58 protein-coding genes and 1 pseudogene (1 of these 59 only partly in view) are annotated in these 54,219 nt (G+C 64.4%); 26 read left to right on the top strand and 33 right to left on the bottom strand.

Features of this window, described 5'->3' with window-relative positions; genetic code table 11:
* The 3 genes from merA to merT all read right to left on the bottom strand — a co-directional run.
* A protein-coding gene (gene merA / locus AC07ZH_RS17630) for a mercury(II) reductase (protein ID WP_003158917.1) crosses the window boundary here: on the bottom strand, positions 1-1,618 show its 5' portion. 68 nt of this gene lie to the left of the window's left edge; 1,618 of the gene's 1,686 nt are visible here — the first part of the coding sequence; it begins with the start codon at positions 1,616-1,618; its stop codon lies off the left edge, out of view.
* A 71-nt stretch (positions 1,619-1,689) separates the two neighbouring features.
* Complete coding sequence (merP, locus tag AC07ZH_RS17625; RefSeq protein WP_003131987.1) at positions 1,690-1,965, bottom strand: mercury resistance system periplasmic binding protein MerP; 276 nt, start codon at positions 1,963-1,965, stop codon at positions 1,690-1,692.
* A gap of 12 nt (positions 1,966-1,977) precedes the next feature.
* Positions 1,978-2,328 carry a mercuric ion transporter MerT gene (merT, locus tag AC07ZH_RS17620; RefSeq protein ID WP_003131974.1) on the bottom strand — a complete coding sequence of 117 codons (351 nt, stop codon included), beginning with the start codon at positions 2,326-2,328 and terminating at the stop codon, positions 1,978-1,980.
* A 71-nt stretch (positions 2,329-2,399) separates the two neighbouring features.
* Here merT and merR point away from each other — a divergent pair, with 71 nt between their 5' ends.
* Entirely contained in the window at positions 2,400-2,834 is a 435-nt protein-coding gene (gene merR, locus AC07ZH_RS17615) for a mercury resistance transcriptional regulator MerR (protein ID WP_003131969.1), read from the top strand.
* Between the two features lie 112 nt (positions 2,835-2,946).
* Here merR and trfA read toward each other — a convergent pair whose 3' ends face one another.
* Complete coding sequence (gene trfA, locus AC07ZH_RS17610; RefSeq protein WP_011114072.1) at positions 2,947-4,167, bottom strand: plasmid replication initiator TrfA; 1,221 nt, start codon at positions 4,165-4,167, stop codon at positions 2,947-2,949.
* Positions 4,168-4,213: 46 nt separating this feature from the next.
* Positions 4,214-4,555, bottom strand: coding sequence for a single-stranded DNA-binding protein (locus AC07ZH_RS17605; RefSeq protein WP_000019167.1), 342 nt, complete (start codon positions 4,553-4,555; stop codon positions 4,214-4,216).
* A 113-nt stretch (positions 4,556-4,668) separates the two neighbouring features.
* On the opposite strand from AC07ZH_RS17605, the gene AC07ZH_RS17600 reads away from it, so the two are divergent.
* From AC07ZH_RS17600 to AC07ZH_RS17515, 18 genes are all read left to right on the top strand, one after another.
* Positions 4,669-5,031, top strand: coding sequence for a transcriptional regulator (locus AC07ZH_RS17600; RefSeq protein ID WP_011114045.1), 363 nt, complete (start codon positions 4,669-4,671; stop codon positions 5,029-5,031).
* A 309-nt stretch (positions 5,032-5,340) separates the two neighbouring features.
* Positions 5,341-6,303, top strand: coding sequence for a P-type conjugative transfer ATPase TrbB (gene trbB, locus AC07ZH_RS17595; protein WP_000132020.1), 963 nt, complete (start codon positions 5,341-5,343; stop codon positions 6,301-6,303).
* 16 nt (positions 6,304-6,319) lie between these two features.
* Positions 6,320-6,784 (top strand): conjugal transfer system pilin TrbC, encoded by a 465-nt coding sequence (gene trbC / locus AC07ZH_RS17590; RefSeq protein WP_011114046.1) that lies wholly within the window; start codon positions 6,320-6,322, stop codon positions 6,782-6,784.
* A gap of 3 nt (positions 6,785-6,787) precedes the next feature.
* On the top strand, positions 6,788-7,099 hold the full coding sequence (locus tag AC07ZH_RS17585; protein ID WP_001207961.1) for a conjugal transfer protein TrbD: 312 nt from the start codon (positions 6,788-6,790) through the stop codon (positions 7,097-7,099).
* The gene (locus AC07ZH_RS17580; protein ID WP_011114047.1) at positions 7,096-9,654 is read left to right on the top strand and encodes a VirB4 family type IV secretion/conjugal transfer ATPase; all 2,559 of its coding nucleotides are present in this window, start codon (positions 7,096-7,098) and stop codon (positions 9,652-9,654) included. Before AC07ZH_RS17585 ends, AC07ZH_RS17580 begins: the two co-directional genes overlap by 4 nt.
* Positions 9,651-10,433: a conjugal transfer protein TrbF gene (locus tag AC07ZH_RS17575; RefSeq protein WP_011114048.1), complete on the top strand. Its 783-nt coding sequence runs from the start codon at positions 9,651-9,653 to the stop codon at positions 10,431-10,433. The genes AC07ZH_RS17580 and AC07ZH_RS17575 overlap by 4 nt, the downstream gene beginning before the upstream one ends.
* A 17-nt stretch (positions 10,434-10,450) precedes the next feature.
* Complete coding sequence (gene trbG / locus AC07ZH_RS17570) at positions 10,451-11,350, top strand: P-type conjugative transfer protein TrbG (RefSeq protein ID WP_006122480.1); 900 nt, start codon at positions 10,451-10,453, stop codon at positions 11,348-11,350.
* A gap of 2 nt (positions 11,351-11,352) precedes the next feature.
* Positions 11,353-11,841, top strand: coding sequence for a conjugal transfer lipoprotein TrbH (locus AC07ZH_RS17565; protein WP_006122479.1), 489 nt, complete (start codon positions 11,353-11,355; stop codon positions 11,839-11,841).
* A gap of 4 nt (positions 11,842-11,845) precedes the next feature.
* Positions 11,846-13,267 (top strand): TrbI/VirB10 family protein, encoded by a 1,422-nt coding sequence (locus AC07ZH_RS17560; RefSeq protein WP_011114050.1) that lies wholly within the window; start codon positions 11,846-11,848, stop codon positions 13,265-13,267.
* A 20-nt stretch (positions 13,268-13,287) separates the two neighbouring features.
* A complete protein-coding gene (trbJ, locus tag AC07ZH_RS17555; protein WP_010890135.1) occupies positions 13,288-14,052 on the top strand; it encodes a P-type conjugative transfer protein TrbJ in 765 nt (254 codons plus the stop codon).
* Between the two features lie 9 nt (positions 14,053-14,061).
* The gene (trbK, locus tag AC07ZH_RS17550; protein ID WP_000644148.1) at positions 14,062-14,289 is read left to right on the top strand and encodes an entry exclusion lipoprotein TrbK; all 228 of its coding nucleotides are present in this window, start codon (positions 14,062-14,064) and stop codon (positions 14,287-14,289) included.
* A 16-nt stretch (positions 14,290-14,305) separates the two neighbouring features.
* Positions 14,306-16,018: a P-type conjugative transfer protein TrbL gene (gene trbL / locus AC07ZH_RS17545; protein ID WP_015586029.1), complete on the top strand. Its 1,713-nt coding sequence runs from the start codon at positions 14,306-14,308 to the stop codon at positions 16,016-16,018.
* Positions 16,019-16,035: 17 nt separating this feature from the next.
* Complete coding sequence (locus AC07ZH_RS17540; RefSeq protein ID WP_010890138.1) at positions 16,036-16,623, top strand: TrbM/KikA/MpfK family conjugal transfer protein; 588 nt, start codon at positions 16,036-16,038, stop codon at positions 16,621-16,623.
* Between the two features lie 13 nt (positions 16,624-16,636).
* Positions 16,637-17,272, top strand: a complete 636-nt coding sequence (locus tag AC07ZH_RS17535) for a transglycosylase SLT domain-containing protein (RefSeq protein ID WP_011114052.1) — start codon at positions 16,637-16,639, stop codon at positions 17,270-17,272.
* A gap of 28 nt (positions 17,273-17,300) precedes the next feature.
* On the top strand, positions 17,301-17,567 hold the full coding sequence (locus AC07ZH_RS17530; protein WP_010890140.1) for a hypothetical protein: 267 nt from the start codon (positions 17,301-17,303) through the stop codon (positions 17,565-17,567).
* Positions 17,567-18,265: a TraX family protein gene (locus AC07ZH_RS17525; protein WP_011114053.1), complete on the top strand. Its 699-nt coding sequence runs from the start codon at positions 17,567-17,569 to the stop codon at positions 18,263-18,265. Before AC07ZH_RS17530 ends, AC07ZH_RS17525 begins: the two co-directional genes overlap by 1 nt.
* Positions 18,266-18,280: 15 nt before the next feature.
* Entirely contained in the window at positions 18,281-18,712 is a 432-nt protein-coding gene (locus AC07ZH_RS17520; protein WP_001665065.1) for an OmpA family protein, read from the top strand.
* On the top strand, positions 18,684-19,541 hold the full coding sequence (locus tag AC07ZH_RS17515; protein ID WP_495200723.1) for a DNA adenine methylase: 858 nt from the start codon (positions 18,684-18,686) through the stop codon (positions 19,539-19,541). Before AC07ZH_RS17520 ends, AC07ZH_RS17515 begins: the two co-directional genes overlap by 29 nt.
* Position 19,542: 1 nt before the next feature.
* On the opposite strand, the gene AC07ZH_RS17510 is transcribed toward AC07ZH_RS17515, so the two are convergent.
* The gene (locus AC07ZH_RS17510) at positions 19,543-20,394 is read right to left on the bottom strand and encodes a recombinase family protein (RefSeq protein ID WP_011296189.1); all 852 of its coding nucleotides are present in this window, start codon (positions 20,392-20,394) and stop codon (positions 19,543-19,545) included.
* A gap of 340 nt (positions 20,395-20,734) precedes the next feature.
* Between AC07ZH_RS17510 and AC07ZH_RS17505 the strand changes: the two genes are divergently transcribed.
* Entirely contained in the window at positions 20,735-21,733 is a 999-nt protein-coding gene (locus tag AC07ZH_RS17505; RefSeq protein ID WP_495200722.1) for a GlxA family transcriptional regulator, read from the top strand.
* 90 nt (positions 21,734-21,823) lie between these two features.
* On the opposite strand, the gene AC07ZH_RS17500 is transcribed toward AC07ZH_RS17505, so the two are convergent.
* The gene (locus AC07ZH_RS17500) at positions 21,824-22,813 is read right to left on the bottom strand and encodes an SLAC1 family transporter (RefSeq protein ID WP_495200721.1); all 990 of its coding nucleotides are present in this window, start codon (positions 22,811-22,813) and stop codon (positions 21,824-21,826) included.
* Positions 22,814-23,368: 555 nt separating this feature from the next.
* Between AC07ZH_RS17500 and AC07ZH_RS17495 the strand changes: the two genes are divergently transcribed.
* A complete protein-coding gene (locus AC07ZH_RS17495; RefSeq protein ID WP_119517076.1) occupies positions 23,369-24,526 on the top strand; it encodes an FAD-dependent oxidoreductase in 1,158 nt (385 codons plus the stop codon).
* Between the two features lie 83 nt (positions 24,527-24,609).
* Here AC07ZH_RS17495 and AC07ZH_RS17490 read toward each other — a convergent pair whose 3' ends face one another.
* The 12 genes from AC07ZH_RS17490 to traJ all read right to left on the bottom strand — a co-directional run bounded on the left by AC07ZH_RS17490 (position 24,610) and on the right by traJ (position 41,638).
* Positions 24,610-25,218, bottom strand: a complete 609-nt coding sequence (locus tag AC07ZH_RS17490) for a recombinase family protein (protein WP_152960984.1) — start codon at positions 25,216-25,218, stop codon at positions 24,610-24,612.
* A 76-nt stretch (positions 25,219-25,294) separates the two neighbouring features.
* Positions 25,295-26,512, bottom strand: a complete 1,218-nt coding sequence (locus AC07ZH_RS17485; RefSeq protein WP_006122485.1) for a TniQ family protein — start codon at positions 26,510-26,512, stop codon at positions 25,295-25,297.
* The gene (locus AC07ZH_RS17480) at positions 26,509-27,417 is read right to left on the bottom strand and encodes a TniB family NTP-binding protein (RefSeq protein WP_003155746.1); all 909 of its coding nucleotides are present in this window, start codon (positions 27,415-27,417) and stop codon (positions 26,509-26,511) included. The genes AC07ZH_RS17485 and AC07ZH_RS17480 overlap by 4 nt, the downstream gene beginning before the upstream one ends.
* Positions 27,418-27,419: 2 nt before the next feature.
* Positions 27,420-29,135 carry a TnsB C-terminal domain-containing protein gene (locus tag AC07ZH_RS17475; RefSeq protein WP_000935451.1) on the bottom strand — a complete coding sequence of 572 codons (1,716 nt, stop codon included), beginning with the start codon at positions 29,133-29,135 and terminating at the stop codon, positions 27,420-27,422.
* A gap of 516 nt (positions 29,136-29,651) precedes the next feature.
* Complete coding sequence (locus AC07ZH_RS17470; RefSeq protein ID WP_011114055.1) at positions 29,652-33,998, bottom strand: zincin-like metallopeptidase domain-containing protein; 4,347 nt, start codon at positions 33,996-33,998, stop codon at positions 29,652-29,654.
* 3 nt (positions 33,999-34,001) lie between these two features.
* Positions 34,002-34,391, bottom strand: coding sequence for a protein TraD (locus AC07ZH_RS17465; protein ID WP_006122510.1), 390 nt, complete (start codon positions 34,389-34,391; stop codon positions 34,002-34,004).
* 21 nt (positions 34,392-34,412) lie between these two features.
* On the bottom strand, positions 34,413-36,476 hold the full coding sequence (locus AC07ZH_RS17460; protein ID WP_011114056.1) for a DNA topoisomerase III: 2,064 nt from the start codon (positions 36,474-36,476) through the stop codon (positions 34,413-34,415).
* Between the two features lie 11 nt (positions 36,477-36,487).
* On the bottom strand, positions 36,488-37,024 hold the full coding sequence (gene traF / locus AC07ZH_RS17455; protein WP_006122512.1) for a conjugative transfer signal peptidase TraF: 537 nt from the start codon (positions 37,022-37,024) through the stop codon (positions 36,488-36,490).
* The gene (locus AC07ZH_RS17450; RefSeq protein ID WP_000694765.1) at positions 37,021-38,934 is read right to left on the bottom strand and encodes a type IV secretory system conjugative DNA transfer family protein; all 1,914 of its coding nucleotides are present in this window, start codon (positions 38,932-38,934) and stop codon (positions 37,021-37,023) included. Before AC07ZH_RS17450 ends, traF begins: the two co-directional genes overlap by 4 nt.
* Positions 38,931-39,359: a hypothetical protein gene (locus AC07ZH_RS17445; RefSeq protein WP_241352600.1), complete on the bottom strand. Its 429-nt coding sequence runs from the start codon at positions 39,357-39,359 to the stop codon at positions 38,931-38,933. Before AC07ZH_RS17445 ends, AC07ZH_RS17450 begins: the two co-directional genes overlap by 4 nt.
* Complete coding sequence (gene traI, locus AC07ZH_RS17440; RefSeq protein ID WP_495200720.1) at positions 39,334-41,229, bottom strand: TraI/MobA(P) family conjugative relaxase; 1,896 nt, start codon at positions 41,227-41,229, stop codon at positions 39,334-39,336. Before traI ends, AC07ZH_RS17445 begins: the two co-directional genes overlap by 26 nt.
* A gap of 34 nt (positions 41,230-41,263) precedes the next feature.
* Complete coding sequence (gene traJ / locus AC07ZH_RS17435; RefSeq protein WP_000426567.1) at positions 41,264-41,638, bottom strand: conjugal transfer transcriptional regulator TraJ; 375 nt, start codon at positions 41,636-41,638, stop codon at positions 41,264-41,266.
* Between the two features lie 373 nt (positions 41,639-42,011).
* Between traJ and AC07ZH_RS17430 the strand changes: the two genes are divergently transcribed.
* The 3 genes from AC07ZH_RS17430 to AC07ZH_RS17420 are packed head-to-tail and all read left to right on the top strand — an operon-like array spanning position 42,012 to position 43,575.
* Positions 42,012-42,410 (top strand): TraK family protein, encoded by a 399-nt coding sequence (locus AC07ZH_RS17430; RefSeq protein ID WP_001127128.1) that lies wholly within the window; start codon positions 42,012-42,014, stop codon positions 42,408-42,410.
* Positions 42,410-43,135 carry a nucleotide-binding protein gene (locus AC07ZH_RS17425; protein ID WP_011114058.1) on the top strand — a complete coding sequence of 242 codons (726 nt, stop codon included), beginning with the start codon at positions 42,410-42,412 and terminating at the stop codon, positions 43,133-43,135. The genes AC07ZH_RS17430 and AC07ZH_RS17425 overlap by 1 nt, the downstream gene beginning before the upstream one ends.
* A complete protein-coding gene (locus tag AC07ZH_RS17420; RefSeq protein WP_000718516.1) occupies positions 43,135-43,575 on the top strand; it encodes a conjugal transfer protein TraM in 441 nt (146 codons plus the stop codon). The genes AC07ZH_RS17425 and AC07ZH_RS17420 overlap by 1 nt, the downstream gene beginning before the upstream one ends.
* A 202-nt stretch (positions 43,576-43,777) precedes the next feature.
* On the opposite strand, the gene kfrC is transcribed toward AC07ZH_RS17420, so the two are convergent.
* The 13 genes from kfrC to AC07ZH_RS17355 all read right to left on the bottom strand — a co-directional run bounded on the left by kfrC (position 43,778) and on the right by AC07ZH_RS17355 (position 51,855).
* Positions 43,778-44,431, bottom strand: coding sequence for an IncP plasmid survival protein KfrC (gene kfrC / locus AC07ZH_RS17415; RefSeq protein ID WP_000826922.1), 654 nt, complete (start codon positions 44,429-44,431; stop codon positions 43,778-43,780).
* A gap of 28 nt (positions 44,432-44,459) precedes the next feature.
* Positions 44,460-44,807, bottom strand: coding sequence for an IncP plasmid survival protein KfrB (kfrB, locus tag AC07ZH_RS17410; RefSeq protein ID WP_000664557.1), 348 nt, complete (start codon positions 44,805-44,807; stop codon positions 44,460-44,462).
* 170 nt (positions 44,808-44,977) lie between these two features.
* Positions 44,978-46,009 carry a DNA-binding protein gene (locus AC07ZH_RS17405; protein ID WP_011114059.1) on the bottom strand — a complete coding sequence of 344 codons (1,032 nt, stop codon included), beginning with the start codon at positions 46,007-46,009 and terminating at the stop codon, positions 44,978-44,980.
* A gap of 178 nt (positions 46,010-46,187) precedes the next feature.
* A complete protein-coding gene (locus tag AC07ZH_RS17400; protein ID WP_011114060.1) occupies positions 46,188-47,237 on the bottom strand; it encodes a transcriptional repressor gene korB in 1,050 nt (349 codons plus the stop codon).
* Positions 47,234-47,998, bottom strand: a complete 765-nt coding sequence (locus tag AC07ZH_RS17395) for a ParA family protein (RefSeq protein WP_011114061.1) — start codon at positions 47,996-47,998, stop codon at positions 47,234-47,236. Before AC07ZH_RS17395 ends, AC07ZH_RS17400 begins: the two co-directional genes overlap by 4 nt.
* A complete protein-coding gene (locus AC07ZH_RS17390) occupies positions 47,995-48,303 on the bottom strand; it encodes a transcriptional regulator KorA (protein ID WP_011114062.1) in 309 nt (102 codons plus the stop codon). The genes AC07ZH_RS17395 and AC07ZH_RS17390 overlap by 4 nt, the downstream gene beginning before the upstream one ends.
* A gap of 106 nt (positions 48,304-48,409) precedes the next feature.
* Positions 48,410-48,739 carry a DUF2761 domain-containing protein gene (locus AC07ZH_RS17385; RefSeq protein ID WP_011114064.1) on the bottom strand — a complete coding sequence of 110 codons (330 nt, stop codon included), beginning with the start codon at positions 48,737-48,739 and terminating at the stop codon, positions 48,410-48,412.
* Between the two features lies 1 nt (position 48,740).
* Positions 48,741-49,067, bottom strand: coding sequence for a KleE stable inheritance protein (kleE, locus tag AC07ZH_RS17380; protein ID WP_011114065.1), 327 nt, complete (start codon positions 49,065-49,067; stop codon positions 48,741-48,743).
* Between the two features lie 208 nt (positions 49,068-49,275).
* A complete protein-coding gene (gene kleA / locus AC07ZH_RS17375) occupies positions 49,276-49,512 on the bottom strand; it encodes a stable inheritance protein KleA (protein WP_011114066.1) in 237 nt (78 codons plus the stop codon).
* A gap of 157 nt (positions 49,513-49,669) precedes the next feature.
* Positions 49,670-49,927, bottom strand: coding sequence for a transcriptional repressor KorC (korC, locus tag AC07ZH_RS17370; protein WP_011114067.1), 258 nt, complete (start codon positions 49,925-49,927; stop codon positions 49,670-49,672).
* 16 nt (positions 49,928-49,943) lie between these two features.
* Complete coding sequence (locus tag AC07ZH_RS17365) at positions 49,944-51,152, bottom strand: hypothetical protein (protein WP_011114068.1); 1,209 nt, start codon at positions 51,150-51,152, stop codon at positions 49,944-49,946.
* A gap of 11 nt (positions 51,153-51,163) precedes the next feature.
* Positions 51,164-51,382: a hypothetical protein gene (locus AC07ZH_RS17360; protein WP_012478187.1), complete on the bottom strand. Its 219-nt coding sequence runs from the start codon at positions 51,380-51,382 to the stop codon at positions 51,164-51,166.
* Positions 51,383-51,426: 44 nt separating this feature from the next.
* Positions 51,427-51,855 carry an antirestriction protein gene (locus tag AC07ZH_RS17355; protein WP_011114069.1) on the bottom strand — a complete coding sequence of 143 codons (429 nt, stop codon included), beginning with the start codon at positions 51,853-51,855 and terminating at the stop codon, positions 51,427-51,429.
* A 172-nt stretch (positions 51,856-52,027) separates the two neighbouring features.
* Here AC07ZH_RS17355 and AC07ZH_RS17350 point away from each other — a divergent pair, with 172 nt between their 5' ends.
* On the top strand, positions 52,028-52,291 hold the full coding sequence (locus tag AC07ZH_RS17350; RefSeq protein ID WP_011114070.1) for a type II toxin-antitoxin system RelB/DinJ family antitoxin: 264 nt from the start codon (positions 52,028-52,030) through the stop codon (positions 52,289-52,291).
* Positions 52,278-52,559: a type II toxin-antitoxin system YafQ family toxin gene (locus AC07ZH_RS17345; protein ID WP_011114071.1), complete on the top strand. Its 282-nt coding sequence runs from the start codon at positions 52,278-52,280 to the stop codon at positions 52,557-52,559. Before AC07ZH_RS17350 ends, AC07ZH_RS17345 begins: the two co-directional genes overlap by 14 nt.
* 1,344 nt (positions 52,560-53,903) lie before the next feature.
* Here the strand turns inward: AC07ZH_RS17345 and AC07ZH_RS17340 are convergent.
* A pseudogene (locus tag AC07ZH_RS17340) lies at positions 53,904-54,143 on the bottom strand (Tn3 family transposase); the annotation flags it as partial.
* Positions 54,144-54,219: the final 76 nt, after the last annotated feature.

Below are 54,219 nucleotides of genomic sequence, written 5' to 3'. Positions count from 1 at the left end.
CGACCATCGTCAGGTAGGGGAACAACTGGTCGGCCAGTTCCTGCACCGTCATGCGGTTGCGAATGGCCAGAGCCGCCGTCTGGATCAGTTCACCCGCTTCCGGCGCGACCGCCTGTACGCCGATCAGCCGATGGCTGCCTTCCTCGATAACCAACTTGATGAAGCCGCGTGTGTCGAAGTTGGCGAGCGCACGCGGCACGTTGTCCAAGGTCAAGGTGCGGCTGTCGGTCTCGATCCCGTCGTGGTGGGCTTCCGCCTCGCTGTAGCCCACGGTCGCCACTTGCGGATCGGTGAACACCACGGCCGGCATTGCGGTCAGGTCGAGCGCCGCATCGCCGCCGGTCATGTTGATCGCGGCACGGGTGCCGGCCGCTGCCGCCACATAGACGAACTGCGGCTGGTCGGTGCAGTCGCCGGCCGCGTAGATGTTCGGGTTGCTCGTGCGCATGCCTTGGTCGATGGCGATGGCACCTTGCGCATTGACAGTGACCCCCGCTGCGTCCAGCGCGAGGCTGCGCGTGTTCGGTGTCCGACCGGTGGCAACCAGCAGTTTGTCGGCGCGCAATTCACCGTGCGTGGTGGTCAGCACGAATTCACCGTCCATATGGGCGACCTGGCTGGCTTGCGTGTGCTCCAGCACCTCGATGCCCTCGGCACGGAAAGCGGCTGTCACCGCCTCGCCGATGGCCGGGTCTTCACGGAAGAACAAGGTATTGCGCGCCAGGACCGTGACCTTGCTGCCCAGCCGGGCAAAGGCTTGCGCCAGCTCCAGCGCCACCACCGACGAGCCGATTACGGCAAGGCGTTCGGGAATGGTGTCGCTCGCCAGGGCCTCGGTGGAAGTCCAGTAGGGTGACTCTTTCAAGCCCGGAATCGGCGGGACCGCCGGGCTGGCACCCGTGGCGACCAGGCAGCGGTCGAACATCACGACGCGCTCGCCACCCTCGTTCAAACGGACGGTAAGGCTCTGGTCGTCCTTGAAGCGCGCCTCACCGTGCACAACGGTGATGGCCGGATTACCGCCCAGGATGCCTTCGTACTTGGCGTGCCGCAGTTCGTCGACGCGGGCCTGCTGCTGGGCCAGCAGCTTACTGCGGTCAATCGTAGGCACAGTTGCCGCAATACCGCCATCGAACGGGCTTTCCCGGCGCAGATGGGCGATGTGGGCGGCGCGGATCATGATCTTGGACGGCACACAGCCGACATTGACGCAGGTGCCGCCGATGGTGCCGCGCTCGATCAGCGTGACCTGCGCGCCTTGCTCGACGGCTTTCAGCGCCGCCGCCATCGCGGCTCCACCGCTGCCAATGACCGCTACCTGCACCGGGGGCTCGTTGCCACTGTGCTTTTCGGCGGCGGCCATCCATCCCCGCACCTTGTCGAGCAGTCCGACGCGGTTGTCCGCCAGTGGCGCATCGGCTAGCGTTGCCTTGTAGCCCAGTCCGGCCACGGCGGCAGTCAGCGCGTCCGGCGATGTGCCCGGCACGATGGCGAGTTGCGCTGTGCCCTTCGGATAGGACACCAGCGCCGACTGCACGCCTGGCACTTTTTCCAGCGCTTCCTTGACGTGCGCCGCGCACGAGTCGCAAGTCATGCCGGTGATTTTTAGATGGGTCATGCAACAGATCCTTTATCGTTTGTGGCGCCAGACAATGACGTCCGTTGTGCTGCGGTGCCGTTTTCAGTGACTCACTGCTTGACGCTGGACGGATAGCCCGCGTCTGCGGTTGCCTTGGTCAGCTTCTGCACGCTGGTCTTGGCATCGTCGAAGGTGACGACCGCTTGGCGTGTCTCGAAAGTCACGTCAACTTTGCTGACGCCTTCGACCTTGGAAATCGCCTTCTTGACAGTGATCGGGCAGGCGGAGCAGGTCATGCCCGGTACGGACAGCGTGACGGTCTGGGTGGCGGCCCAGACGGGGGCAACAACGGCGGCGAGGGCGAGGGAGGCAAACAGTTTCTTCATGGTGAACTCCGATCAGTAGAAAAATGGCATGACGTAGGGAAATCCGAGCGCGACCAGAACCAGCGCGGCCACGATCCAGAAAATGAGCTTGTAAGTAGCTCGCACTTGGGGAATCGCGCAGACCTCACCCGGTTTGCAGGCCGCTGCCTGCCGGTAGATGCGCCGCCAGGCGAAGAACAACGCCACCAGCGCCACGCCGATAAAGATGGGGCGATAGGGTTCCAACACCGCCAAGTTGCCGATCCAAGCGCCGCTGAACCCCAAGGCGATCAGAACCAACGGCCCGAGGCAGCAAGCCGAGGCGAGGATGGCGGCAAGCCCTCCAGTGAAGAGCGCGCCGCGCCCGGTTTTTGGTTCAGACATGCGCTTGTCCTTTCGAATTGAAATTGGATAGCGTAACCTTACTTCCGTACTCATGTACGGAGTCAAGCGATATGGAAAACAATTTGGAGAACCTGACCATTGGCGTTTTCGCCAAGGCGGCCGGGGTCAATGTGGAGACCATCCGTTTCTATCAGCGCAAGGGCTTGTTGCTGGAGCCTGACAAGCCCTATGGCAGCATCCGCCGCTATGGCGAGGCGGATGTAACGCGGGTGCGCTTCGTGAAATCAGCCCAGCGGCTGGGCTTCAGCCTGGATGAGATCGCCGAGCTGCTGCGGCTGGAGGATGGCACCCATTGCGAGGAAGCCAGCAGTCTGGCCGAGCACAAGCTCAAGGACGTGCGCGAGAAAATGGCTGACCTGGCGCGCATGGAGGCCGTGCTGTCTGAGTTGGTGTGCGCCTGCCATGCGCGAAGGGGGAACGTTTCCTGCCCGCTGATCGCGTCACTACAGGGTGGAGCAAGCTTGGCAGGTTCGGCTATGCCTTAGCGTGCTTTATTTTCCGTTTTCTGAGACGACCCCTGCCTCGCCGGAAGTGGCGATGCTCGAGAAAAAAAGCCGCCTCGATCTCGGGCGGCTCCAGGGGAGGGCAGGGGGGCGATCACCGCTTGCAATGCACCAGGTCGTCGTTCACCCACGCACTTTCGACCAGGCCGTTTTCGCGCAGCTCGTCGCACGCTTCGCCTACCTGCTCGCGCCACTTCTTCGGCCGGGTGGAATCCGAGCCGCACATCAGCCGGAACGTCTCCAGCTTGAGCGGGTACGGCTCCTTGTGGGTGGCGAAGTAGTCGAACATGCGCCGCGCGGTGGGCGACAGCTTGCGGTACTTCTCCCACACGAATTTCGTGTAGTGGTCGCCGGCGAACAGCACCACGATTTCGGCGTCGATCTCGACCTGGCAGCGCGACGTGCGCTTGCCGCGATCCAGGACGCGGAAGCGCCGGATCAGCGACACCGATTCGAGCCGGCCGATGCGTTGGGATGAGAACTGCATGGCCGACGCCTGGAGCCGCGTCAGGCATTCCTCGGCCCTTGTGTAGTACCGACCGTTGATTGACCAGTCCAAGTCCTGGCAAAGCTCGTAGAACGTGAAGGAAACCGGCTCTCCGAGCGCGGTGCGCTTCGCGTACTCCAGCACCTGGGCGAATACCAGCTCGTCGTCGTCGGCGCGCAGCTCGATCCCGGTGTAGGTGATCTCCACGTCTTTGTTGACGTGGTAGATCGACTGGCCTTGCAGCGCGGCGCGCGGCACCTTCTTGTTGCGGACGGTGAAGATCGCCGACCGCCCGAAGTCGTTGGGCAGTGCCCGCATGTGATCCGGCCAGGGAGCCAGGTCGAACAGCGAGAGCTGCATGTCCTTGATCTGCTGCTTCGTGTGCTTGAGCAAGGCCGTCTGCTTGGCCTCGCTGACCTTCTCGGCCAGCTCACCGCCGGCCGTTCGCTTCTTGGTCGCCATCGCACTACTCCGTTTGTCCTGGGCCAGCGCGCCGATCTGCTCGGCCATCTTGTTCACGGCGGTGCGCGGTTCGGGCGGCAGGCCCATCGTGCGCGCAAGCTCGGCCGATTCCTGCGCCATGCGCTCGGATCGCTCGACGGCGGCACTTGCCGGCGTCGGTAGCTTCGGCGGCAAAGCCGCCTCGTTGTCGCCGGCCGTGGCCGGCAGCTCGAAGAGGGAACCGGCGGGGCGGAAGGCCCCGCCGGCGCTGCCCGAGTCCCTGCGAGCGGCGGCGGTACGGGCGGCAAGGTCGGTGGCGTCGGCTTCGCTAAGCCCGCCCTCGATGAGCTTGCGCCTGTATTCCTGCTCGTTGAACTCGTTCTGCATCTAATCTCCCTCCTAGCATACTGCCCGGCCGTGGCCGGGCCTGGCCTTACTGGCCGCCGCCTGGCGCTTTGGTGTCCAGGTATTCGATTTCCTCGGCGATGAAATCGAAGCCGTATTCGGTCTTGCCGTCCTTCTCGTACTTCGTCGGCTCGATGCGGCCCTGGACGAACACCTTGGAGCCTTTGCCCAGGTACTTGCCCGCGTTCTCGGCCAGGCCGCCGAACGACTTGATGCGGAAGAAGTCCGTCTGCTCCTGCTTCGCACCGGCTGCGTTGCGCCACACGCGATTGACAGCCAGGTCGAAAACGGCGCGGGCGCTGTTTTCGCTATGGCGAACGTCGGTATCGCGGGTAAGATTACCGATAAACTGGAACAGGTTGTGGCTCATTCGTCATGCTCCTTTCGCTAATGGAGTCGTCAGTTTAGCTAAACCTGCGTCCGTGGTCAAGAACTTTAGCGGCTAAAATTTTCTGCCGCCCGCACCGAGAAGGCATACGGGCCTTGTACAACTACATCTTCTTCACGAACGTGCTCCGGCTGCTCGATGAGCGGCACATGACGAAAAAGGAGCTATCGGACAGGTCGGGGGTTTCGATCTCCTTCCTGTCCGATCTCACTACTGGCAAAGCCAACCCCTCCCTAAAGGTGATGGAGGACATTGCGCAGGCCCTTGAAACTCCCCTGCCGCTCCTGCTTGAATCGACCGACCTGGACAAAGAAGCCCTTGACACCCTGGCCGGCGGCAAGGCACCCCGAAGCCTGCCGCCAGGCTTCGAGCGCGTGGCGGCCGTGCTGCCAGAACACCAGGCGTTCATCGTCAAGAAGTGGGGCGAAGCGACAAGGAAGAAACTTAGAGGGAGTTGACGCCAGGATGTGAGAAGGGAAGGGAAGCGGCGCGGAACTGAGCCACAAGAGCCAGCCAAGTTTTAGCCGCTAAAGCCCGCCGGGGTGGCTCAACCCCCGGACAACCCATAACGCAAACGCCACGGGTTCGGCGCGAGGGCGCACGGAGCATGCGCCGCGTTGTCGCCTCTTTCGCCCCTGCAATCCGCGATGCAACGTCGCGGCCGAAGTCACCCTTGTGCGCTTCGGTGTTGCGGTCGAAATTAGTTCGGTATATCGTATGAACCTGTGTAGAATGCGCGAAACGCAACGGCATACAGGGCATACGGAATGACCGACCAGAAACCAGAACACAACAGCATCAAGGAACGGGCGAAGAAGAAGCTCGAACGCGACATGGGGCCGGAGCTGCTGGCCGCCCTCAACGATCCCAAGACCGTTGAAATCATGCTCAACGCGGACGGCAAGCTCTGGCTCGAACGCCTGGGCGAGCCGATGAAGTGCATCGGCACGCTGCGCGTCGCGCAGGCGCAAGCCATCATCGAAACCATCGCGGGCTACCACGGCAAGGAAGTCACGCGCTCCAAGCCGATCCTGGAAGGCGAGCTGCCCCTTGATGGCAGTCGCTTCGCCGGCCAGCTCCCGCCGGTTGTGCCCGCACCCACCTTCGCCATTCGGAAGAAGGCCGTCGCCATCTTCACGCTCGATCAGTACGTCGAACGCGGAATCATGACCGCGCCGCAGCGCGAGGCATTGATTGCAGCGGTGCGCGCGCACCGGAACATCCTTGTGATCGGCGGCACCGGCTCGGGCAAGACCACGCTGGTGAACGCGATCATCAACGAGATGGTGATTCAAGACCCGACCGAGCGGGTTTTCATCATCGAGGACACCGGCGAAATCCAGTGCGCCGCCGAGAACTACGTCCAGTACCACACCAGCATCGACGTGAACATGACGGCGCTGCTGAAAACCACCCTCCGCATGCGCCCCGACCGAATCCTGGTCGGCGAGGTGCGCGGCCCCGAAGCCCTTGATCTGTTGATGGCCTGGAACACCGGGCACGAAGGAGGTGCTGCAACCCTGCACGCAAACAACGCCAAAGCTGGATTGGATCGGCTCGCCATGCTCATCAGCATGCACCCCGATTCCCCGAAACCCATTGAACCGCTTATCGGCGAGGCGGTTCACGTGGTTGTTCATATCGCCCGCGTCGAAGGCTCGCGGCGCATCCAGGAAATCTTGGAGGTTTCCGGGTTCGCCAACGGCCAGTACATCACCAAAACCCTCTGACTAGGAGTTACGACCAATGCAAGCAACCTTCCCGGCATTCCGCCTCAACCGCAACGCCCTGTTCTACATGGGCCTCTTCGCCCTCCTGGCGTTCTTCCTGCTGGCCCCCCAGCACGCATTCGCCTCCGAGGGCACCGGCGGCTCTCTGCCGTATGAGAGCTGGCTGACCAACCTCCGCAACTCCGTCACCGGCCCGGTGGCCTTCGCGCTGTCGATCATCGGCATCGTGGTCGCCGGCGGCATCCTGATCTTCGGCGGCGAACTCAACGGCTTCTTCCGCACGTTGATCTTCATCGTCCTGGTCATGGCCCTGCTGGTCGGCGCGCAGAACATGATGAGCACGTTCTTCGGCCGTGGCGCGGAAATCGCCGCCCTGACCGATGGCGCGCTGCACCAGGTCAAGGTCGCCGCGCTGGACGTGGCCGGCTTCCCCGGCGAAGCCGTCATGCGCTGGGCCGAGCGCGGCCACATCGCGGGGTAAGTCATGGCTCTGCGCGCGATCCCCATCCGTAGGGCCGGCAACCGAGAAAACCTGTTCATGGGCGGGGATCGTGAGCTGGTGATGTTCTCGGGCCTGCTGGCCGGCGCGCTGATTTTCAGCGCCCAAGAAGTGAGGGCAACGGTGTTCGGCATCGCCTTGTGGTTCGGCGCGCTCTTCGCGCTGCGCCTCATGGCGAAGGCCGATCCGAAGCTGCGACACGTGTACCTGCGGCACCGCCGGTACAAGCCGTACTACCCGGCTCGCAGCACGCCCTTCCGTGACAACACGCCGAGTCAAGGGAAGCAATACAAATGATCGAAGCAATCGCAATTGCCATTGCTGTGCTCGGTGCGGTTCTGTTGCTCATCCTCTTTGCCCGCATCCGGGCTGTCGATGCCGAGCTGAAGCTCAAGAAGCATCGCGCCAAGGATGCCGGCCTGGCCGATCTGCTCAATTACGCCGCCGTGGTCGATGACGGCGTGATCGTGGGCAAGAACGGCTCCTTTATGGCCGCCTGGCTGTACAAGGGTGATGACAACGCCAGCAGCACCGAGGAACAGCGGGAAATGGTGTCGTTCCGCATCAACCAGGCCCTGGCGGGCCTGGGGAACGGCTGGATGGTGCATGTCGATGCTGTGCGTCGGCCTGCGCCGAACTACTCGGAGCGGGGCGTGTCATCGTTCCCCGACTCCGTTTCCTTCGCCATTGACGAGGAACGCCGGCGCTTGTTCGAGGGCCTGGGCGCGATGTTCGAGGGCTACTTTGTCCTGACCGTCACGTGGTTCCCGCCAGTGCTGGCCCAGCGCAAGTTTGTCGAACTCATGTTCGATGACGATGCGGTGGCTCCCGACCATACGGCGCGCACTACGGGCCTGATTGCGCAGTTCAAGCGCGAGATCACCAGCCTGGAATCGCGCCTGTCCTCGGCGGTCAAGATGACGCGCCTGCGCGGCCAAAAAGTCGTGTCGGAAGAGGGCAGGGAAGTCACGCACGATGACTTCCTGAGCTGGTTGCAGTTCTGCGTGACGGGCCTCCATCACCCGGTCATGCTGCCCAGCAATCCGATGTACCTCGATGCGGTAATCGGCGGGCAAGAGCTGTGGGGCGGCGTCGTGCCCAAGATCGGGCGCAAGTTCATCCAGGTGGTCGCCATCGAAGGCTTCCCCTTGGAGTCAACGCCTGGGGTGCTCTCGGCCCTGGCCGAGCTGCCCAGCGAATACCGCTGGTCGAGCCGCTTCATCTTCATGGATCAGCACGAGTCCTTGAAGCACCTGGACAAGTTCCGCAAGAAGTGGAAGCAGAAGATTCGCGGCTTCTTCGATCAGGTGTTCAACACGAATACCGGCTCGATCAACCAGGACGCGGCCGCGATGGTCGGCGACGCCGAGGCGGCCATCGCCGAGGTCAACAGCGGCTTGGTGGCGGCCGGCTACTACACCAGCGTAGTCGTGCTGATGGACGAGGATCGGGAGCGCCTGGCGGCCTCCGCGCTCCTGGTCGAGAAGGCCGTCAACCGCCTGGCCTTCGCGGCCCGTATCGAGACGATCAACACGCTCGATGCGTACCTGGGCAGCTTGCCCGGCCACGGCGTCGAGAACGTGCGCCGGCCGCTCATCAACACGATGAACCTGGCCGACCTGCTGCCGACAAGCTCGATCTGGACGGGCAGCGCCACGGCTCCGTGCCCGATGTACCCGCCGCTGTCGCCGGCGCTCATGCACTGCGTGACGGTGGGCGCTACGCCGTTCCGCCTGAACCTGCACGTGCGCGACCTGGGCCACACCTTCATGTTCGGCCCGACCGGCGCAGGCAAATCGACGCACCTGGGCATCATCGCCGCGCAGCTCCGTCGCTACGCCGGCATGTCGATCTACGCCTTCGACAAGGGCATGTCGATGTACCCACTCGCGGCCGGCATCCGCGCGGCCACGAAGGGCAAGAGCGGCCTGCATTTCACGGTGGCCGCCGACGATGACCGCCTGGCGTTCTGCCCGCTCCAGTTCCTCGAAACGAAGGGGGATAGGGCCTGGGCGATGGAGTGGATCGACACCATCCTGGCGTTGAACGGCGTCAACACCACGCCGGCGCAGCGCAACGAGATCGGCAACGCGATCATGAGCATGCACGCCAGCGGCGCGCGCACGCTCTCCGAGTTCTCGGTGACGATTCAGGACGAGGCGATCCGCGAGGCCATCAAGCAGTACACGGTGGACGGCTCGATGGGCCACCTGCTCGACGCCGAAGAGGACGGCCTGTCGCTGTCCGACTTCACGGTGTTCGAGATCGAAGAGCTGATGAACCTGGGCGAGAAGTTCGCGCTGCCGGTGCTGCTCTACCTGTTCCGCCGCATCGAGCGCGCACTGAAAGGCCAGCCCTCCGTCATCATCCTGGACGAAGCCTGGTTGATGCTGGGCCACCCCGCGTTCCGCGCCAAGATCAGGGAATGGCTCAAGGTGCTGCGCAAGGCCAACTGCCTTGTGCTGATGGCGACGCAAAGCCTCTCCGACGCGGCCAACTCGGGCATCTTGGACGTGATCGTGGAATCGACCGCGACCAAGATTTTCCTGCCTAACGTCTACGCCAGGGATGAGGACACATCGGCGCTCTATCGCCGTATGGGCCTCAACGCGCGTCAGATCGAAATCCTGGCGACTGCCATTCCGAAGCGTCAGTACTACTACGTCTCGGAGAACGGCCGCCGTCTCTATGACCTTGCCCTGGGGCCGATGGCCCTGGCCTTCGTCGGTGCGTCCGACAAGGAATCGGTCGCCACCATCAAGAGCCTCGAAGCCAAGTTCGGCCACGAATGGGTGCATGAGTGGCTGGCCGGCCGTGGGCTGAATCTCAACGACTACCTGGAGGCCGCATGAGCATCGCCGACACCCTCAAGGGCTTGATCTTCAAGAAGCCCGCCAACTCCGCCGAGCCGCGCGATCCGCGCCGCTCGAAGGAACCGCTCGCCGGCGGCCGCCGTGCGGGCGAGGCCGAGAACCCCTACCTGGCCGCGCGCCGCACCTGGAACGATCACGTGGGCAGCGTCGTCTCGCAGCGCCAAACCTGGCAGGTGATAGGCATCCTGTCGCTGTTGATCGCGCTGGCCGGCGTGGGTGGCGTGATCCACATCGGCAGCCAGTCGAAGTTCATCCCCTACGTGGTCGAGGTGGACAAGCTGGGCCAGACGGTGGCCGCCGGCCCGGTGCAGGCCGCAGGGAAGGCCGATCCGCGTGTCATCCACGCCGCCGTTGCGGACTGGATGAGCTGCGCGCGCATGGTGTCGCCTGACGTGGCCTTGCAGCGCAAGTGCGTGTTCAAGGCGTACTCGATGCTCGCCCCCAACGATCCGGCGACGCCAAAGATGAACGAGTGGTTGAACGGCACGCCCGATTCCAGCCCGTTCAAGCGCGCCGAGAAGGAAATGGTCAGCGTCGAGATCAAGACCGTCATCCCGCAAACGCCCGACACCTGGCAAGTCGAGTGGGTGGAAACCACGCGCGACCGCCAAGGCACGCTGAAAGGTCAGCCCGTCACCTGGCGCGCGCTCGTGACTACCTACATCGCCGAGGTCACGCCCAACACCACCGATGAGCAACTGCGGAACAACCCGTTGAGCATCTACGTGCGTGATTACTCCTGGTCCCGCATCCAATGAATTCGAGGTCATCCACCATGAAGAAAACCCTCTCCGCTTTGATCGTGGGCGCTGCTGTGGCGGTGCCCTCCCTGGCTCTGGCCGCCCCTGGCGACGACATTGCCGACAAGTATTTCAACAAGACCAACCCGACGCTGACCGCTCAAGAGCGCGCGGCGCTCGCCATCGCCAAACGGTGGGAAGCGGGGTCGGCGACCGGCATCAAGCCGGTGGCCGGCTCGGGCGGTGCCATCAAGTTCGTGTACGGCGCGCAGCAGCCGAGCATCGTTTGCGCGGTGCTCCAGGTGTGCGACGTGGCCTTGCAGCCCGGCGAACAAGTGAACTCGATCAACCTGGGCGACACGGCCAGGTGGACGGTGGAACCGGCCATCACCGGCAGCGGCGCGACCGAGGTTCAGCACCTCATCATCAAGCCGATGGACGTGGGCCTCGAAACCAGCCTGGTTGTGACCACGAACCGCCGCAGCTACCACTTCCGCCTGCGCTCGCATCGCACCGAGTACATGCCGCAAGTCTCGTTCACGTACCCCGAGGAAGCGCAAGCCAAGTGGGACGCGATCCAGCGCCGCGAGAAGCAGGAACGCACCGACAACACCCTGCCGGCGACGGGCGAGTACCTGGGCGATCTCTCGTTCGACTATGAGCTGTCCGGGTCGGCGAGCTGGAAGCCTGTGCGCGTCTACAACGATGGCCGCAAGACCATCATCGAAATGCCCGGCACGATGCAGCAGACCGAAGCGCCGACGCTCCTGGTCGTGCGCAAAGAGGGCGGCTTGTTCACCGACGACGAAACGGTGCTGGTCAATTACCGCGTGCAGGGCAATCGCTACATCGTGGACACGGTGTTTGACCGCGCGATCCTGATTGCCGGTGTTGGCAGTAGCCAAGACCGCGTGACCATCAGCCGGAGGAAGTGACCATGCGCAAGATCGTCTCTCTCGCGCTGCTCGCCCTCGCCCTGGGCCTCGGCGGCTGCGCAACCACCAGCCAGTACGGCAACTTCGTCCAGTCGGCCGCGCTCGATCAGCAGAAGCTCGCCACCGACGCGGTGCAGCAGCTCGCCACGCTGTACGCGCCGGCGCGCACGCGCCTGGAGCTGCAACAGCCGACGCCCGATCCGTTCGGCCAGGCGCTCGTCAAGTCGCTGCGCGACAAGGGCTATGCCCTCCTGGAGTACGCCCCGGCCGGCGCTTCCACGCAGGCCCCGGCCTCGGCGGCATCGCAGGCGAGCGCACCGGCCACCACGGCCGCGTCGGGCGGCCTGCCGTTGCGCTACGTGCTCGACCAGGCTGGCGACTCGAACCTGTACCGCCTGACCTTGATGGTCGGCAATCAATCCATCACCCGCCCTTACCTGGCGCAAAACGGCACGTTCGCGCCGGCCGGGTACTGGGTGCGCAAGGAGTGACGCCATGACAGAAAACGCCGATCAGATGGCACCTGACGCTTCGCCTGGCGAAGTGTCCAAGAAGGCGGGCGTCCGTCGCGTCAACAACATGCCCATGTACATCCTCGGCGGCGTCCTGCTGTCGTTCGTGCTGGTCATGGCCCTGGTCGCGGCGGATCGCGCGGCCAAGCAGAACGCGCCGGCGGACGGCCCCAAGGAGAAGGCCGGCAACACGTCGATGTTCGCCAAGGAGATCGCAGGCGACAAGACCGGCGGCTTGATCGAGCCGGCAAGCCCGCTCAAGGTGCCCGACATGCCGACCGGCCCGGCGTCGGCTCCGCTGGAGATCGCGCGGCCGTCCAACCCGGACGCGCCGCCGGCCCCGCCGGCCAACCCCGGCAACCCGGGCCAGCCGGTGAACGACGACGAGGCCCAGCGCATCCGCATGGCGAAGATGCAGATGTTCGGCGAAGCCGTGAAGGCCAAGACCACCGTGCGCGTGGATGCCCCGCGTAGCAACGGCTCCGCGCCGGGTGGCCCGAGCACCTACACCGGCACGCCGCAGACGCGCGATGAAATGCTGAACCGCATCGCAGCGGTGCAGCAGCAAATCGACGCGCAGCGCAGCAACGATCCGACCGCCGCCTATCAAGCACGCCTGGCGCAGATTCGCGGCATGGGCGTCGGTGGTGGCGGCGCGGCTCCGGCCGCCGGCGGCATGGGCGCGGGCGGTGCGCCGCAGCTCCTGCAAACCTCGACCAGCGGCGGCGGGCGCAACAGCATGGCGCAGTTCGGCCAAGGTGGGCAGGGCGACCGCTGGAAGCTGGATTCGCAGCCGGAAGCGCCGCGCACACCGTTCGAGCTGCGCGCGGGCTTCGTCGTGCCGGCCACGCTCATTTCGGGCATCAACTCCGATCTGCCGGGCCAAATCATGGCCCAGGTCGCGCAGGACGTGTACGACACACCGACCGGCAAGCACCTGTTGATCCCGCAGGGATCGCGCCTCGTCGGCTCGTATTCGAGCGACGTGGCCTACGGCCAAGCGCGCGTGCTGGTTGCGTGGCAACGCATCGTGTTCCCCGATGGCAAGGCGATGGACATTGGCGCGATGCCAGGCGCGGACAGCGCGGGATACGCGGGCTTCCACGACCAGGTGAACAACCACTATGTGCGCCTGTTCGGCTCGGCCTTCCTCATGTCCGGCGTGACAGCAGGCATCACCTACAGCCAACGCCAGAACCAGGCCACAAACACCTATGGCGCACCGAGCGCCAGCAGTGCCCTAAGCGAAGCCCTCGGCCAGCAGCTCGGCCAGGTTACGGCGCAACTCATCGCCAAGAACCTGAGCATTTCGCCGACGCTGGAAATTCGGCCGGGGTATCGCTTCAACGTCGTGGTCACGAAGGACATGACGTTTTCCAAGCCGTACCGTTCCTTCGATTACTAACGCCATAGGAGAAAAGCACCATGAAGCCGAAGTTTTTAGCCGCTAAATTGGCCCTCGTCATTGCTGTTTCGAGCACGCTGGCGGTCACACCTGTGCAGGCTGGCATCCCCGTCATCGACGGCACCAACCTGTCGCAGAACATCATGACGGCCATCGAATCGGTGGCCCAGACGCTCAAGCAAATTGAGCAGTACAGCACCCAGCTCCAGCAGTATCAAAACCAACTCCAGAACACGATGGCCCCGGCCGCGTATATCTGGGATCAGGCGCAATCGACCATCAACGGGTTGATGAACGCGGTCAACACGCTGGATTACTACAAGACCCAACTCGGCAGCCTGGACAGCTACATCGGCAAGTTCCAGGACGTGAACTACTACAAGAACTCGCCGTGCTTTACGGCGGCAGGGTGCTCCGACGCGGAACGCGCAGCACTTCGGAATGTGGCCCAGCTCGCGAGCGAGTCGCAGAAGAAGGCCAACGATGCCTTGTTCAAGGGCCTCGATAGGCAGCAAACGAATCTCACGGCCGATGCAGCGACGTTGCAGCGTCTTCAATCGGCAGCGCAGGGCGCGCAGGGCCAAATGCAGGCCATCGGCTACGCCAACCAGCTCGCCAGCCAGCAGGCCAACCAGCTCTTGCAGATTCGTGGCCTGCTGATCGCGCAGCAGAACGCGATGGCAACCAAGATGCAGGCCGACGCCGACAAGGAAGCCCAGCAGGCGGCAGCGGCCGCACAACTGCGCCAGGGCAGCTACCGGGCCAGCCCGGCGCGCACCTGGTAAGGGGGATTCATGAAAGCAATCAAGGCTCTGTCCTTGGCCTCGGCCGCCCTCGTGGCGGCCTTGGTCGCCGGCTGCGACAACAAGCCGGCCACGGCCCCCATGCCGGAAGTGAACGACGAGAACTGCAAGCCCGAGAACATCGCCAAGATCGAGGACAAGGGCGTCCAGCAGGCTTTTTCGTCGCTGTGCTTGCGTCGTGGTGGGGATTTCAAGCCCAGCCCGAAACGCGAATGGTGAGGTGCTGACGATGAGAATGCCAGCCAATCTAAAAACCCTCGCCCTGCCGCTGTTCGTCTGGCTGGCGTTCTTCGCGGTCGATGCCCACGCGGCCATCGACAACGCCGGCGTGTTCGATAGCGTGCTGGATCGCTACCAGGCCGCCGCGAGCGGCTGGGCCGGTGTCATCACCACGGCCGCAACCTGGCTCTTCTGGACGCTGGTTGTGATCTCGATGGTCTGGACGTTCGGCATGATGGCCTTGCGCAAGGCCGACATTGGCGAGTTCTTCGCGGAGTTCGTCCGCTTCACGATCTTTACCGGCTTCTTCTGGTGGGCGCTAACCAACGGCCCTAACTTCGCCTCGTCCATCTATGCGTCGTTGCGGCAGCTCGCCGGCAACGCGACGGGCCTGGGCAATGCTCTGTCGCCCTCGGGCATCGTGGACGTGGGCTTTGCGATCTTCGACAAGGTGATGGATCAGTCCTCGGTGTGGTCGCCGGTGGACAGCATGGCCGGCATCCTCATGGCCGTGGCGATCCTGGTCATCCTGGCCCTGGTCGGTGTGAATATGCTTCTGCTGCTCGCGTCGGGCTGGGTGCTCGCCTACGGCGGCGTGTTCTTCCTCGGCTTCGGTGGTTCGCGCTGGACTTCCGACATGGCGATCAACTACTACAAGGTCGTCCTGGGCGTGGCCGCGCAGCTCTTCGCAATGGTGCTCCTGGTGGGCATCGGCAAGACCTTCCTCGATGACTACTACTCGCGCATGAGCGCCGGCATCAGCCTCAAGGAAATGGGCGTGATGCTGATCGTCGTCATCATCCTCTTGGCGTTGGTCAACAAGATTCCGCCGCTCATCGCCGGGATCATCACCGGCGCGAGCGTGGGCGGTGCCGGCATCGGCCAGTTCGGTGCAGGTGCTGCGTTGGGTGCCGCAGGCATGGCAGCAGCAGCGGCCGCGACCGGCGGCGCCGCTCTGGCCGCCGGCGCAGCCTCGGCCGCCGGTGGTGCCTCTGCCGTCATGGCCGCCTTCTCGAAGGCCAATGAGAACGTGTCGGCAGGCACGGACGTTATGTCGGCCTTCTCGGGCGGCGGCAGCTCGGGCGGCGGTGCGGGCGGCGGCGGCGACGCCGGCACCGGCAGCACGCCCTTCGCTCAGGCTGCGGGCTTTAGCGGCAGCTCCGGCGGTGGCTCTTCGTCGGGTGGCGGCAGCCCCTCGACCGGCAGCAGCTCGGGCAGCTCGAAGGGCGGCGATAAGGGCGGCGGCAAAGCCGACGCCGGCGGCCAGGGCAGCAGCTCGACGGCCAGCACCGGCAGCAGTGCCGACAAGGCCGCCAAGAACGAACCCAAGCCCGCCGGCGGGGCAGGGCAAGGGCAGCAGGCCGCACCGGGCAGCACCGGCCCCGGCTTGCTCGCATCGGCCGCATCGGCCCTCGGCACGGCCGGCCGCATCGCCGCCGACGCCGGCGCGAACTTGGCGAAGGGAACCGCCGATGTTGCCAAGGCCAAAGCCGCGAGCCTGCGCGAAGCCGCAGCCGAGCGGATCGCCGACACCACTGGCGGAAAGATCGCCGCCGCGATCAAGGCGCAAGGAAGCGGCACGGCCGAGAACATCGACGTGCCCGACCAGCAGCCCGCGCCGAGCTTCGGCGACAACAGCCTGGCAGGCGGCCCTGCCGATGCCGATCCCGAGTCCGAAGTAGCTGCGTTCGCCAACCGCGAGCAAGGCCGCGACGGCACAACTGCGTAACCAAGGAGAGTCCAACCATGAAGAAGAAACTGTTTGCCCTGGCCGCCCTCGTGGCAGCCCTCGGATCGACCGCCGGCACGGCCAGCGCGCAAGACGTGCTGACCGGCGACACGCGCCTGGCCTGCGAGGCGATCCTGTGCCTGTCGTCGGGCACGCGCCCGAGCGAATGCACGCCGTCGCTGTCGCGGTACTTCAACATCACGAAGCGCAAGCTGTCGGACACGATCCGCGCCCGCCTGAACTTCCTCCAGCTTTGCCCGGTGGCGAGCCAGACGCCGGAAATGCAGTCGCTCGTGTCGGCGATCTCGCGCGGCGCTGGCCGGTGCGACGCGCAGTCGCTGAACTCGACGTTGGTGATGTGGACGGGCGGCTACGACGATGGGCGCACGTACATCAGCAACCAGTTGCCTGACTACTGCGGGGCCTACACCGGCCACGCCTACACCGACTTCGCCAGCAGCGGCACGCTGCCGCGCTATGTCGGGACGCCAGAGCGGGGCGGGTATTGGGTCGAAGCGCGCGACTATGACCGCGCCTTGGCCGAGTACAACGAACGCATCCGGCGCGAGGACGAAGAGCGCCGCCGTCAGTCCTGGCTGAACTGAGGGAGGGGAGGGCATGCCGTTCTTCGCCGATCTGCCGCCGCAGCTCCAGGAGCGCGTCGTCTGCTCGATCTCGGCCGCCGTCAAGTACGAGGTGCCGGTCAACATCGTGTTGGCCGTCGCCGAGAAAGAGGGCGGCAAGCCGGGCCAGTGGGTGCGCAACTCGAATGGCACGCATGACGTTGGCCCGATGCAGTTCAACACCGCGTACCTGGGCGACCTGGCCCGATACGGCATCACGGCGAACGATGTGGCGGCTGCCGGCTGCTACTCGTTCGACCTGGCCGCCTGGCGGCTGCGGATGCACATCCGCAACGACAAGGGCGACCTCTGGACGAAGGCGGCGAACTACCACTCGCGCACGCCGCAGTACAACGCGGTGTACCGGGCCGACTTGATGCGCAAGGCGTCGAAGTGGGCCGATTGGCTCGAAGCTCGGTTCGTCACGCTTGACGTGACGAAGGCCGGGGCCACGCCCTCGACGCCCAGCCAGCCCGCGACGGTGGCCCAGCGGGCGACGCCGGCGGCCAGGCCGGCACCAGCACCCCAGCAGGCCGCCCCAGCGGCCGCAGCAGCTCGCAGCGTGTCGGTGGCCGGCTACGTGCCCCGCACGGTGTCTTTCAACACTTCACGCGAGGGGTCGGCCGAGTAGGCCGGCTCTTCCGATTTAGCGGCTAAACATGGACAAATTCCACGCCTTCATGATGCGGTACACGCTGGGCGTCGGCCGGTTGCTTCAAGCCTATTGCAAGTGGGCGGAAGGGCAGGCCAAGAACCAGCTCGATTTGCTTCTGCTGGGCCTCGGCCCGATCTTCGCCTTGGGCCTTCTGCTGTGGGCGCTGCCGGCGTGGATCGGCAAGCCCATCGCCTTCGTGCTCTCACTGCCAGCGCTCTACATCATCTTCCTGGTGCTGCGCGCCTACGCGATTCGCGGGGGCCGGCGCTGATGAAGGCCCTGCGGATTCCTGATGGAACCGTCGAAGCGTTGAAGTGGCTCGCACTGGTTCTCATGACCGGCGATCACGTCAACAAGTACCTGTTCAACGCGACGCTGCCGGTGCTGTTCGAGGCCGGCCGCGTGGCGCTCCCCCTTTTCGTGTTCGTCCTGGCCTACAACCTGGCCCGGCCGGGCACGCTCGAACGCGGCGTGTACGGCCGCACCATGTCGCGCCTGGCGATGTTCGGCGCGCTGGCCTCCGTGCCCTTCGTGGCCCTCGGCGGCCTGTACGCCGGTTGGTGGCCGCTCAACGTGATGTTCACGCTGCTGGTCGTCACGGCCACGGCTTACCTGGTCGAACGTGGCGGCAAGCTGCACCTGGCGGCCGCCGGCGTGGTGTTCCTGGTCGGCGGCAGCTCGGTCGAATATTGGTGGCCGGCCGTGGCTTTCGGCCTGGCGGTGTGGTCGTACACGCGCCGGCCGAGCTGGGCCGCCGCGGCGGTCGCGGTGCTGGCCTGCGCGGCCCTGTGGTTCGTCAATCGCAACCTGTGGGCCTTGGCAGCCCTGCCGGTGCTCTTCCTGGCCTCGCGGGTGGATGTGCGCGTGCCGCGCCTGCGCTGGGCCTTCTACGCCTATTACCCGCTGCACCTGGCCTCGCTCTGGTTGATCCGCATCCCCATGAGCAAGGCCGGCTACCTGTTCTTCTGATTGGAGTCCTGCCCCATGCGAAAACCCGTTCTTCTGGCCCTCTCTCTGGCGTTCCTGGTCAGCGCGCAAAGCGCACTGGCCGCCGGCGACGCCGGCAACTTCGGCACGCCGATCAAGTCCGGCGTATCGGTGTCCTTCCCCGACAGCAGCGCGACATTCCAGCCGACGCCAGAGGCCCTGGAGCTGCTGGCCGACGCTAGGAATGCGGCGATCATCTACATCAGCGGGCGCACCAGCACACTACGGCCCAGCGCGGCCGATGAGGCCCTTGCACTACGCCGTGCGCTCTCGGCCAGGTCGTACTTGGTGGCGCGCGGCGTCTCGCCGCTCAAGATCATGGTGAACTTCGCATCGGCCGCCGATTTCGTGGCAGACAACTCGACGGCCGAGGGCCGGCGCGAGAACCAGCGCGTGGACATTGAGGTGGTCTACATCCCCACCTACTGAGCGATCCGGCATCGCCATTCCTGGCGGTGCTGCAGGTCGCTCCAGCAGCTTCGCATCGTCGGCTCTGACGATGCAGGCCCGGCCGGCTTCCCTTGACAGCATCGCCATTTCTGACGATGCTGGCCAAGTCCCGATTTACTCCAGGAAGAAGGCCATGAGATACCCCGGCGGCAAGGGCGGTGCCGGCGTCTACCAGACGATCATCAACAACATCCCGCCTCACGACACGTACATCGAAACGCACCTGGGCGGCGGCAACATCCTGGAGCGCAAGCGGCCCGCTGCCCGCAGCGTCGGCATCGACGTTGATCCCGAGGTGATCGAGGTCTGGCAGCAGCTCGACGTGCCCGGCCTGGAGCTGCACCACGGCGACGCCGTGGCCTGGCTGGAGTCCCACCAGTTCACCGGCTCCGAGTTCGTCTACGCCGATCCGCCCTACGTGATGGACAGCCGGCGCGGCGGCAAGCTATACCGCCACGAATACGACGACGCCGACCACGTGCGGCTGCTCGACGTGCTGGCCGGCTTGCCGTGCGCGGTGATGGTGTCGGGCTACAGCTCAACGATCTATGACAGCTCTCCCTTGGCGTCATGGAGAACCATCGACTTCAACGCGATGACGCGCGGCGGCATCGCTATCGAACGGCTGTGGATGAACTACCCCGAGCCGGCCGAGCTGCACGATCTGCGCTACCTCGGCAGCAACTTCCGCGAGCGCGAGCGCATCAAGCGGAAGAAAGCCCGCTGGCAAGCGAAGCTCGCCAAGCTCGATCCGCTGGAGCGGGCGGCGATCATGGAATGCCTGCGCGAGCTGGAGGCGGCCGAGTAGGTCACGCCTGCGCCTGGTTGTGCAGCGCCCATACGCGCTTGACCTGGCTTTCACTGCACCCGGCCAGCCTGGCCGTCTCTGGAATGCTGTGGCCTGCGCTGCGCAGCGCCACGATGCGTTCATGCACCTTTGTGTTGGCCTTGCGGCCGGTGTAGCGGCCGGCGTCCTTCGCCAGCTCGACGCCCTGCCGCTGCCGCTCGCGGCGATCCTCGTAGTCGTCGCGGGCCATCTGCAACGCCAGCTTCAAAAGCATGTCCTGGATCGACTCCAGCACCACCTTTGCCACGCCCTTCGCCTCGGCGGCCAGGTCGGATAGATCGACCACGCCAGGGACAGCCAGGCGCGCGCCCTGGGCGCGGATCGAGGCCACGAGGCGTTCGGCCTCGGGCAGCGGCAGGCGGCTGATGCGGTCGATCTTCTCCGCAACGACGACTTCACCGGGTTGCAGGTCGCCGATCATGCGCAGCAGCTCGGCGCGATCGGCGCGAGCGCCCGAAGCCTTCTCGCGGTAGATGCCGGCGACGTAGAAGCCGGCGGCCCTGGTGCTCTCCACGATGGCGGCCTGCCTGGTCAAGTCCTGCTCGTCGGTGCTGACGCGCAAGTAGATGCGCGCGACCTTGAAAGCGACGCCGGCGGCCTGGTGCTCGGTCGGCGTCCGCATGATGCGGTCGGCACCTTCGACCAGGCCATCGCCGCCGACGCGCAGCGGTGGCGTCTTGGCGAGCGCCTGGCGCGCTGCGCGTGACTGGCGCGGCATGGCCGCAATCTGTGTTTCCTGGGCGGTGCGCGGCGTGATGATCGCGCTGCGCTTCGCCTTGGTCTTGCCTGGGAAGTAGCCGTTGCGGCTGGTCATGGGTTCCTCCGGTCATTTTGGGTATACGCAAAGTGTCCGGTCATGCTACCCCCGGCCAAAAAGGCCGTCATGCGATTTATCTTGTCGTTTTCAGAAGACGGCTGCACTGAACGTCAGAAGCCGACTGCACTATAGCAGCGGAGGGGTTGGATCCATCAGGCAACGACGGGCTGCTGCCGGCCAAAAGCGGACATTCAAAGATTAAAAAAATCCAAGTAAAGTGCGCCCCGCTTAGGTGAAATATTCTGCATTAGAAATCCTGATAAAGTTGGGATTAGGGCGCTGTTGGAGCGACAGGAAAGTCCATCTTAGAATTGGACATGAAAAGAAGAATTATTCGATGAAGCTGACTTTAGTTGTTTTTGATGGAGTGCAAGCTCTGGACGTGGCAGGCCCTCTGGACGTATTTGCAGAGGCGAATCATTTATTGCCGAAAAAAGACCGTTACGAAATTACTCTAGTTGGTGAGCGTCCTGGATACGTCATGTGCTCAAGCGGCATGGAGTTTAAGGTCCATTATGACTATCCGAATTTCCATTCGAATAGTGACCTTCTCATTGTTGCTGGCGGGCCGAGAGTGCAAGAGTACAGACCAGAGCAAACTTTTCTTACCTGGATAAACGAACGGGTTCAAGGTACCAATAGATTTGGTGCTATATGCAATGGTGTATTTTTACTCGGGCACGCCGGCCTTTTGGCAGGCAGAGAAGTTACGACACATTGGTCCCATGCCGAGCGACTTTCTAAACAGTTCCCTGACTTAAATGTAAGACCAGACAGAATTTTTGTTCGTGATGGAAATTTGTTCACTTGCGGCGGAGTCACTGCCGGAATCGACTTATGTCTCGCACTTATTTCCGAGGATTGGGGGCACGAACTTGCTTTGAAGGTCGCGAAACGCCTTATCGTTTATATCCGTCGAGACGGTGGACAATCTCAATACAGTCCTTATCTTGCGGTTGGTCCGGACGAGGATTCTCTCGTTGCCAAGGTCTTGAAGTATGTGACTGACCATATTAGCGATGCACTGACCATTGAAGACATCGCTGACGCAGTAGGCGTTAGTCGTAGAACCTTCTCGAGAGCATTTGCAAAGCACGCACACGTAACACCGTCAGTTTTCGTAGAGCAGGTTCGTATTGATTTTGCGCGCAAGCTGCTAGAGGAAACTGATGTTCCGCTGAAGACTGTCGCATTCAGATGCGGCTTTCACAATGCTACTCAGATGCGGATGATTTTCTCGAGGCAGTTGAGCACAACACCCAAGCTATATAGAGAACGCTTCCGAGCGGATGATGTTCCTCGCATAGATACCTTGCCACCTGTGACGATTGTATGATGGTGTGACATTCACGCGTCGATTTCAGCGCTGCATTTTTTAACGAGAGTGCAGGTGGCGAGTTTCTCTAACACTTGCACTCAAGTTTCCTTAAGCAGTCAAAATTCGACCAGTGACCAAAGCATGTACCGTGCGAAGTGAGAGCACGAAAATTGAAACCGTGAGTAGGAATAGTAGGAACGCGGCGATAAACTCCAAACCTATACCTCCAACGGCGCTCGAGTACATCAAGGCAGCGATGGCCAATGCTGCCATCGGAAAGCCAATAGCCCACCAGTTGAGTGAAAACGCTGCAGGTTTCACGAGCAAACGATAGAAGATAATCACAAACAAGAACAGACCAAAGTAGAACAGCAGCGCCGCAAACATATCAACTTTTTGCACTAGGTTGACATACGCTATGAAGCCAACCGAAAACGGAGCAACCAATATCATTTTGGATGGTCGCATCGCTCCGGCAAGCGGCTCGTGATGAATCAATCTGGAGAAGATCAGAATAAAGAAGACTACGGCACTGACACCGCCAACAGCCGCCGCAAGCAAATTAACTTCGTGTGTCCATCCTGCCGTGAAACCTCCTCCGGTCACCACGATATCCAGACTACCAACGCCACCAATCAGCAAAGCTGGAACCACGGTAGCGGGGGCAGCATTCCCATTAAACAGCCGTGAAATCATAATAACGGTAAGCGCTAATGTGACCACAGTCCCGATTGTCCATACGATTAATTGGGCAGAACTACTATAGCTGCTGATAACGCTCGAGAGCAAAAGGATACTGATGCCAAAGGTGCCGAAAAAGCTGCCAATAACGGGATGCTTAAACTCATGCTTCACCAAATCTCGATACCTGAGGAATTTACCCAGATAGGAAAGAGTCAATATGGCAAACATTGATAGCGCAATAATGCCTATCGCGTTTGACACCGCTATGTTTGCACCATACGCTTTGCTAGCAAGACGCCAAGCTAATGAGAGCCCAGCGACGCTCATTACAGCACCGAAGAATCCGATTGGCAAATATTGAATAGATGGCAGTGCTCGCGTGGCAATAGCCGGGGCAGATGAGGCAGATTCCATAAAAACTCAATTTTTTATTTACATAAGTTCACCACGTTGCTGACTGCGCCGCCAGGCGTGCGCTGTACTCGAAGTGCGAAATAGCTGAGGGTGCATCCAATAGAAAAGATGAGATTCCGCTACAGCTTGTGGTGGGACATTTGCATTCTGCATGAGTAGAAACGACCTATGTGCAGGCAATGTACTGCTTGTCCCCAAAGGAGTATGAGTTGTCCCAAAAGTTGCTAAAGCGCTGGGGTTTTGGCAACAGAATTCACTTCTTATGCAAAATAAATATTTCCGCTTCGGGTCTTAAGAAAACGGCCACTATCGGCCAGAAGCGGACACGAGAATATCAACACGAGTTTCCAAAAACTGTGAACTATGAAATACTCATGGTCAGAACACCGCGAAAAACGGTCACATTGTTAGTTGGTTATCAATCCATCGATTAAGTGACCGCGTATACGTCAACCAGAGCTTGTTTGGTCGGCCAGCGTTTCCCCCGACATTAGTCGGATTTTATTGCGAGCTGTCGTGCATATGCCCGACTAACCGTATTTATTGGAACGCGCCATGAACAAACCAATCAGCTTATCGAAGTCATTAGTAAATTCACACATCACAATAGTAGGTGCCGGTCTCGGCGGATTAACGCTTGCTCGTGTTCTGTACATTAACGGAATCCAAGCGACGATTTATGAAGCAGAGGAATCGCAGCATGCGCGATTGCAAGGTGGCTTACTCGACATCCACGAATACAACGGTCAGCTGGGGCTAAAGGCTGCAGGTCTCTACGAAAAGTTTCTTGAACACGTTCTCCCGAGTGAAGATGCTAAACGGGTTGTCGACAAATACGGGAAGGTATTGCTTGATAAGCCTGGTCTGGCCAGTAGCACTAAGCCCGAAGTGGATAGAGGAGCGTTGCGCCAGCTTCTCATCGAATCATTGCCTTTGGATGCCATCAAATGGGGACACAAAGTCATAAAGACTGCTCCCCTAAAAGGAGGAAAGCACCAACTAGAATTTTCTAACGGCTCTTCAATAACTACCGATTTGTTGGTTGGCGCAGACGGTGCATGGTCACGGGTTCGTCCGCTTCTTTCTAATGCGAAGCCAACGTACGTCGGCACTACCTTCATCGAAACCAATCTTTTCGATGGAGACAATCGTCATAAAGCAAGCGCAGAGGCGATAGGCAGCGGCACGCTGATGGCGGTTGAGCCCGGCAAGGGCATCTTGGCACACCGTTATGCGGATGGGACGTTACACACATACGTAGCGCTAAACAAACCAGAGGCATGGGCCAGTACGATTGATTTCAGCACGCCAAAAATTGGACTTAAGCGCATCGCCGAAGAATTCAAAGATTGGGCTCCTCAGCTAAGGGCGTTAATCACCAACGGAGAGACTGTGCCAGTTATCAGGCCGATTTACGCTCTTCCGATTAATCATCAATGGAAGCGCATTCCTGGCGTCACTTTGCTCGGGGACGCCGCTCATTTGATATCACCATTTGCTGGCGAAGGGGCAAACCTTGCTATCTATGACGGCGCCGAGTTAGCGAAGGAAATTTGTGCAAATCCTCATGATATTGAAACAGCATTGAAGCAGTATGAACACGCTTTGTTTCCTCGAAGCGAAGACGCTGCTGCTATAACCTTTCAGAACCATCAGCGTTTCTTCGGGGCAGATGCGCCACATAGTGTTGTAGAACTGTTTTCCCAGCACTAGTTTGCTCAGTGTCTGCTTTGGGTCGACACCGGTAATCGGATCGTTGCCGCACTGAACAGCGCCCCGTTCCAGGTCGCCTCCATTTATGCGGCTGAACCGAGGGAGAGCAGCTTTACGCCGTCTGGCCGCAGTTCGCCCTTGGGCGACACGTGCCGGTAGAGCGTCTGCCGGGTAATCCCGAGTTCTTCGCAGAGATCGCCCACCTTGGTTTCCGGTTGCCCCATGCTGGCCATCGCCAGGCGTAGCTTGGCGGCGGTCATCTTGAAGGGGCGCCCCCCTTTCCTGCCGCGAGCGCGCGCCGAGATAAGTCCAGCGACTGTTCGCTCGGAAATCAACTCACGCTCGAACTCGGCCAGCGCGGCAAAAATACCGAACACAAGCTTGCCGGCGGCAGTCGTCGTGTCGACCGCCGCACCGTGACCGGTCAGGACCTTCAGGCCCACGCTACGCGCAGTTAGGTCGTGCACGGTGTTGATCAGGTGGCGCAGATCACGGCCAAGCCGATCGAGCTTCCACACGATCAGCGTGTCCCCTTCACGAAGCGCCTTCAGGCAAGCAGCCAACCCTGGGCGATCATCGCGCCTGCCCGAGGCCAGATCCTCGTAAAGGTGCGCAAGGCTCACACCAGCGGCGATGAGCGCATCGCGTTGCAAATTGGTGGACTGGGATCCGTCCGCCTTCGATACCCGCATGTAGCCGATCAGCACCTTTTCACCCGTCACGTATACGTTCGATTATGTGACAGTGTGAGCCGGAAAGCTCTATCCGTCAAAATTTGTCACTTAACCCGTCATTTTGTTTAAGACATGCAAAGGGTGCATCAGGCAGGTAATGTGACAGAAATTCCGGCGGGATGCCTTCCTTCACGAAGGTGGCGCGCAACCGTTCCAAGGAAGCGGGATCGCGCCGACCATAGGAAGCCAACGCGAACAGCGAGCGTGCCGTCTCGGGGTTGTGTCGCGCTTCAATGATGGCCTCGTCGATGGCCTGGACTGCACGCTGCCAGTGATTGATGGGCTCGGGCTTCGGCGCTTTCGTCGGCAGGCCACTGGTGAACCCGGTTTGGGGCTCGGACCAGAATAGCTTTGCCTGCTCGCCTGGCGGGCTGATGTCCCTCACCTCAATCAAGCTGATTGCCGTTGCCGCCGCCTCCAGCATCTGTAACCGTACTATCGGATTCAGGGTTTCATACGGTCGCCACAGACTTTGCCCAGCACGCAGCGGATGCCCGCAGCCTTCCCAGACTTGGCGGGGATACCCCGCGCAGGTTCCGCACGCGGAAAGCGGGGTGTTCAGCTCATCGAGCAGCGTGCGAAGAAGTCGAAACCACAATCCGGCGTGGATGCGTCGGCGCGGCAGCTCCACGTGACCGGTTGTCAGTGCCTGCCAGGTACGCTGGTCCATCGCCGCAATCGCGTCGCTGGCGGTGCGCGGTTCGGCGTCGGCGTTCTCCCAGCCGAGAAACCGCCCTGGCACGCCCCAATAGGATTCCAGCCAGCAGCCATGCAGCGGGCAGCTCAGCATCAGGGGCAGCTTCCACGCGAGCAGTACGGCTTGGTTCTCCGGATCGCTCAGGCAGAGCGGACAGGCGCGGTTTATCGGCTGGCTGGGCAGCCAGGCACGCCAGCTCGTGATGGATCGCGTCTTACGGCGGAGTCTTGGCAGCAACACCGAGAGCTGAAACGCATAGGTTTCCAAGGCGTCTGGAATCTGGTCATCAAGGCTGTCCAGTAGCCAAGGCACCCATCCGGCGAAACTCATACAGCGCAGCCGGTCCAGCTCGATGCCGCTCCGCTGGGAAAGCAACGCCAGCAGCGAGAGTGGTGGCGCGGTGTCCAGGTCATCGACCTGGCCGTGACCAAGATCGTGCTCCAGCAGGTCGGGCTCCTCCATGTGATAGCAAAGGGCCACGCGGTTGAGCCATGAGGACAGCGCCTCGCCTTCTTTCGGGGCGGGATGCAGCGGCCAGCGCGGCGCAGGCTTCACATCAGTTCCCGCTCGAATTGCCGCCGCCGCTCGCTGGGTCCGGTGTAAACGGCCATGCTGAGTGTGCGATGGTTGATCGCTTCCTCGCCGCTCTCCACGGCGACGATGGCCGCCGCCATCAGCAAGTGCGCCAGTTCCCCTATGGTGCCCTCGCTGCGTGTGAGCAGGTAGCGAGCCATGTCCAGCGTGGCAATTGGGGAAGGCCGGCGCAGCGGGAGCGAAGCGGCGAAGCTGGCCAGCAGTGAGCAGCAATCGTCGTTGGCCTCCCATACCGGCAGCATCATCGGCTCGAAGCGATTTTCCAACTGGTCATCGGAGCGGATGGCTAGGTAGGCGTCGCGCGTGCCTACCCCAACCAACGGGATGCGCAGTTCGTTGCCGAGGAAGCGCAGCAGGTTGAGGAATTCCCGGCGGTTGACGCTGTTGCCGGCCAGCACGTTGTGCAGCTCGTCGATCACCAGCATGCGCACGCCGACCTTGCGCAGCAGTGCCAGAGCCAGTTGCTCCATTTCCGGCAACCGTGGGCGTGGGCGCAGCGGCGCGCCCATCGCGGCGAGCAGCGCGACGTAGAAGCGGATCACGGACGGCTCGGACGGCATCTGCACGACCAACACCGGGATGTGCTCCTGGTCGGCGTCGGAGCTGGCCGGGTGGGTGCGGCGGAACTTCTCGACGATCATCGACTTGCCATTGTTGGTCGGGCCAACCAGCAGCAGGTTGGGCATGCGTTGCTTGTTTGGCCACGCATAAAGGGCTTCCAGCCGGTTCAGCGCCTCGACTGCGCGCGGATAGCCGATCCAGCGGTCGGCGCGAAGGCGCTGGATGCGCTCGTCCGCCGGAAGACGGGCCAAGCCCTGGGCCGCCGGCAGCAGGTGGGACAGGTCGATGATGGGATATTCGTCCACGGCTACCACTCCTCAATCTGGTCGAACGGTTTGGCGGGTGGCAAGTTGTCTGCCTGCGGGTCGGCAATATCCGTATCCGGCGGAACGGGCTTGTCCGGCCGAGCTGATGTCTTGAGGTGCTGGCGGCGATCCGCGTCACGCCGCGCCTTGCGTGTGGCCTTCTGCGCGCTGGTCACAATCTCACGCATCTGGCCGATCATGCGGAACAGCGCCGACTCATCCACCTGTTCGCGCCCTTGCTGCCGCAGTTTCGCCAGCGCCTGCCGTTGTTCCCAGAGGGTGACAGCCGGATGCGACAAGGTACGGTAGGGAATTTCCAGGTAATGCTGTCCCTCCGGTTCCAGGACCCAGATACGGCTGATGTCGCGCGGATCGCGCCGGATCAGAAAGGACGGCCAGCGTTCACGCCGCGCAATCCACGGCTTGAGCGCATCGGCGTAGTAGTGGATGTGGTCGATGACAAAGCCGGTGCGGGTCAGCGTGCGCCGGAGGATCGGCAGAAAATCGACCAGGAACGAAGTAGCGCGTGTGACGACGGCCGGTACGCCGACACGCGCCACGGCCTCGGCCCAGCGCGCGGCCGGCGGTTGGAGCAGGCCGTTGTGCACCGAACCGTGGTAGGTGCCGACCGCCAATGTGAGCCAGCGCTCTAGCTCGCGCAGCGTCAGGGCGGCCTTGTTTTCGGAATCGTAGTCGCCGCGCTGGTCAGGGTTGGAGAAGGTCGTTCCCGGCAGTTCGTCGTGAATCATCTGCATCGCCGTGCCGATGATCCGTTCCACGATGCCGCCATAGTGCGGCTGTCCCAGCGGGCGATAGTCCAGCCGGATGCCATGCTGCTCGCAACCCCGGCGCAGGGCCTCGCTCTTGAACTCGGCCGCGTTGTCTAGGTAGAGCAGCAAGGGCTTGCCGCTCATCTGCCAATCCATTTCCACGTTCAGTCCTTCCAGCCAAGGGCGCTTGTCGCAGGCGACATGCACGAGGCACAGGCCAACCGAAACGGCAGACGGCGCTTCCAGCGTGACGACCATGCCGAGCACGCAGCGGGTGAACACGTCGATGGCGAGGGTCAGGTACGGGCGGCCAATAGGTTGCCGGTCGCGGTCATCGACCACGATCAGGTCGATGACCGTATGGTCTATCTGCACCTGCTCCAGCGGCGCGGTCACGGCAGGAGGCTCGCCGCCCACACCTTGTAGGTCACGAGCGGCATCCTGGCCTTCCCGCCGGCGGATGACCTTGCGCGGGTCAAGGCTAGCGATCCGTAAGGCCACGGTATTGCGCGCCGGCACTCGCAGTTTTTGAGCCTTGCACACCTGAGTGACTTCGCGGTGAAAGGCCGCTAGGCTGCGCTTCTGCTTGGTCAGGAACCGCTTTTGCAGTAGCTCGTGGATGACGCGCTCGACCGGTTCCGGCAAGCGCCCCTTACCTTTACCTCCACCGGACTGGCCGGGCACCAGATCCGTCACGAGGCCGCTGCCTTGCCGGGCACGCCGGATCAGAACGTATACCTGGCGCCGAGACAAGCCCAGCGCCTGAGCCGCCATATCGGCCGCTTCGTGCCCGACCGTCTCCGACTGCGCCAACGGACTGATGATCTCCGCACGACGGCGCGCACGCTCCCAAGCCTCATCAGGCAGAGTGGCCACGCCTTGTTCTGGAATCCGTGGGGTGTCCGTCGCCATGCTCACCTCGCTTTGGTGCACACGAGTATTGAGCATAGTCGAGATTGGTGCAGATCACTTCTGATATTGAACTGTCAGGAGCTGGCTGCACAACAGCCATTACGCCCAATCAACTGGTGCAGTCGTCTTCTGAAAATGACATATCTTGGCCGGGTCGTTATTGGCGGGTCTAAATGGCCGCTCCGTGGATCTCATCGCCAGAAATGGCGATGCGAGATCCAGGGCAGGGCGGCCGCCATCGTCAGACCTGGCGATGGTCGACGCCGGCGCGCATCGTCGGATGTGGCGATGCGAGCTCGAGGTCGGTGGCCACCGCCGGCGACCTGGTGCCATCGTCGGCAATGGCGATGCTGCAGCTCGACGTGCGCGGCCTGGTCGTCTCGGCATCGTCGGATGCGGCGATGCTCGAGCGAGGCGAAAAAAAACCGCCTCGGGGTGTCCGAGGCGGCAAGTCTGCATGCGGTTCAGGGAGGAAGAAACCGCGCCGGCGATCAGGGAGGAAAACCGCGCGGCCTGATGTGCAGCTCGGCCACTTTAGCCGGATTTTTCGACTTATCCGATGCGAGCGGCCCGCCGTGGGCGCTGCTCGATCTGCTGTTGCTTTTTCTCGACGTGCTTCTGCTCCTGGTGCTGCTGCTCGTCGCGCTGCACCTGGCTGATGGCCGCGCCGATCTGCCGCTTCACGCCCTCGATGCCCAGCTCGCTCTTGTGCGCCAAGTCGTTGAAGTCGGTGTGCTGCTTCATCGTGGACAGCGCCGCGATCTGCGCGCCGCTCAACATCGACGCCTTGAGCTTGGCCGCCTCGTCGCCGGCCAGCTCGACCTTGCCGGCGGCGGCGTCGGCAAGGCGCTGCTCGGCGCGCAGGTGGGTCTTGAAGCTGTCGGGCGTGATGGCGGGCAAGTCGCGCGGGTAGGTGTTCTCGGCCGGCGCGAAGATCGGGAAGATCGCCTTGCCGCCCACGGCCTGGGCGGCCGCCTCGGCCTTCTCCCGGCCGGGGTTGTTGCCGTGGGTCATGACCAGGTGCCGGTCGTCGTCGCCGGCGATGATGATCGGCTTGTCCGGGAACTTGGCGTGCAGCGCCTTCGCCACGGCCTCAAGGTTGCCGCTGTCGAAGGCGGCGACCGTGGCGTGGCCCACGGCCTCGGCCACCTGGGCCGCCGTGGCGTAGCCCTCCGAGATCACCAGCGCCGGCGCGGCCGCCAGGGCGTCCATGCCGCCGACCGGGTGGAAGCATCCTTCCTTCTTCGAGTCCTTGGCGAACCGCTTAGTGCCGTCCTCCTGGATGTATTGCATCGTCCATTGCTTGCCCTCTGCGTCGAAGGCCGGGATGTAGGTCTTCTGGCCTTCGCGGTCGGTCATCACGCCGGCCTGCGCCTGGATGCCTTTGGCTTGCAGGTAGGGCGTCGGCTGCTCGATGGGCACGAGGTCGGCCATCTGCCGACCGACGCGCTGCGCGGTGGCCTCCTGGGCCTTGTCCTGCTCGACGGCTCGCTGTGCCAGCTTCTCGGCCGCCTCGGCCTGGAGCTTGGCCTTCTCCTGGTCGCTCAAGGCGTAGCCCTTGCTCTTCCAGGTAATGTCCGTGCCGGTCTTGTTGTTGATGATCCGCCCGGCCGGGTGCCCGTCCAGGTGGCCCACGTAGAAGCCATCGAGCGCGCCCTTCTTGCCGCCCTCGACCGGCACGCGGTGCCGCTTGCCATCCATGATCGGGTGATCGCCCTGGGCGTTGCTGCCGGTGAACAGGCCGGCGCTGCGCATGGCCTCGGCGAACTCTTCCCTTGGCGTCATCGCTGGCCCTTGCTGGGCCTGCACGTTCTCGGGCTTCCAGCGTTCGAGCTTCGCCGCGTCGGCGCGCGGGCCGACATACCAGGACTTCGCGGCCTTGTCCCAAAGCGCGCCGGCGGCCTTGGCCGCGTTGCGCTGCTCGTAGGGCACGGCCAGGTACTGGCGGGCCTGCTGGGCCTGCTGCGCGGGCTTCTGCGCCTCGCCCTGGGCTTCGGGTGCCGGCTGGGCCGAACGCGGCTCTACGGCCGCTGTAGCGGCTCCCTGCGCCCATTTGGCGAAGGGAGCGGCATCGGTGCCCGGCGGCACGTACCAGGACTGTTGCTGCCGATCCCAACGCGCCCCGAGGCTCTTGGCCTCGTCCTTCTCCTTGTACGGCACGTTGATGTACTGCCGTTCGGGCTTCTCGGCCTGCGGCTGCGCCTGCTGCCGCTCGCGTTCCTGGCGCTCCAGCTCGGCCGCGCGGCGCTGCGCGTCGCTGTCGTTGAGCATGGCCGACGCCTCGGCGGTCTTGCGTGCCTCTTTAGCGGCTGAAATGTCCTCTTCGGTCGCGTTGGGGTCGCGCCGTACACGCTCTTCCTGCACGCGGGCCAGCTTGGCGGCGCGCTCGTGCTGGTTGTCGGTGCCCAGCGCATCGACCAGGTGCAGGCGCTCGGTCAGAGCCTCGGCCTGGCCCTCGGTGCGGGTGCCGGCGACGAAGGCAAAGGCGTCCTCGCCGAACTGCGCATCGGCCTTGCGCGCGTAGACCTGGAACGCCTGCGGCTCGATGCCGGCCTGGGCGGCATCGACGGTCTGGCCGTCCTGCTCGGCCACGCCGACGATGCGCAGCTCTCCGCTCCAGTCGGGCGGCAGCTCAACGCCAAGGTGTTGACGGGTCGCGTCGGCGAACGCCTGGCCGTCGATCTCGCCGGCGGCGAGCTGCCGGCGCGCGGCGGCGGCCTGCTCGATGCCCTGCACCGCGTCGGCAGGATGGGCGGCCAGCAGGGCGGCCGCCTGGTCGTTGGTCGGTGGGGTCATGTTCGCCTCCTGGTCTGCGACGGCCGCTTGCTGCTGGGTCAGCGCCGGCAGGGCCATCAACTGGTCGGGCGCGTAGTTGTTCAGCTCGTCCAGGCTGCGAACCTGGTGGGGTTCACCGTCCTGGTCGTGGAACGCAAAGATGCGCTGGCCGTCGCTCCACCTGGCTTCGGCGTCGATGCTCGACACGATCTGTTCGCCGTGCTGCTGGAGCTGCTGCGCGAGGTGGAGCTGTTCGGCCATGTTGGCGAACTCTTGCGCCAAGCCCTTGCGCTCCAGGTAGGCGTTGTCGGTGTCGGTGTGGCTCGGGTCGATGCCGAACACCGGCGACAGCCGGTCATGCGCGACCGCGTAGAACTGCTCGGGATCGGTGCCGGTGATGCTGCCCACGGTTTCGAGGCCACGGCTGCGCAAGGCGTCTTCCAGGGTGTCGCCCTGGAATGCCTGGTAGTGGCTGAAAGACACGTCCGGGTTGTCCAGGACTTCGGCAATGTCCACGGCCAGGGCCTGGGCCACGGCTTCGTCCTGGGCCTGGCTCTGCTGCTGGTCTTGCTCCTGAACCTGCTTCTGCTCGAAGGCCAGCACGTAGTCGTGAATCTTCTCGGCATCGGCGGCCGCGCGGAACACCTCCAGCGGCTCGTCTTGCAGCGCCTTGATCCACGAACCCACATAGGCGGCGTGCTGGCCCGGATCGTGGCCGATGCCCAGCTCGTCGCCGACGATCATGGAAGCGATTTCGGCGCGCAGCTCTTCCTTGGCGTACCCCTCGCTCCCGAACGGGTGCGCCAGGTCGCGGTCAAGGCGCGAAGCGTGGCCCGTCCAGTGGCCCAGCTCGTGCAGCGCGGTCGCGTAGTAGCGGTCGGAGCTGGGGAACTGGCCGCGCTCCGGCAGGGTGATGCTGTCGGTCGAAGGGCGGTAGAACGCCCGATCACCGGCGGCGTGGGTGATCGTCGCGCCCGAGGCTTTCAGGATGTGCTCGGCGCGCTCGACGGCGTTCCAAGTCTGTTCCTTCTTCGGCTGGAGCGGCGGCAGGCCGTCGATCTGCTCGCCGTTGAACACGGTCGCAAAGAACACGCGCGGCCGCTCCAGCATGACGGTTTCCTTGACCGGCTGGCCCTTCGCATCGAGGACGGGCCGGCCGCTGTCGTCCAGCTTGTCTTGCTCTTCGCTGAACTTCCAGTATTGAACCGGCGTGCCTTTCTCGCCCTTGCGAACCTGCGCGCCCACGGCGGCGGCCTGCTTGTAGGTCATCCAGCGCGCATCGCTGCGGCCCTGGGCCATCAGGTGGATGGCGTTGATCCCTTTGTACCGCTTGCCGGTGGTCGGGTTCATCGGCAGGTAGGCGTTGGGTTCGCCCGGCTCCCACGGCTTTTGCCACGGTGCGGTGCCGGCCTTGAGCTGCTCGATCAGCTTTTCGGCCACGACTTCGTGAAACGGCTTCTTCGGCTCCATGTTCTCGTCCCTTCGGAATAGCTCGTTGAACTGAGGGAAGTTCTGCTGTGTCCGGGAACGGTCGCGCAGGCCCTGGGCGACCATGCACACGATGTTGTGCAGGTCGTCGGCCTGCATGGGCCGCACGCGGGCGATGCAGGTTTCCGTGAATGACTGTTGGCCGCGCTGCTGCACCTGGTCGGCGACCTGGTGCTGGCTCGGCTCGATGCCCTCGCAGTGCAGGGCAAACACTTCCTCGGCGCGCACGTCCAGGGACTGGCCGGCATAGCGCCGGTTCACGTCATCCCATAGCGGCTTGAGGGTGGGTTCGTTGCGGGCGGCCGCCAGGCCGTCCAGCAAGGCGCGCTTCTCGCCCGGCGCGAAGGTGTTGGCCCCGTAGTGGCCTAGCACCTCGTGCCGCAGCGTCATCAGTAGGTCGCCGGCGCTCTCGACGTTCTGCAAGGGCACGTCCACGCGGCCACGGTAGGCGCGGCCGGCGTGCAGCGTCTCCTTGGGCACGTAGCCGCCCTTCATGTCGGCCGGCACCTCGGCCGCTCGCGGCCCGTACAGCTCGGCCGCGTCCTCGCGGAACTTGTAGGCCAGCTCCAGCGCGCCGGGGTAGTCGCGGACGAAAGCCCGCGTCACCCCTTGCGCCTCGGCTTTCGTGATCGGCATGGGTCAGCCCTCCGACGCCTTGCGCGCGGCGGCCTGGGCAACCGTCTCGCCGGGCCGCAGGTCGTACAGCTCGCGGGCGTTCGTGGTGGTGATGAACGGCGGGATGTCGGCGCTCGGGCCTTCGTCGTCCAGGAATGCCGGCTCCAGCGCGCCATCGACTTCCACCAGGTCGTCGCCGCTCGCGGCGGCGTCCTGCTCGGACAGCGCGTCCTCCACGAACGCGCCCACGCGCTCGGCTTCGTCGGGGTCGAACTCGACCTGGAAGCCGGGCGTCAGCGCGTCGGCCATCTTCTCGCGCACGGCCTCGCGGCCGGCGGCGTCGTCGTCAACCGGCGGCAGGACGGCCAGCGGCTCGTCGTGGGCGGCGGTGTTGGTGGTGGTTTGCTCGTTCATGGTCGATCTCCTTCGCTGTGGTCATTCGGATGCCGGGCCGTTGCGGCCCTTGCTGTAGTCGGGCCGACCCTTGAGGTCGGGGTAGGTCTGCTTGCATGTGGGGAAGTTGCTGCAACCCCACCAGAATTGCCCCTTCTTCTTGCTCGGCCGGCGCGACAAGCCGCTGCCGCAGGCCATGCACTTGTGAAGGGATGACACCGGCGCGGCTTCCTTGCCGCCGGCGATGGTCACGGCTCCGCTGTTGGCCTTCGCCACCTGGTCGCGGATGAACGTCTCTTGCTTCGTGATGAAGGCGTCCAGGGCGGCCGTGCCCTGCTCGACGCCTTTCAGCATCCGCTCGTAGAGCGCGGTCAGCACCGGGCTTTTCACAACCTCGGGCAGCGCGTCGATGACGCTGCGGCCGAGGGTCGTGCTGATGATCTGCTTGCCTTTGACGGCCAGGAACTCGCGCCGCTTCAACTCGGAAATGATCGACGCACGGGTGGCCGACGTGCCGATGCCGTCGCCCTCGCGCAGCATCTTCTTGTGCTCGGCATCGCTGACGAACTTGTGGATGTTCTCCATCGCGCGGATCAGCGTGCCCTCGGTAAAGCGCGCTGGCGGCTTCGTCTTGGCGTCCTTGCGGGTGGCGTCCGTGCAGGTCACGGCGTCGCCCTGGGCCATCGACGGCAGGGCCTGCGTGCCGCTGTCGTCGTCCTCGTCCTTCTCGCCTTCCTCGTCGGCCTGGCTGTACACGTCACGCCAGCCGTTGCGCGTGACTACCTTGCCGCTCGCGGCGAAGTTCTCGCCCGCGATCTCGACGCCCACGGTGGTCTGCATGTACTCGTGCAGCGGGTAGAACTGCGCCAGGTAGGCGCGCACGATCAGGTCGTAGATGTTGCGCTCGCGCTCGCTGAGGGCGGCCTTGCTGCCCTTCTGCATGGTCGGCACGATGCCGTGGTGCGCGGTGATCTTCGAGTCGTCCCACGTCTTGGACTTGATACGCGGATCGGCACCATCGACCAGGCCGGCCAGTTCGGGGTTGACGTGCTTGATCGCCTCCAGCACGCGCGGCGCGTCGGCGTGCTGCGACTCCGGCAGGTAGGCGCAGTCGGTGCGCGGGTACGAGGTCAGCTTGTGCGTCTCGTAGAGCGCCTGGCAGGTGTTCAGCACGTCCTCGGCGCTGTAGCCGAACTTGGCCGAGGCCAGTGCCGTAATGTCGGACAGGGCGAAGGCCAGCGGCTGGTTCTGCTTCTTGGCCTCCTGTTTGTACGCGGCGATGGTGCCCGGCTGGCCCTTGACGGCGGCCACCAGGGCGTCGGCGACGGCGGTATCGACAAGGCGGCCTTCGCTGTCCAGACCGGCTTGATCCTCCTTCGCCTTCCATGCGGCGGCGAAGCTGCCGCCGGCGTGCTGCACCACCGCCCGGATGGTGTGGTACGGCACGGCCTTGAATGCCTCGATCTCGCGGTCGCGGGCGACCACGAGGGCCAGCGTCGGCGTCTGCACGCGGCCCACGGTCAGCAGGGCGCGCGAGCCGCCGCGCTGCGCGCGCAGCGTGTACGCGCGGCTGAGGTTCATGCCGATCAGCCAGTCGGCGCGCTGCCGCCCGCGTGCAGCGTCGGCCCAGCCTGCATAGGTGGTGTTCTCCTTCAACGCGGCCAGGCCGCGCTTGACGGAAACGGAGTCCTGCGCGCTCACCCAAAAGCGGCGCACCGGCTTGCTGTTGCGGAAGTGCTCCAGCACTTCGTCAACCAGCAACTGGCCTTCGCGGTCGGGGTCGCCGGCGTTGACGATCTCCTTGGCCTCCTTGAGCAGCTTGCCGATCACGGCGAGCTGCTTCTTCGCGTCGTCCTTGGGCTTGAGAATCCAGCTCTCGGGGATGATGGGCAGCTCATCGACGCGCCAGACCTTCTTGCCGGACTGGCCGCGCGGCACGTCATCGGGCGTGTACTCGTCGGGGTCGGCCTGTTCGAGCATGTGCCCGAAGCACCAGGTCACTTTGTCGGTGCCGCACTCGATGAAGCCGTCGCCCTTGCCGGTCGCGCCCAGCTCGCCGGCGATGGCCTTGGCGACGGACGGCTTTTCTGCGATGAAAAGGCGCATGGTGTGTCTCCCTACCAGGTGATGACCGGACGGATCACGGTCTTGATTTGCGAACGATTGATCGGGCCGAAGTAGCGGCCGTCGAAGGATGTGGCGCTCACGTCCGACATAAGCAGCACCTCGGAATTGCCGAGCGTGTAGCTGTTGGACTGATAGCGCGGCAGCGGCCGACCGGCCTTGTCGGCCTTGATCGGCGCGCTGAGGGGCAGCAGCTCGCCGTTGACGCGCACGCCGTCATCGGCGACGGCGACGGCATCGTCTTTAGCGGCTAAAACGCGCTTCATCATGTAGCCGTAGCCGCCCTGGCAGAAGCCGGCCCCGATGTAGCCCCTCTCCTTGGCGTCATCGAACACGCCGAGCTGCGGCGGGCAGAAGAGGACGTAGGCCCCCTTCTCCACCGGCGCGCTGCTCGTCCAGTACAGGCCGACCGGAATGCTCTTGGTGGTGTTCACGCGGGCACCGGCGGCATAGCCGCCGGCGGCCAGCAGCAGGGCGGCCACGCCCGCGATGACGACGCCTGCCGCGATGCGTTTCAGGATGCGGCTCATATCGTGATGCCCTCCCCTTCCGTCTCGGCCTGTGCGACGGCGCGCAGGCGGTCGCTGACCTTGGGCGCAGGGATCGCGGCGCGTGCCGAGAACACTGGGTCTTTGAAGTACAGGGGTTGCTTGCCGTAGATCGCCGGGTAGCCCGCGACGTAGATCACCATGTCGCCGGCTTCTTCGATCTCGCCCTGGGCGTTCTTCTTTGGCCCCGGCATGCGCAGGCATTCGTCGGGCGTCAGCAAGGGCCGCTGCACTTCCTGGTAAGTGCGCGACACCTGGCCCAGCATCGCCGCCGTGCGGCGGCCGCTGGTCGTGATCTGCTCCTTCACCACGGTGGTCTGCCCGGTGAGGCGGGACAGGTGTTCGGCCGTCTCGACGCGGTTGGGCGGGTAGGCGTTCTGCACGTGGCAGTTCGACGTGATGCTTTCGTCGTGGCCGTAGCCCGTCTCGCGGCTCTTGAGCTGGTTAATGTCCTGGCAGATGAGGTAGCACTTGATGCCGTAGCCGGCCACGAAGGCCAGCGACTCTTGCATGATCTCCAGCTTCCCGAGGCTCGGGAACTCGTCCAGCATCATCAAGAGCCGGTGCTTGTAGTGCGCCACCGGCCGGCCGCCCTCGAAGTCCATCTTGTCGGCCAGCAGGCGCACGATCATGTTCACCATGACGCGCACCAGCGGCCGCAGGCGGGCCTTATCGTTGGGCTGGGTGACAATGTAGAGGCTTACCGGGTCGTCCTCGTGCATCAACTGCTTGATGCGGAAGTCCGACCGGCTGACGTTGCGGGCCACCACGGGGTCGCGGTACAGGGCCAGGTACGACTTGGCCGTGGACAGCACCGATCCGGCTTCTTCCTCGGGCCGATCCATCATGTCGCGGGCCGCCGAGCCGATGGCGTGATGGTTCTGGCCGTCTACGTGCCCGTAGGTCGCCATTTCCATCCAAAGCTCGCCAATGTCCCGGTTCGGGTCGGCCAGCATCGCATCGACGGACGGCAGCGTGGCGGTGCCGCCATCGTCCTTGGCCTTGTACAGCGCGTGCAGGATCACGCCGACCAGGAGCGCGAAGGCGGTCTTCTGCCAGTGCGAGTCCAGGCCCTTGCCGTCCGGGTCAACGATCAGCGTGGCAAGGTTCTGCACGTCACCCACCTCGTATTCGGTGCCGAGGCGGATTTCGTCCAGCGGATTCCAGCAGACGCCGCCCGAGGTGCTGGCCGGCTCGAAGCGCAGCACCTTGTTCTTGGCGTGCTTCTGCCGCCAGCCGGCGGTCAAGGCCCACAACTCGCCCTTCAAGTCGGTGATGACGCTGCTCGCGCCCCACGACAGCAGCGTGGGCACCACCAGGCCGACGCCCTTGCCCGAGCGCGTGGGCGCGTAGGTCAGCACGTGCTCGGGGCCGCTGTGCCGCAGGTAGAAGAAATTGCCGTCCTTGTCCTGCCAGCCGCCCACGTACACGCCGGTAGCCGTGGGTGCGGCCTTGCCGGTGACGATCTCCAGGACGTTGCGCTCGCGTGGCAGCAGGCCGGCCGCCTGAATGTCCTTCTTCTCGGCCCAGCGGGCCGAGCCGTGCAGGTACTCGTTCGCCTTCGAGCTGTTGGACGTGACGACCTTCGCCACGGCCACGCCCAGCAGGCCCACGGTCGAAACCAGCATCCCCATGCTGCCGGCCTTCATGATCTCGTCCGGGTACTGGCTGTACCACTTGTACGTCCAGTGCAGGATCGACCAGGGCGCGTACACGTGGCCCACGTTGGGGCCGAGGGTCGCGTGATAGGCGAACGTGTGGGCGAAGAACTGCGTCGCGGCCTGGAGGCCGCCGACCATCGAGGCCGCGCCCAGCACCGGCAGCAGCTTGCTCGGCTTCGGTTTGGCGGTTCGGACTTGCGGCCCTACCGCGTTGTTCATCTTGATCTTCATCTACTCCTTCCTTTCGACGTTTTGATGGAGCCTTTCGCGGTGATCGAGACGGCATCGCCGACCGCGATGCGCGTCAAGCGCCGGGCCGTGGCCTGGTCGATGGGCATAACCATGACCTCATCACCTCGTTTCAAGAGGGCCAGCGCCTGGCCCTCGATAGTCCTGGTGCCCTGGAACGTGAGCGCACCATCACCGGCAGTATATCGGGAATGCTTCGGTATATCGAAACCTTTTAGGCGCTTTGCCTCGCGTTCGGCGATGTACTTGTCGGCGGCGGCGACGCCCGGCGGCGTCTGGCCTACTCCTGTTCCTGGCCGAGAAATTCCCCGTCGCAGTGCGTGATCTGGTTGGGTTCCTTGCTGCTCCACGTGACGAGGAACATCACGCGGCAATAGCACTTCACTTCCGCCGGCGATGCGAACCACACCGAGTTCGGACAGTGCTCGCAAACGGTGCTGGCTTTGGGGCGGCGGTTTTCTTCCAAGGCGTCCAACGTCGGGCTTCCGGTGGACGGTGGCGGCGTGAAGGCCGGCGTCGGCGCGGTCGCCTCGGCCGGCGGCTGGCCGGGGGGGGGGCGGGGTGATGGCGGGCGTCGGCGGGGGCGCCTCGGCGGGGGGCGGGCCGGCCGTCGCCTGCTCGGGCGACGGCTGCGGCTCCGGTAGCGTGCTGGTCGGCAGCGGGCCGCTGTCCAGGGCCGCCAGCGCCGCGTCCAGTTCGTCCTCGATGCTCTGGTCTTTCGGTTCGCTCATGGGTGTTCTCCTTGTTCAAAAGCGCCTGCCGCCGGCTCTCAAGAGCCGGATCGGTGAAGGTGATGGGTAGCTGGGAATCGACGGCGGCGCGGATCATCTGCGCCTTGAACTCCACCGTGCCGTTGACGGTGATGCGGTTGCCGTAGCGTTGCATCGCCAGGCGCAGGGCTTCTTGCAGCCCTTCGCGCGTGGCCTCGCGGGAGACTTGCAGGCGGTCACCGTCATCGCGCACGGCGCTCATGCCGGCGCGGAAGATGATCGTCCCCTTCTTCGTGATGTTGTCCACCGCCGGCGCGTGGCCGGGCTTCGCCTGGCCCTCGCCCCGGATGGTGTTGCCCTTGAGGCCCTGGGCCGCCTCGCGGGCGCGCAGGGCGGCCAGGGCGTCGGCGCCGCCGTGCTGCGCCTCCTTCTTGAGCCAGTCGGCCCACGTGCGCCGGCTGTGCTCGGCGTAGAGGGCCGTGCGCTCCTGCTGGAACTGCTTGTTGATCGCCTGGAGTTCGCTGCGCAGGGCCTTGCTCGCCTGGGCGTACAGCAGCTTCTTGTTCGCGCGGCCCTCGCCGACCACCTTAATCGTGGCGCGGCGCAGGCGGTTCGACCTCTTGGCCGCCTCGATCAGCCGATCCTTGCGATGCCGGGCGCGCTCCAGGGCCTGGGCGCGCGCCGTGGTCAAGCTCTGCTGCTCGGCCTTGTACTTCGCGTACAGCTCCACGGTGTTGACGCGAAGGCGGATGGGGTCTTTGCGGTACTGCCGCTTCGCGGTGGTTTGCGCCTGCCGTTCGGGCGAAGCCTCGAACGGGCCAAGCCGCGCCTCCAGGCTCGGCTTGGAAAGGTCGCGGGCTACTGTGCTCGCCTTCACCATCGTTCCGTCGCCGGCCTCGAACACGAGGCCATTGGCGCGGACGCGCAGCTCCATTCCGTTGTCCCGCATGACCTGGTGCAGTTCCTGCCAGGACTGCGCGCCCTTGATCTCGTCCAGGCACTCGCGCTTGATCCAGCCGACCAGGCTTTCAACGCCGGCATGCCGCTCCATGTCGGCGGCCCGGCCCTCCGCGCCGCGCTTGCGCGGCTCGTGGTTGTCGCGCTCCAGGCCGTAGTCGCGCTCCAGGGCCGTGCAGAGTTCCGCCAGCGCCCGGTGCGGGTAGTACGGCTCGTGCATCGTGTGCCGCGTCGGGTGAATCTTGTTGATGGCGATGTGGATGTGCAGGTTGTCGGTGTCGTTGTGGACGGCACTGATTCGCTGATGCTCGCCATAACCCAGCCCGACGCAGATGCGTTCCTCAATCGCGCGCAAGGTGTCGGCGCTGGGCTGCTCGCCGGCCCGGAAGCTGACGATCAGGTGGTAGGTCTTGTCGCCCTTCGCGCGGGTGTTCGTGTGCTGGGTCGCCAGCACCTCCGTGATGGCGTCCTGGATGGAACCGGCTTCGCAGTTCGTCGCCTGCACGTGGCCCAGCCGGTGGTCTTTGCTTTGGGCGTCGGTGATGTAGTTCGCCAGGCCCGCGAAGTCGCTCTTGCCAAGCGAGCGCATCGGCACGTGCTTGGCGATCATGGCCGCCCCTCCGGCTTTTTAGCCGCTAAAGAAGTCAAGGCTCGGCCCTCGGCTGAACCACGGCCTTCATGATCCGGCTCATTTCGTCCTGGGTGGCCTCGATCCGGCCCAGCAGGGCCAGGATGGTCGCCTCGCCGAACTGGAGCGTTCGCACGTCATCGGTCAGCCAGAGCTTGAGCAGGCCGCCAAGGCGGCCAAGGTCGCCGTTGACGCGCACCAGCTCGCGCACGTGCTGGTAGTCCATGACGCCCTTGATCTGGTAGCCCTGGCCCACGTCGCGCAGATAGCGCGCCACGCTGACGCCCGCCCTCTTGGCGTTCGCCTCGATCTCGTCTTTCTCTTCGGGGAACACCGGCACCCGCAGGTGCTGCCGCCGCCGGCGGCCGTGTTCCTTTTCGTCGTTCTCCATGCCTCGCCTCGTCTCTCATGCCGGCGGTAGCCGGCTGCCTCGCAGAGCAGGATGACCCGTTGAGCGCCCCCGGCGCGAATAAGGGACAGTGAAGATAGATAACCGGCTCGCCGGTTAGCTAACTTCACACATCCTGCCCGCCTTACGGCGTTAATAACACCAAGGAAAGTCTACACCAGCCATTACGATTTATCCGCAACTATCGCGCTATCAGGCCGCAAAAGCAGCAACGGATATAGCGAAAACCGCCACAATGGCCCATAATGCCGCTATCGAAGCGTGCCAATGCACGCCGATAGCGGACTTTTTGCGTTTCCGTAGCGCCGCTTAGTAGCGTTACATTTGCGATGAGAGGATTAGATGGACGAACACGATGCCAAAGACCTACCCCGAAGAGCTGGCTGAATGGGTGAAGGGACGGGAAGCCAAGAAGCCGCGCCAGGACAAGCACGTGGTCGCGTTCCTGGCCGTCAAGAGCGACGTTCAAGCGGCGCTCGATGCGGGCTATGCGATGAAAACGATCTGGGAGCACATGAAGGAAACCGGCCGGCTGCGCTGTCGGTACGAAACCTTCACCCAGCACGTGAAGCGGTACATCAAGGCCGCGCCGGTAGCTTCCCCGCCGCCTCCCGCCACTCCCCCGGACAGCCAGCCCAAGGGCGCGAAGCCCGAGCCGAAGGCCGCCCCGCCGGCCTCGGAATCCAAGAGTGAGCCGCCCAAGATCGGCGGCTTCACGTTTGATGCGACTCCAAAGAAAGAGGATTTACTGTAATGGCGAAAATTCACATGGTTCTGCAAGGCAAGGGCGGCGTCGGCAAGTCGATGATCGCGGCCACCATCGCGCAGTACAAAGCCGGCAAGGGACAGAAGCCGCTTTGCATCGACACCGATCCGGTGAACGCGACGTTCGAGGGCTACAAAGCCCTCAACGTGCGCCGGCTCAACATCATGGACGGCGACGAGATCAACACCCGGAATTTCGACGCCCTGGTCGAGATGATCGCGTCGGCCGAGGGCGACGTCATCATCGACAACGGGGCCAGCTCGTTCGTGCCGCTGTCGCACTACCTCATCAGCAACCAGGTGCCGGCGCTGCTCCAGGACATGGGCCACGAACTCGTGGTGCATACGGTCGTCACCGGCGGCCAGGCCCTGGTGGACACGGTGAGCGGCTTCGCCCAGCTCGCCAGCCAGTTCCCGGCCGAATGCCTGTTCGTGGTCTGGCTGAACCCGTATTGGGGGCCAATCGAGCACGAGGGCAAGGGGTTCGAGCAGTTGAAGGCGTACACGACCAACAAGGGCCGTGTGTCCGCCATCATCCAGATTCCGGCGCTGAAAGAGGAAACCTACGGCCGCGACTTCGCCGAAATGCTCCAGGATCGGCGCACCTTCGATGAGGCCCTGGCCGATTCGGCGCTCACGATCATGACGCGGCAGCGGCTCAAGATCGTGAAAACCCAGCTCTTCGCCCAGCTCGAAAACGCGGCGGTGCTCTGATGGCGGCCGACGACAAGATCGAGGAGCTGATACGGGAGATCGCGGCCAAGCACGGCATCGCCGTGGGCCGCGACGATCCGATCTTGATCCTCCAGACCATCAACATGAAGCTGATGCAGGACAGCGCATCGGCCCAGCAGGAAATCTTGGACGCCTTCAAGTCGGAACTGGAGTCCATCGCCCACCGATGGGGTGATGACGCCAAGGGAAAGGCGGAAAGGACGCTCAACGCGGCGTTGGCGGCCAGCAAGGACGCCATGACGCGGGGAATGCAGGAGGGCGCGAAGGCGGCCGCCGAGGCCGTGCGGCGTGAGGTTGAGGCGGTGACGGCGCAGCTCGTCGCGCCGATCCGCGAGGCGCGGCGCGTCGCCATGATGAACATGGTCGCGGCCGGCATGGCGGTCGTGGCCGCCGGCCTGGCCCTGTGGGCCTCGCTGTAGATGGCGATGCGGGATCTCATCGTCAGAACTGGCGATGGTCGACCGCGCCGGCGGCATCGCCAGGTTCGGCGATGCTGGCCAGCTCCCGGCATCGTCGCTTGTGACGATGCTGCAGGATGATTCCACCAGGCCCTCGGCGGGCCTCCCTCGCCAGAAATGGCGATGCTCGAGAAAAAAGCCCGGCGACCGCCGGGCTTCGTTTTTATGCGGGCCTGGCTGACAGGCCCAAGGACTGCGATCTCCCTGGCCGCTCCTGGGCCTGGGATTGCTTGCGCTCCTGCTCCTGCTTGCGCATCAGCAGCTCATGCCGGCGGGCGGCCTCGCGCATGGCATCCCAATCGGAAGCCAGCTCGGGGTTCTCGGCGCGCATCTTGCGCGTCGCCAGCTCTTCGATCTTCGGCGAGTGCAGGCCCATGCCTTCCTTGATCTCGCGGACGGCCTCCAGGCGCGCGTGAAGCGTCTGCAAGCGGGCCTGCTGCTGCGCCTGCTGGTTCTGCCAGGCTCGCTTAGAGCCGGGCAAGGAAAGCCGGCCAGGCGCGGACGCCTGGGTCTGCTGCAAACGGGCCTGCTGCCGGTCGATCAGGTTTTCTAGCCTGTCCTCGATGTGCTCCACCTGGTCGTGCTTGGCCTGCACGTAGAGCGCCAGGGTTTCGGGGTAGGACTGCTCGACCGGGGCCGCCTCTAGGGTGGCCTGCTGCTCGATCTCGGCCGCCTGGGCGGCCTCCAGCAAGTCGGCTCCGGTGTCCTCGCGCGAAGCGCCGAAGGCGGCACCGCCGAGGGTGGCCGGCGCGCTGACGCGGGCCGGCTTGGTGGCGCGGCTCTCGGTGCCGCTGCCGGGGATGGTGAGTCGTTTCAAGGGCGTGCCTCCTTTTTAGCCGCTAAAGCTACATGGAGCGCCCCCGCGTCAGTTTCGGGGCCTCTGCGGCGACTGCCGCCTTGCCCTGGGCGTTGTAGCTGATGCTCTTTGCGCTCCCAATTTCAGGTACTTTATCGAAATCTGACCGAGCGTGCATGACAAAGTTCTTGCCGATCTGCTGGTACACGTTGGTGGCGTCGGCATGAACGATCACGCCGGCGTGGGTCTGCTTCTTGTCGGCCGCTTGGGCCGTGTACAGGTTGTAGATGCCGGGCTTCAACGCGCCCGCCTTGTCTACTTTCTGATTCGTCCAAGCGCCGTCCTTTTCGGCCTGAACGATGCGTTGACCGTTCATGACCAAGAGGCGTTCTTTCATCGGGCACTCCTATGGTTGCCGTAGTTCTCAAAAGGGTGATGGTGGCCCCATGCAAGCCGCGCTCCAACAAAAAAGCCGACCTCGGCAAAGCGAGGCCGGCTCTTCCCAGCGGCCGGGTTGTGCGTTTTGTCAGGGTTCCAGGGTAATTTTAAGGAAAACCAACCGATTTATCAGGTCTTTTTGCGTCCGCCGCTGGTCGGATCGGCCGCCCGGCCTTGCGCCATGACGGTTTCCAGGGCCTCCAGCCGGCCGCGAAGCCCGGCCGCTTCCTCGCGGGCCTGGGCAGCGTCGCGCTTCGCCTGGTCGCGCTCGCCCTGGGCGGCGGTCAGCCGCTCGGCCTGGCGGTGTGCCTCGGCCGCCATCGCCTTGCGCTGCTCCTGGTGGGCCTGCTCGGCCGCCTCGGCCTTGGCCTGCACCTTCACCAGCTCCGCGCGCACCTGGTCGCGCTCGGCGGCGGCCGCCTCGGTGGCCTTCCGCTGCTCGGCCTGAGCGGCGCGCGCCTGGTCGGTCGCCTGGTTCGCCCGCTCCAGGTCGGCACGCAGCTCGCCGGCGCGGCGCTCGATCTCGGCGGTACGGCTGTTCGCGGCCGCGAGGTCGGCCCGCAGGGCCTCCACCTGGTCGGCGCTGGCCGTGGCCCTCTCCTGGGCCTTGTCGCGCTCTGCGCGCGCCTGGCGGGCTTCCTGATGGGCGTGATCCAGCTCCGTGCGCAGCTCGCCGGCCCTGGCCTCGGCCGTGGCCGCGCGCTCGCTGGTCGCCGCGAGCTTGCCGCGCAGCTCGTCGGCCTCGCCCTTGGCGGCCGCCTCGACGGCCTCCAGGGCCGCGATGCGGGCCTTGGCCTCGTCCAGCTCGCCGGTGAGCTGGTCGGCCAGCTCTGCGGCTTCCTGGCGCGCTGCTTCCGTCTCCTGGCGCACGGCCTCCAGCGCCTCGCGCTCGGCGGCCAGGCGGTTGTTCGCCATTTCCAGCGCCACGGCCCACAAGTCGCCGCCCAGCTCGGCCAGCTTGTCAGTGATCGCCTGCGGTGCCGGCTCGCGGATCGGGGCGGCCTGGCTGGCCTTGCGTGCGCGCCACTCGTTCATCGCCTCGCTGATGGTGGTGAAGCTGCCGCTGCCGAGCTGCTTGCGCACGTTCGCCAGCGTGGGGTTCTGGCCGGCCGCGTCCAGTTCGTCGGCCACCGCAAATATCTGCTCCTTCGAGATCGCCATGTCGGGCCTCCTTTGGCCGGTTGTATGTTGTAGCGTGAAGCATACTACAACATACAACACTACGCAAGCGGTTTAGCTGAACTTTTTTTAGCGGCTAAAACGCGGGCAAAAAAAGCCCCGCTCGATGGCGGGGCGATGGGTGGGGGTCGGTGGTCGGCGATGCCCGGCGCTGGGCGTGTCAGCCCTCCAGCAGCGCGACAAGCTGCACGGTGCCAAGGTCGGCCTCGAACTCCTGGCCGTCATCCTCGTATTTGAGCCAGGCCCAGCCCTCGGCCGGGGGCCGGCGGTTGAGGATCAGCCGTGCCGGCCGGTCGTCGTGCTTGACCTGGATGATGGCCTTCTTGAGCTTGTCGGGGTCGGCCTCCTTCGGCTCCTTCTTCCCCTTGGCGTCATCATCCTGCGGCCCCTGCTCGCCGTCGCCGGCCTCGGCGTCGGTCTTGCCGGTCAGCGCATCGACGGTGTTGGGATCACGGTCGCCGTCCTCGTGACTGCGCTTGTCCTCCAGGAACTCGCGCAGCAGCTTCACCGAGCCGCGCGTCAGCTCCTGGCTGTCGTCGGCCAGCCAGGCGGCCACCTCGTCGGGGTTCTTCTTGTAGGCCGTCACCAGCTCGTTGATGACAGTCACGTCCTTGCCCCGGCCGCTATTGAACGCCTCGGCAATGGGTTCGGGCAAGTCCAGCAGCGTGACGTGCTGCGTGACGAAGGCCGGCGACTTGCCGATCTCCTTGGCGATCTCGCCCTTCTTCTTGCCCTTCGCCAGCTCGCGGCCGATGAAGTCGGCGATCTCACGCGCCGTCAGCTCGTTGCGTTGCAGGTTCTCGATAACCTGGTCGGCCTCGTTGTAGTCGTTGTCGATGAAGGCCGGGATCGTGGTCTTGTGCGCCCACTTCGAGCCGCGATAGCGCCGCGCGCCGTGGTTGATGAGGTAGCGCCCCGGTGCGTCCGGGTTCTCGCGCACGCTGATGGGCGACTTCACGCCGCGCGCTTTGATCGTCTCGCCGATCTCCGCGATGCTCTCCGGCGAGAAGCCGGGGTTGTCGGCCGTGCGCGGCTGGTGCGGGTCTTCGTCGATCAGGTCAAGCGGCAGCTCCTGCGGGCCTGCGCCGCCGGCGTTGGCCGCCGGCTGCTCGTTCAGCAGGCCGGCCAGGTCGCCCAGCCCGTCCAGGCCCAGCCCGGACGATTGCGGCTTGTCCTGCTCCTTCTTCTTGGCGTTGGTCTTGGCGCTCATTGCGCGATCTCCATCTTCGTGAACACGTAATCCGCCAGCGCACGCACCTCCTGGGTGGCCTTCCGCGCGGCGGTCTTCTTGATCTTCCACACCGGCATCTGCTCGCCCAGCGCCTCGGCGATGCTGTCACGCGCGCCGATGCTGAACGGCAAGATGAGCTGCGGGTATGCCTGCTGCAACGTCGCCAGGTTGTTGACGTGGCGCGGCTTCCGCGCGTCCACCTTGTTCGGCACCATGCCGAGGAAGCGCAGCTTGGGGTTCTGCTTGCGCAGGTTGCTGATGACCGCGACCATCTTCTTCATGCCCTGCAAGCTGTACGCCTCCATTTCGATGGGCGACAGCATGTAGTCGGCCGTCAGCACGGCCGCCGTCATGGCGACGCCAAGGGAGGGGGCCGTGTCGATCAGGCACACGTCGAAGAACTCGCCCAGCGCGGCCACACTGGCCCGCAGCGCGGCGGCCGCCTGGGAAAGCTCCATCTTGTCCAGGTTCGCCAGGTTGGCGTCTGCCGCGATCAGCGCCAGGCCGTCATCCTCCCGGTCAGCGAACCAGGCGCGCAGCTCGTCGCCGCCGGCGGTGAACATGCGACTGGCGGGATAGCCCGAGTCGTGGCCGGCCAGCGTCCAGCTCGCATTGCCCTGGGTGTCCAGGTCGATCACTGCAACCCGAAGGCCGCGCTCCTGGAAGTCGAACGCCAGGTGGCAGGTTGCGAACGTCTTGCCTTGACCGCCTTTCTGAATTGCCGTGACCAGTGTTTTCATGAGTTGGGTTCCTGTTTCCTCTTTCCCTTGGCGTCGGCTTCCCAACGCTTGACGATGAACGCTTGATGCTCCGGCAGTACCGCCGTCACCCGCTCGAAGCCCTGCGGGAGCACTTCCCCCGCCACTGCCCACACGCGGCTGACCGCTTGCGATACCGCCCCCTTGGTCAGCCCCAGCGAGGCCACAAACTCGGCCTGGGGCCTTCCATCGACCAGCACGCCGCGCGCTATGTCGATGGTCTGTTGCCCGATCTCCAGGCCCTTGATCGCCGCCTGGAATTGGGCTTCGGTTAGCCGTTTCTTCATGGAGAACACCCATATAAACTCCACACCCGGTTGTTGAACAAAAGGCGGTGCCAGCCGCCGACCATGTGCAGAAGTTTAGCTAAACTCGCCGCCCGCGTCAAGCGTTTTAGCGGCTAAAAATGGGCGCGTGATCTTCTTTCTTGGCGTTCAACCTGGCCGCGTCAGCGGCACTCATGAAGAACGTCATCAGCGGGCCGACCGTGCGGCTCGAACCGTTGGCAAAGCACACGTCGAACTGACCGCCGGCGGTGTGCGGATCGACGCCTTCCACCAGTCGCCAGGGGTCAAGGCCCCATTCCTCGGATTGCGCGCTGTACCAATAGGCCGGCGCATCGCCGTTCAAGTCGCTGGCCGCGTACTCGCGCACCAGGACGGCCACCCGGCCGGTGTTCGGCTCCACGAATCCCGGCGGGTAGGGTAGGGTCTGTTTTTTCATGTCAAAGCCCCTTCGGCTTGTAGATCGAAACGAAGTAGGTGATCGCGGTCAGCACCGCGAAGTACGCCAGGAACGACCAACCGGCATACACGCCAGGCGTGTTCCAGTGGTAGAGCATCCGCACGAACTGGAAGAAGGTGGCAATCGACAGCACCCACTTGAGGATCGGCCAGACCAGCACGGTCGCCACCCATACGAACTTGACCAGGCCGGCCAGCAGGCCAGCACCGGGGGCCTTGTTGGGGGCAGCAGACGCGGCGGCAGGCTCCACCGGCGCGGGCGCGGCGGGCTGCTCGATCTCCTTGGGGAACTTGATGATGTTGGACATAGCTTGACCCTCCACGCGCTTACGTGTTGAATGCTGGGTGCTCCCACTCGGAAGCATGGTTACGGTGTGCCAGCACCAGGCCAAGCGCCCCGGATCACTCCGGGGCGTTCCTCCACCTGGGGCCGCCCTTGATCTTGCCTCGGCTCACGCAATACTCCTTCTTGGCGTCCTCGATAGGCCCGGCCGTTGCCGACCGGGCCATGTGCTCTTACCAGCCGGCCCGGCGCTTGGCCTGCTCGACGGCTTCCATCGACCAATGGCCCTTGGCCTGCCCCTCCAGGGAGCATCCGGCGAAGTACGCCTTGCCGCGCAGTTCCTCGGCTTTGCACACCAGCTCGGCCGCCTCGGCCATCATGGCCGCGATCTCGTCACGGCGGGCCGGGAAGTCGGTCGCTGCCGCGCCCTCCAGCTCGTCAATCCAGGGCATAATCTTGTTGTCGCTCATCGGACTTTCTCCGGTAGTTGACCTGGGCAATGTGCCCGGCCTTCAAGTGCTATATTAGGGCAAAATGCCCTAGCCTGTCAAGCACTTTAGCTAAACTTTTTTCGCTTTACCGGAATCCGAAGGCTAAACTTTAGCCGCTAAAACCTTTCCCTTGGCGTCAATCCTCTTTCCAGATCACGCCCAGCCCGGCCTGGTCGCACAGGATCGCCCATGCCGCATAGGGAATCGGGGTGTCCTCGCCGATCCAGCGGCGGATCGTGCGGTCGCCCTTCGCGCCCAGCCCCAGCGCCTTCGCGGCCTTGCTGCCGCTGAACCCGGCCAGGCGCAGCACCTCTCGGACTTCCTCGCCGGTCGGTTGCGCCCAGCGTTCGGCCGGCTTCAAGCACTCCAGCCGGATATTGGCGTCGTTCGTCATTCGTTCGTTCTCCTGGTCAAGTGATAAGCCGCAACTGGTCGAAGCCGTAGATCGACTGGATGCAGCTCGGGTCTGAATCGACCACGCGCCGGCCTGCGCGATTGGTCTTGTACGTTACCGGCCTGTCGTCGTGCGCCCACACCTGGCGGGTGTCGGGATGCACCTTCACGATGATGATGCGCTTGCCGATGTAGCGGTCGAAAACCGGGTGATGGACGCTCACGATCTCGCACCGCTGGCCGGGCTTGAACTCCACCAGGTCGGCCGGGCCTCCATCGCCATTCCTGGCGATGCTGCAGGTTGCCGCGCTCGCTCGCGGCATCGTTGTTTCCGGCGATACAGGCCCGCCCTCGCCCGGCTCGGCATCGTCGGCTTTGACGATGCTGCAGGTCATCGTCGTTTCTGGCGATGCGGGATCTCGCTCCGGGCCTGCGCCGGTGATTTTTCCCTTGGCGTCCAACCCGGCGGCCCTGGCCGCCTTGATCCTGGTCGCGGCCTCGGCCGCCCAGCGCCTGGCGATGAAGGCCCGATGCGAGGGCAGCACCACATCGACCAGGACGAACCCCGGCGGCACCAGGACGGTCGCCGGTGCGCGCCGCGCCGGCGGCTCCAAGCCGGCCAGCCAAGCGGGCAGGGGAGCATCGGCCAGGCGGTCGCGGTAGCTGGCCTCGACCATCACCGGGCGCTTCTTCTCGGCTCGCTGCGCAGCCAGGATGCCGCGCGCAACCTCGTCCACCGTCATGCAGCCCTGCGCCGTGTCGAAGTGCGAGCGGTAGCCCGTTTCGGAGATAAACGGCCTGTCCAGGTCGATGACGTGGAACTGGAAGTGGGCACCCAGCGGCCCGCCGTAGCCGGCCTCGTACTCCACCAGGGCGCGCATGTCGCCATCCGCGACCAGGAACTGGCCGCGCTGGCCCCACAAGGGCACGTCGCCAGGCACCGCCGCGCAATGGCGCTCGATGACCTGGCCGGGCGCGTCGTGGTCGGCCATGCTGCCCACGTGCGTTCCGCCGTTCATCTTCCAGATGACGGCCTCGTATCGGTCGCTGGCCGCCTCGGCGGCCGCACCGTCACCGCGCATGATCGCCGCGTCGATCTCCACCACGGCCGCCACGGCGGCGGCCAGCAGCTCGTCGCGGTCGGTGGGCAGCTCGGCCAGCAGCTCGGCCGCCGGCGCGTTCCAGTCCTGGCCCGGCTGGGCCGGCGTCTTGCGTTTCTTCGCCATCGGCCGGCCCCTCAAGTGTCAGCACGCCGCCACGCGATCACGTCGCGGGCTTCGTAGCCGTGGCGCTTGCAGTCGTCGCAGAATCCCGAGCTGAACCCCTTGTGGTTCGTGCCGATCCATGCGGCCGGCTTGCCGCATTCGTGGCCGTAGGTGCCCGGCTCGGCGTTGTGGCACTTGCCGTCCGTCGCGTAGCTGTTCGTCGGTGCCTGGGGAGCGTTGTTCCTGGTCATGGTCGCCTCCTGGAAGCCCCGGCCGAAGCCGGGGCCGCCCCTCATCAGTCAATAGCCCGGTAGATCGCGGCCGCCTCGGCGTGGCTGGCTGCGAAGCCGCGCAGGAAGTGATAGCGGTCGATCAGGGCATCGCCGGCGTCCGTGTCGGCGGCCTCGGCCGCGAGCTGACCCAGCGCGAACAGGGTTGCGACAATGCCGGCGGCGTCGGCCGACAACTCGCCTCGGAAGCCGTTGCCGTCCACCTCGATCTCCAGGCGGTCGGCCAGGTCGGGGGCCATGTAAAAACCGCCGTCCGACAAGGTGTAGTAGTGCCAATACGCGCCGCTGTAGCGTTCGCAGAGCCGGCGAAGCCAGGCATACACCAGGGCCTCGCCGCGCATCATCAGACGCGGGCCGAAGTAGGCGGGCAGGAAGTCGAGGCGCTGGGCCTCGGCGACCAGGGAAGCGGTAACGGGTTGCTCTTGGGTGTTCATCGGACTTTCTCCGGTAGTTGACCTGGGCGAAATGCCCGGCCTTCAAGTGCTATATTAGGGCAAAATGTCCTAATCGTCAAGCACTTTAGCTAAACGTTTTAGCCGCTAAACCTTGCCCTTTCCCTTGGCGTGCATTACAATGTAATTCACGAACCCAACCGGAGAACCAATCATGGCTGCAAACCAGCTCGTACAAACGCGCATCGACGGCGCGATCAAGGAAGAAGCGGCGGCCGTCCTGGCCGCGATGGGCCTTACCGTGTCCGACGCGGTGCGGCTGCTGCTCACGAAGGTGGCCCAGGACAAGGCGCTGCCCTTCGAGCCGCTGATTCCGAACGCCACCACCATCGAGGCGATGAAGGAAGCCCGCAAGGGCAAGCTGCCGCGCTTCGCCACCGTCAACGATCTGATGGCCGATCTGCATGCGGCAGATTGAGCGCACCGGCCAGTTCAAGCGCGACTACAAGCGCGAGGCGAAAGGGCAGCACCGGGCCACGCTCGACGCCGACCTGGTGCCCGTCCTGGTCGCGCTCGCCGACGACCAGCCGCTGGAACCTCGGCACCGCGACCACGCGCTGACCGGGGACTGGAAGGATCACCGGGATTGCCACGTCAAGCCCGACCTGGTGCTGATCTACCAGAAGCCCGACGCCGACACGCTGCGCCTGGTGCGCCTCGGCTCTCACTCCGAACTCGGCTTGTGATCGGCGCGGGCCTGGCCCCGCGTCTCACGTTTCATTGACACTTGAGGGGCGCTTTCCGCGCCACCGGCCGAGCTGGCCGACCCCCTTCCTTGGCGTAAAACCTGCGGCGGTGGAGCTGCTGCGATGCTTGAGGATCGCGCGGCCGGTCGAACCGCGGCGACCTGGTTGGGGAGTGTGAGGGGGCTTTGCCCCCTCGCAAGCTCTCGAACTTACTGCCTTCCGCCAGGCGCTTGCGCCTGGCTCTCCTAAGCCGTAGCGCCGAAGGCGCTCCATTGTGGGGTGAGGCCGCAAGGCGGCCGAGGGGCGTAGCCACTGGGGGGATGGGAGGCCGCTTGCGGCCGGGTGGGATCGAGAAGGGGGGTTTCCCCCCTTCGGCGGCCGGTCATGCTGCGCGGTAGCTTGGGCCGTGTTGCCGTTTTTTTCGCCAGCCTCTGGTTAAAACTACCTGGTTATATAAAAAGGTTATAAAGACGGTTAAAAACCTGGTTAGCATGACCGAAAAACGCGCGTAAACCGTTGTCACGCCAAGGAAAAGCGCGAAGAGGCAGCCCCTCAAGTGTCAATGGATAAGCCCCCCATGTGTCAATACGCTGCCCCTCAAGTGTCAAGAACCGCGCCCCTCAAGTGTCAGTAGGGCCGCCCCTCAAGTGTCAATACCGGGGCAGGGTTCCTAACAGGGTTATCCACAACTTCGGTGGATAACTCCATGCCGATCAGGCACTTAGGCCGCCTCGGCGGCCGCCTGGACGGCTCGACCAGGCCGAAATCGGCCGCTGCCCCCCAAGTGTCAACATCGCGCCGGCCCCGCTGCCCCTCAAGTGTCAACGTCAGGGCTGCGCCGGCCGGCCTCGGCCGACTTGTCCCGAAACTGTCCACAACGGCCGCGCCGGTGGGGCAGGGCAGGGAAGGCCCCGGAAACGGGCCAGGAAGGCCCGTCAGGGCCGCAAAGCCCAGCGGCGAGGGCCACCGGCCCGGTGAGCGTCGGGAAGGCGCTGGAAGCCCGCCAGGGGCGAGACGGGCGGCTCTGCCGCCTGGCTCGATGCGCAGCACGACATAGCCGGTTCTCGCGGCCGCCGGCCGGGAGAATCCCCCGCAGCTCGGCCCCTCAAGTGTCAAAGGGTGGATCTCATCGTCAGAAGCGGCGATGCGAGATCCAGCGCCGGCGTCGGCCGTCATCGTCGGAACTGGCGATGGGGCCCTCGGTTCATCGTCAAAGGTGGCGATGGTCGACCGTGGCCAGGACGTGGCCAGCCTCGCCGGAAGTGACGATGCTGCAGCTCGACGTGCGCGAGCTGGTGCGCGGTACTGCCTGGGGTCGCCTCAGAAAACGGAAAATAAAGCACGCTAAGCCGGTTGCAGCGGTCGTAGCGGCCTGAACTTGCCCGCGCCGATCTTGGCGCTGCTGCGCCAGAGGTAATCGCCGGTGAGGTTGATGTGCTCCCAACCGAGCGGCGACAGGTACTGCAACAGCGCGTCATCAACGGCATGGCCGTTGCCACGCAGCGCGTGCGCAGCCCGTTCCAGATAGACCGTGTTCCACAACACGACGGCAGCCGTTACCAGATTGAGGCCGCTAGCCCGGTAGGGGTCTCCTCGTTTTCAGTGCAATAAGTGACGGTACGAAAAGCTAGCACTGGCGCGGAGGTGGTGTTGGTAGATC

Source organism: Simplicispira sp. GW247-4R2A, assembly GCF_059424465.1.
The sequence above is the reverse complement of the archived record's forward strand: the minus strand, read 5'-3'. Positions and strand labels throughout refer to the sequence as shown.

Coding starts and splice junctions, on each gene's coding strand:
- AC07ZH_RS17350 (WP_011114070.1), top strand. CDS start 52,028: ATGGCTGCAAACCAGCTCGTACAAACGCGCATCGACGGCGCGATCAAG.
- traF (WP_006122512.1), bottom strand. CDS start 37,024: ATGAGCCGCATCCTGAAACGCATCGCGGCAGGCGTCGTCATCGCGGGC.
- AC07ZH_RS17560 (WP_011114050.1), top strand. CDS start 11,846: ATGACAGAAAACGCCGATCAGATGGCACCTGACGCTTCGCCTGGCGAA.
- AC07ZH_RS17345 (WP_011114071.1), top strand. CDS start 52,278: ATGCGGCAGATTGAGCGCACCGGCCAGTTCAAGCGCGACTACAAGCGC.
- AC07ZH_RS17470 (WP_011114055.1), bottom strand. CDS start 33,998: ATGCCGATCACGAAAGCCGAGGCGCAAGGGGTGACGCGGGCTTTCGTC.
- AC07ZH_RS17400 (WP_011114060.1), bottom strand. CDS start 47,237: ATGAGCGCCAAGACCAACGCCAAGAAGAAGGAGCAGGACAAGCCGCAA.
- AC07ZH_RS17460 (WP_011114056.1), bottom strand. CDS start 36,476: ATGCGCCTTTTCATCGCAGAAAAGCCGTCCGTCGCCAAGGCCATCGCC.
- AC07ZH_RS17495 (WP_119517076.1), top strand. CDS start 23,369: ATGAACAAACCAATCAGCTTATCGAAGTCATTAGTAAATTCACACATC.
- AC07ZH_RS17430 (WP_001127128.1), top strand. CDS start 42,012: ATGCCAAAGACCTACCCCGAAGAGCTGGCTGAATGGGTGAAGGGACGG.
- trfA (WP_011114072.1), bottom strand. CDS start 4,167: ATGCAGAACGAGTTCAACGAGCAGGAATACAGGCGCAAGCTCATCGAG.
- AC07ZH_RS17490 (WP_152960984.1), bottom strand. CDS start 25,218: ATGCGGGTATCGAAGGCGGACGGATCCCAGTCCACCAATTTGCAACGC.
- traI (WP_495200720.1), bottom strand. CDS start 41,229: ATGATCGCCAAGCACGTGCCGATGCGCTCGCTTGGCAAGAGCGACTTC.
- AC07ZH_RS17420 (WP_000718516.1), top strand. CDS start 43,135: ATGGCGGCCGACGACAAGATCGAGGAGCTGATACGGGAGATCGCGGCC.
- merT (WP_003131974.1), bottom strand. CDS start 2,328: ATGTCTGAACCAAAAACCGGGCGCGGCGCGCTCTTCACTGGAGGGCTT.
- AC07ZH_RS17535 (WP_011114052.1), top strand. CDS start 16,637: ATGCCGTTCTTCGCCGATCTGCCGCCGCAGCTCCAGGAGCGCGTCGTC.
- AC07ZH_RS17355 (WP_011114069.1), bottom strand. CDS start 51,855: ATGAACACCCAAGAGCAACCCGTTACCGCTTCCCTGGTCGCCGAGGCC.
- AC07ZH_RS17405 (WP_011114059.1), bottom strand. CDS start 46,009: ATGGCGATCTCGAAGGAGCAGATATTTGCGGTGGCCGACGAACTGGAC.
- trbK (WP_000644148.1), top strand. CDS start 14,062: ATGAAAGCAATCAAGGCTCTGTCCTTGGCCTCGGCCGCCCTCGTGGCG.
- trbJ (WP_010890135.1), top strand. CDS start 13,288: ATGAAGCCGAAGTTTTTAGCCGCTAAATTGGCCCTCGTCATTGCTGTT.
- AC07ZH_RS17585 (WP_001207961.1), top strand. CDS start 6,788: ATGGCTCTGCGCGCGATCCCCATCCGTAGGGCCGGCAACCGAGAAAAC.
- trbC (WP_011114046.1), top strand. CDS start 6,320: ATGCAAGCAACCTTCCCGGCATTCCGCCTCAACCGCAACGCCCTGTTC.
- AC07ZH_RS17575 (WP_011114048.1), top strand. CDS start 9,651: ATGAGCATCGCCGACACCCTCAAGGGCTTGATCTTCAAGAAGCCCGCC.
- korC (WP_011114067.1), bottom strand. CDS start 49,927: ATGACGAACGACGCCAATATCCGGCTGGAGTGCTTGAAGCCGGCCGAA.
- kleA (WP_011114066.1), bottom strand. CDS start 49,512: ATGAGCGACAACAAGATTATGCCCTGGATTGACGAGCTGGAGGGCGCG.
- AC07ZH_RS17565 (WP_006122479.1), top strand. CDS start 11,353: ATGCGCAAGATCGTCTCTCTCGCGCTGCTCGCCCTCGCCCTGGGCCTC.
- AC07ZH_RS17525 (WP_011114053.1), top strand. CDS start 17,567: ATGAAGGCCCTGCGGATTCCTGATGGAACCGTCGAAGCGTTGAAGTGG.
- kleE (WP_011114065.1), bottom strand. CDS start 49,067: ATGTCCAACATCATCAAGTTCCCCAAGGAGATCGAGCAGCCCGCCGCG.
- AC07ZH_RS17395 (WP_011114061.1), bottom strand. CDS start 47,998: ATGAAAACACTGGTCACGGCAATTCAGAAAGGCGGTCAAGGCAAGACG.
- trbL (WP_015586029.1), top strand. CDS start 14,306: ATGCCAGCCAATCTAAAAACCCTCGCCCTGCCGCTGTTCGTCTGGCTG.
- AC07ZH_RS17500 (WP_495200721.1), bottom strand. CDS start 22,813: ATGGAATCTGCCTCATCTGCCCCGGCTATTGCCACGCGAGCACTGCCA.
- AC07ZH_RS17465 (WP_006122510.1), bottom strand. CDS start 34,391: ATGAACGAGCAAACCACCACCAACACCGCCGCCCACGACGAGCCGCTG.
- merR (WP_003131969.1), top strand. CDS start 2,400: ATGGAAAACAATTTGGAGAACCTGACCATTGGCGTTTTCGCCAAGGCG.
- AC07ZH_RS17530 (WP_010890140.1), top strand. CDS start 17,301: ATGGACAAATTCCACGCCTTCATGATGCGGTACACGCTGGGCGTCGGC.
- AC07ZH_RS17540 (WP_010890138.1), top strand. CDS start 16,036: ATGAAGAAGAAACTGTTTGCCCTGGCCGCCCTCGTGGCAGCCCTCGGA.
- AC07ZH_RS17450 (WP_000694765.1), bottom strand. CDS start 38,934: ATGAAGATCAAGATGAACAACGCGGTAGGGCCGCAAGTCCGAACCGCC.
- AC07ZH_RS17385 (WP_011114064.1), bottom strand. CDS start 48,739: ATGAAAAAACAGACCCTACCCTACCCGCCGGGATTCGTGGAGCCGAAC.
- trbB (WP_000132020.1), top strand. CDS start 5,341: ATGACCGACCAGAAACCAGAACACAACAGCATCAAGGAACGGGCGAAG.
- AC07ZH_RS17425 (WP_011114058.1), top strand. CDS start 42,410: ATGGCGAAAATTCACATGGTTCTGCAAGGCAAGGGCGGCGTCGGCAAG.
- trbG (WP_006122480.1), top strand. CDS start 10,451: ATGAAGAAAACCCTCTCCGCTTTGATCGTGGGCGCTGCTGTGGCGGTG.
- traJ (WP_000426567.1), bottom strand. CDS start 41,638: ATGGAGAACGACGAAAAGGAACACGGCCGCCGGCGGCGGCAGCACCTG.
- AC07ZH_RS17475 (WP_000935451.1), bottom strand. CDS start 29,135: ATGCTCAATACTCGTGTGCACCAAAGCGAGGTGAGCATGGCGACGGAC.
- AC07ZH_RS17365 (WP_011114068.1), bottom strand. CDS start 51,152: ATGGCGAAGAAACGCAAGACGCCGGCCCAGCCGGGCCAGGACTGGAAC.
- AC07ZH_RS17360 (WP_012478187.1), bottom strand. CDS start 51,382: ATGACCAGGAACAACGCTCCCCAGGCACCGACGAACAGCTACGCGACG.
- AC07ZH_RS17505 (WP_495200722.1), top strand. CDS start 20,735: ATGAAGCTGACTTTAGTTGTTTTTGATGGAGTGCAAGCTCTGGACGTG.
- kfrB (WP_000664557.1), bottom strand. CDS start 44,807: ATGAAAGAACGCCTCTTGGTCATGAACGGTCAACGCATCGTTCAGGCC.
- AC07ZH_RS17605 (WP_000019167.1), bottom strand. CDS start 4,555: ATGAGCCACAACCTGTTCCAGTTTATCGGTAATCTTACCCGCGATACC.
- AC07ZH_RS17510 (WP_011296189.1), bottom strand. CDS start 20,394: ATGACCAGCCGCAACGGCTACTTCCCAGGCAAGACCAAGGCGAAGCGC.
- AC07ZH_RS17520 (WP_001665065.1), top strand. CDS start 18,281: ATGCGAAAACCCGTTCTTCTGGCCCTCTCTCTGGCGTTCCTGGTCAGC.
- AC07ZH_RS17580 (WP_011114047.1), top strand. CDS start 7,096: ATGATCGAAGCAATCGCAATTGCCATTGCTGTGCTCGGTGCGGTTCTG.
- AC07ZH_RS17390 (WP_011114062.1), bottom strand. CDS start 48,303: ATGAAGAAACGGCTAACCGAAGCCCAATTCCAGGCGGCGATCAAGGGC.
- merP (WP_003131987.1), bottom strand. CDS start 1,965: ATGAAGAAACTGTTTGCCTCCCTCGCCCTCGCCGCCGTTGTTGCCCCC.